The 57,671-nt window shown below is 43.6% G+C and carries 52 protein-coding genes (1 of these 52 cut by a window edge); 34 read left to right on the top strand and 18 right to left on the bottom strand.

The annotated features are described in order from the left end of the window. Positions 1-81: 81 nt before the first annotated feature. On the bottom strand, positions 82-843 hold the full coding sequence (locus tag Q4492_RS08155) for a TlyA family RNA methyltransferase (protein WP_303416809.1): 762 nt from the start codon (positions 841-843) through the stop codon (positions 82-84). A 135-nt stretch (positions 844-978) separates the two neighbouring features. Here Q4492_RS08155 and Q4492_RS08150 point away from each other — a divergent pair, with 135 nt between their 5' ends. Together Q4492_RS08150 and Q4492_RS08145 are read left to right on the top strand one after the other, a co-directional pair. Next, positions 979-1,404: a hypothetical protein gene (locus Q4492_RS08150; RefSeq protein ID WP_303416807.1), complete on the top strand. Its 426-nt coding sequence runs from the start codon at positions 979-981 to the stop codon at positions 1,402-1,404. Positions 1,405-1,500: 96 nt separating this feature from the next. Then, on the top strand, positions 1,501-1,887 hold the full coding sequence (locus Q4492_RS08145; RefSeq protein WP_303416805.1) for a RidA family protein: 387 nt from the start codon (positions 1,501-1,503) through the stop codon (positions 1,885-1,887). 167 nt (positions 1,888-2,054) lie between these two features. On the opposite strand, the gene Q4492_RS08140 is transcribed toward Q4492_RS08145, so the two are convergent. Together Q4492_RS08140 and Q4492_RS08135 are read right to left on the bottom strand one after the other, a co-directional pair. Then, positions 2,055-3,851 carry a DEAD/DEAH box helicase gene (locus Q4492_RS08140; RefSeq protein WP_303416803.1) on the bottom strand — a complete coding sequence of 599 codons (1,797 nt, stop codon included), beginning with the start codon at positions 3,849-3,851 and terminating at the stop codon, positions 2,055-2,057. 309 nt (positions 3,852-4,160) lie between these two features. Further along, positions 4,161-4,955: a response regulator gene (locus Q4492_RS08135; RefSeq protein ID WP_303416801.1), complete on the bottom strand. Its 795-nt coding sequence runs from the start codon at positions 4,953-4,955 to the stop codon at positions 4,161-4,163. 158 nt (positions 4,956-5,113) lie between these two features. On the opposite strand from Q4492_RS08135, the gene Q4492_RS08130 reads away from it, so the two are divergent. Both Q4492_RS08130 and Q4492_RS08125 read left to right on the top strand, forming a co-directional pair. Then, positions 5,114-5,968, top strand: coding sequence for a TraB/GumN family protein (locus tag Q4492_RS08130; RefSeq protein ID WP_303416799.1), 855 nt, complete (start codon positions 5,114-5,116; stop codon positions 5,966-5,968). 9 nt (positions 5,969-5,977) lie between these two features. Next, positions 5,978-6,508, top strand: a complete 531-nt coding sequence (locus Q4492_RS08125; RefSeq protein WP_303416797.1) for a hypothetical protein — start codon at positions 5,978-5,980, stop codon at positions 6,506-6,508. Between the two features lie 135 nt (positions 6,509-6,643). Here the strand turns inward: Q4492_RS08125 and Q4492_RS08120 are convergent, their stop codons facing one another. The 3 genes from Q4492_RS08120 to Q4492_RS08110 form a co-directional block, all read right to left on the bottom strand. Further along, positions 6,644-7,282 (bottom strand): helix-turn-helix domain-containing protein, encoded by a 639-nt coding sequence (locus Q4492_RS08120; protein WP_303416795.1) that lies wholly within the window; start codon positions 7,280-7,282, stop codon positions 6,644-6,646. A 401-nt stretch (positions 7,283-7,683) separates the two neighbouring features. Next, positions 7,684-8,322 carry a GTP cyclohydrolase I FolE gene (gene folE, locus Q4492_RS08115; RefSeq protein ID WP_067864337.1) on the bottom strand — a complete coding sequence of 213 codons (639 nt, stop codon included), beginning with the start codon at positions 8,320-8,322 and terminating at the stop codon, positions 7,684-7,686. Between the two features lie 111 nt (positions 8,323-8,433). Continuing rightward, on the bottom strand, positions 8,434-8,922 hold the full coding sequence (locus tag Q4492_RS08110) for a hypothetical protein (protein ID WP_303416792.1): 489 nt from the start codon (positions 8,920-8,922) through the stop codon (positions 8,434-8,436). Positions 8,923-9,165: 243 nt separating this feature from the next. On the opposite strand from Q4492_RS08110, the gene Q4492_RS08105 reads away from it, so the two are divergent. The 13 genes from Q4492_RS08105 to Q4492_RS08045 all read left to right on the top strand — a co-directional run bounded on the left by Q4492_RS08105 (position 9,166) and on the right by Q4492_RS08045 (position 21,002). Next, positions 9,166-10,260, top strand: coding sequence for a methyl-accepting chemotaxis protein (locus tag Q4492_RS08105; RefSeq protein WP_303416791.1), 1,095 nt, complete (start codon positions 9,166-9,168; stop codon positions 10,258-10,260). A gap of 120 nt (positions 10,261-10,380) precedes the next feature. Then, entirely contained in the window at positions 10,381-10,962 is a 582-nt protein-coding gene (locus Q4492_RS08100; protein ID WP_303416789.1) for a TIGR00730 family Rossman fold protein, read from the top strand. Between the two features lie 138 nt (positions 10,963-11,100). Then, positions 11,101-12,465 carry a sigma-54-dependent Fis family transcriptional regulator gene (locus Q4492_RS08095; RefSeq protein ID WP_303416788.1) on the top strand — a complete coding sequence of 455 codons (1,365 nt, stop codon included), beginning with the start codon at positions 11,101-11,103 and terminating at the stop codon, positions 12,463-12,465. A 183-nt stretch (positions 12,466-12,648) separates the two neighbouring features. Further along, entirely contained in the window at positions 12,649-13,983 is a 1,335-nt protein-coding gene (gene soxC / locus Q4492_RS08090; protein ID WP_303416787.1) for a sulfite dehydrogenase, read from the top strand. Beyond that, a complete protein-coding gene (locus Q4492_RS08085; RefSeq protein ID WP_303416786.1) occupies positions 13,967-15,004 on the top strand; it encodes a c-type cytochrome in 1,038 nt (345 codons plus the stop codon). Before soxC ends, Q4492_RS08085 begins: the two co-directional genes overlap by 17 nt. Positions 15,005-15,111: 107 nt before the next feature. Further along, complete coding sequence (soxX, locus tag Q4492_RS08080; protein ID WP_303416785.1) at positions 15,112-15,474, top strand: sulfur oxidation c-type cytochrome SoxX; 363 nt, start codon at positions 15,112-15,114, stop codon at positions 15,472-15,474. A 35-nt stretch (positions 15,475-15,509) separates the two neighbouring features. Continuing rightward, on the top strand, positions 15,510-15,968 hold the full coding sequence (gene soxY, locus Q4492_RS08075; protein ID WP_303416783.1) for a thiosulfate oxidation carrier protein SoxY: 459 nt from the start codon (positions 15,510-15,512) through the stop codon (positions 15,966-15,968). 30 nt (positions 15,969-15,998) lie between these two features. Further along, entirely contained in the window at positions 15,999-16,316 is a 318-nt protein-coding gene (soxZ, locus tag Q4492_RS08070) for a thiosulfate oxidation carrier complex protein SoxZ (RefSeq protein WP_303416782.1), read from the top strand. Between the two features lie 41 nt (positions 16,317-16,357). Continuing rightward, entirely contained in the window at positions 16,358-17,224 is an 867-nt protein-coding gene (soxA, locus tag Q4492_RS08065; RefSeq protein ID WP_303416780.1) for a sulfur oxidation c-type cytochrome SoxA, read from the top strand. Between the two features lie 15 nt (positions 17,225-17,239). Then, positions 17,240-17,662, top strand: a complete 423-nt coding sequence (locus tag Q4492_RS08060) for a hypothetical protein (protein WP_303416778.1) — start codon at positions 17,240-17,242, stop codon at positions 17,660-17,662. 122 nt (positions 17,663-17,784) lie between these two features. Continuing rightward, positions 17,785-19,563 carry a thiosulfohydrolase SoxB gene (gene soxB, locus Q4492_RS08055; protein WP_303416776.1) on the top strand — a complete coding sequence of 593 codons (1,779 nt, stop codon included), beginning with the start codon at positions 17,785-17,787 and terminating at the stop codon, positions 19,561-19,563. Positions 19,564-19,718: 155 nt separating this feature from the next. Beyond that, on the top strand, positions 19,719-20,447 hold the full coding sequence (locus Q4492_RS08050; protein WP_303416774.1) for a hypothetical protein: 729 nt from the start codon (positions 19,719-19,721) through the stop codon (positions 20,445-20,447). Positions 20,448-20,459: 12 nt separating this feature from the next. Then, positions 20,460-21,002, top strand: coding sequence for an elongation factor P hydroxylase (locus tag Q4492_RS08045; RefSeq protein ID WP_303416772.1), 543 nt, complete (start codon positions 20,460-20,462; stop codon positions 21,000-21,002). Between the two features lie 22 nt (positions 21,003-21,024). Here Q4492_RS08045 and Q4492_RS08040 read toward each other — a convergent pair whose 3' ends face one another. After that, entirely contained in the window at positions 21,025-21,960 is a 936-nt protein-coding gene (locus Q4492_RS08040) for a LysR family transcriptional regulator (RefSeq protein ID WP_303416770.1), read from the bottom strand. 168 nt (positions 21,961-22,128) lie between these two features. On the opposite strand from Q4492_RS08040, the gene Q4492_RS08035 reads away from it, so the two are divergent. Beyond that, entirely contained in the window at positions 22,129-23,157 is a 1,029-nt protein-coding gene (locus tag Q4492_RS08035; protein ID WP_303416769.1) for a zinc-binding alcohol dehydrogenase family protein, read from the top strand. 84 nt (positions 23,158-23,241) lie between these two features. Beyond that, a complete protein-coding gene (locus Q4492_RS08030) occupies positions 23,242-24,063 on the top strand; it encodes an SDR family NAD(P)-dependent oxidoreductase (protein WP_303416767.1) in 822 nt (273 codons plus the stop codon). A 115-nt stretch (positions 24,064-24,178) separates the two neighbouring features. Here Q4492_RS08030 and Q4492_RS08025 read toward each other — a convergent pair whose 3' ends face one another. The 6 genes from Q4492_RS08025 to Q4492_RS08000 all read right to left on the bottom strand — a co-directional run bounded on the left by Q4492_RS08025 (position 24,179) and on the right by Q4492_RS08000 (position 30,308). After that, positions 24,179-24,643 (bottom strand): copper chaperone PCu(A)C, encoded by a 465-nt coding sequence (locus Q4492_RS08025; RefSeq protein ID WP_303416765.1) that lies wholly within the window; start codon positions 24,641-24,643, stop codon positions 24,179-24,181. Between the two features lie 12 nt (positions 24,644-24,655). Then, positions 24,656-25,246: an SCO family protein gene (locus Q4492_RS08020; protein WP_303416764.1), complete on the bottom strand. Its 591-nt coding sequence runs from the start codon at positions 25,244-25,246 to the stop codon at positions 24,656-24,658. Between the two features lie 37 nt (positions 25,247-25,283). Continuing rightward, a complete protein-coding gene (locus tag Q4492_RS08015; RefSeq protein ID WP_303416762.1) occupies positions 25,284-25,769 on the bottom strand; it encodes a hypothetical protein in 486 nt (161 codons plus the stop codon). Positions 25,770-25,861: 92 nt separating this feature from the next. Beyond that, positions 25,862-26,908: a GTP-binding protein gene (locus Q4492_RS08010; RefSeq protein WP_303416761.1), complete on the bottom strand. Its 1,047-nt coding sequence runs from the start codon at positions 26,906-26,908 to the stop codon at positions 25,862-25,864. Beyond that, on the bottom strand, positions 26,901-27,791 hold the full coding sequence (locus Q4492_RS08005) for a DMT family transporter (protein ID WP_303416760.1): 891 nt from the start codon (positions 27,789-27,791) through the stop codon (positions 26,901-26,903). The genes Q4492_RS08010 and Q4492_RS08005 overlap by 8 nt, the downstream gene beginning before the upstream one ends. 885 nt (positions 27,792-28,676) lie before the next feature. After that, entirely contained in the window at positions 28,677-30,308 is a 1,632-nt protein-coding gene (locus Q4492_RS08000; RefSeq protein WP_303416759.1) for a methyl-accepting chemotaxis protein, read from the bottom strand. A gap of 499 nt (positions 30,309-30,807) precedes the next feature. On the opposite strand from Q4492_RS08000, the gene Q4492_RS07995 reads away from it, so the two are divergent. The 10 genes from Q4492_RS07995 (at position 30,808) to Q4492_RS07945 (ending at position 41,763) form a co-directional block, all read left to right on the top strand. Beyond that, a complete protein-coding gene (locus Q4492_RS07995) occupies positions 30,808-31,617 on the top strand; it encodes an ABC transporter ATP-binding protein (RefSeq protein ID WP_303416757.1) in 810 nt (269 codons plus the stop codon). 29 nt (positions 31,618-31,646) lie between these two features. Further along, positions 31,647-32,909: an ABC transporter substrate-binding protein gene (locus Q4492_RS07990; RefSeq protein ID WP_303416755.1), complete on the top strand. Its 1,263-nt coding sequence runs from the start codon at positions 31,647-31,649 to the stop codon at positions 32,907-32,909. Continuing rightward, positions 32,906-33,733 (top strand): ABC transporter permease, encoded by an 828-nt coding sequence (locus Q4492_RS07985; protein WP_303416754.1) that lies wholly within the window; start codon positions 32,906-32,908, stop codon positions 33,731-33,733. Before Q4492_RS07990 ends, Q4492_RS07985 begins: the two co-directional genes overlap by 4 nt. A gap of 138 nt (positions 33,734-33,871) precedes the next feature. Next, positions 33,872-35,569 carry a sigma 54-interacting transcriptional regulator gene (locus tag Q4492_RS07980; protein WP_303416752.1) on the top strand — a complete coding sequence of 566 codons (1,698 nt, stop codon included), beginning with the start codon at positions 33,872-33,874 and terminating at the stop codon, positions 35,567-35,569. A 438-nt stretch (positions 35,570-36,007) separates the two neighbouring features. Then, a complete protein-coding gene (locus Q4492_RS07975; RefSeq protein ID WP_303416750.1) occupies positions 36,008-36,862 on the top strand; it encodes a sulfurtransferase in 855 nt (284 codons plus the stop codon). Between the two features lie 312 nt (positions 36,863-37,174). Then, positions 37,175-37,723, top strand: a complete 549-nt coding sequence (locus Q4492_RS07970; protein ID WP_126158097.1) for an OsmC family protein — start codon at positions 37,175-37,177, stop codon at positions 37,721-37,723. A gap of 32 nt (positions 37,724-37,755) precedes the next feature. Then, the gene (locus Q4492_RS07965; RefSeq protein WP_303416745.1) at positions 37,756-38,907 is read left to right on the top strand and encodes an acyl-CoA dehydrogenase family protein; all 1,152 of its coding nucleotides are present in this window, start codon (positions 37,756-37,758) and stop codon (positions 38,905-38,907) included. Further along, a complete protein-coding gene (locus Q4492_RS07955) occupies positions 38,904-40,247 on the top strand; it encodes an FAD-dependent oxidoreductase (RefSeq protein WP_368389435.1) in 1,344 nt (447 codons plus the stop codon). The genes Q4492_RS07965 and Q4492_RS07955 overlap by 4 nt, the downstream gene beginning before the upstream one ends. 72 nt (positions 40,248-40,319) lie before the next feature. Beyond that, complete coding sequence (gene cynS / locus Q4492_RS07950; RefSeq protein WP_303416743.1) at positions 40,320-40,769, top strand: cyanase; 450 nt, start codon at positions 40,320-40,322, stop codon at positions 40,767-40,769. Between the two features lie 130 nt (positions 40,770-40,899). Then, positions 40,900-41,763: an MBL fold metallo-hydrolase gene (locus Q4492_RS07945; protein ID WP_303416742.1), complete on the top strand. Its 864-nt coding sequence runs from the start codon at positions 40,900-40,902 to the stop codon at positions 41,761-41,763. Positions 41,764-41,862: 99 nt separating this feature from the next. Here Q4492_RS07945 and Q4492_RS07940 read toward each other — a convergent pair whose 3' ends face one another. Beyond that, on the bottom strand, positions 41,863-42,543 hold the full coding sequence (locus Q4492_RS07940; RefSeq protein WP_303416740.1) for a DUF1826 domain-containing protein: 681 nt from the start codon (positions 42,541-42,543) through the stop codon (positions 41,863-41,865). Positions 42,544-43,090: 547 nt separating this feature from the next. On the opposite strand from Q4492_RS07940, the gene Q4492_RS07935 reads away from it, so the two are divergent. The 5 genes from Q4492_RS07935 (at position 43,091) to Q4492_RS07915 (ending at position 52,474) form a co-directional block, all read left to right on the top strand. Then, positions 43,091-44,104 (top strand): HlyD family secretion protein, encoded by a 1,014-nt coding sequence (locus Q4492_RS07935; RefSeq protein WP_303416738.1) that lies wholly within the window; start codon positions 43,091-43,093, stop codon positions 44,102-44,104. A 12-nt stretch (positions 44,105-44,116) separates the two neighbouring features. Then, complete coding sequence (gene rbbA, locus Q4492_RS07930) at positions 44,117-46,894, top strand: ribosome-associated ATPase/putative transporter RbbA (protein ID WP_303416737.1); 2,778 nt, start codon at positions 44,117-44,119, stop codon at positions 46,892-46,894. A gap of 2 nt (positions 46,895-46,896) precedes the next feature. Beyond that, complete coding sequence (locus Q4492_RS07925) at positions 46,897-48,021, top strand: ABC transporter permease (protein ID WP_303416735.1); 1,125 nt, start codon at positions 46,897-46,899, stop codon at positions 48,019-48,021. A 161-nt stretch (positions 48,022-48,182) separates the two neighbouring features. After that, entirely contained in the window at positions 48,183-50,072 is a 1,890-nt protein-coding gene (locus Q4492_RS07920) for an alpha/beta hydrolase (protein ID WP_303416734.1), read from the top strand. An 11-nt stretch (positions 50,073-50,083) separates the two neighbouring features. Continuing rightward, entirely contained in the window at positions 50,084-52,474 is a 2,391-nt protein-coding gene (locus Q4492_RS07915) for a plasma-membrane proton-efflux P-type ATPase (RefSeq protein ID WP_303416732.1), read from the top strand. Between the two features lie 95 nt (positions 52,475-52,569). Here Q4492_RS07915 and ahpF read toward each other — a convergent pair whose 3' ends face one another. The 4 genes from ahpF to Q4492_RS07895 form a co-directional block, all read right to left on the bottom strand. Beyond that, positions 52,570-54,132, bottom strand: coding sequence for an alkyl hydroperoxide reductase subunit F (gene ahpF, locus Q4492_RS07910; protein WP_303416730.1), 1,563 nt, complete (start codon positions 54,130-54,132; stop codon positions 52,570-52,572). A gap of 141 nt (positions 54,133-54,273) precedes the next feature. Further along, positions 54,274-54,831, bottom strand: coding sequence for an alkyl hydroperoxide reductase subunit C (gene ahpC, locus Q4492_RS07905; RefSeq protein ID WP_067864428.1), 558 nt, complete (start codon positions 54,829-54,831; stop codon positions 54,274-54,276). A 281-nt stretch (positions 54,832-55,112) separates the two neighbouring features. After that, on the bottom strand, positions 55,113-56,315 hold the full coding sequence (trpB, locus tag Q4492_RS07900; protein ID WP_303416719.1) for a tryptophan synthase subunit beta: 1,203 nt from the start codon (positions 56,313-56,315) through the stop codon (positions 55,113-55,115). Positions 56,316-56,469: 154 nt separating this feature from the next. Beyond that, positions 56,470-57,671, bottom strand: the 3' portion of a protein-coding gene (locus Q4492_RS07895) for a methyl-accepting chemotaxis protein (RefSeq protein ID WP_303416718.1). It continues 448 nt past the right edge of the window; only the last 1,202 of its 1,650 coding nucleotides appear in the window; its start codon lies beyond the right edge, outside the window; it ends in the stop codon at positions 56,470-56,472.

Below are 57,671 nucleotides of genomic sequence, written 5' to 3'. Positions count from 1 at the left end.
TAGCTTTTCAGCGTTAAGTTAAGGGTAATCACTCTATTCAATATATAAGGGTAGGAGCGGTTTGGGTACGTTGTTCGCTTCTTATGCTTTTCTTGCTATAAGTAAAAACTCTCTATTTCCATCGCCACCTTTTATTGGGCTTTCAAAGTACTCGCAGATTTGAAGACCTAAAGACTCGCAGCAATCGATTACTTTGGTTTTTACTAGAGGGTATAAGTTAGCATCTCGAACAATTCCTCCTCGCCCTATACCCTCTTTACCCACTTCGAATTGAGGTTTGACTAGACTGATAAGGTAGCCCTCGTCTTTAATGAGAGGAATAAGAGAGGGGAGTATTTTAAGTTGAGATATAAATGAGACATCCATGACTGCAAGATCAAATCCGCTGCCTTGTTTAGTGTGTTCTAGCAGGGTTTCGCTAGGGAGTTCTCTGGCGTTAACGCGTTCATAGCATAGTACGCGAGGATCGCTTGCTAGCTTCTCAGCTAGTTGGCTATGGCCAACCTCAACGCCGATAACAGAGCTCACGCCTGCTTGAAGAAGACAGTCGCTGAAGCCGCCTGTTGATTGTCCAATATCAATGGCGATCCAACCTTCAACAGCTAATTGTTGTTTTTCTAATGCGGCTAAAAGTTTAAAAGCGCCGCGTGAAACAAAGCGATCAGCATCGTCGGTTTCGACTTTAAATTCTGTATGCTCATCAAGTTTAAGACCCGGTTTTGTAACAGGTTGCCAAATGCCTTTGTAAAAGGCTGTGACTTTGTTATTTTTGATCAAACGCTGTGCGTGGGTGCGCGTATTTGCTAAGGCGTTATTTACAAGGAGCAGGTCTACACGTTGCATGCTTTTTCCGGGTCACATTAAAGCCGTTATTATACGTGTTCTTCTGTTGGCGAGTGAAAATTTTTCTAAACTAGGAAGCATCCTTATGGCGGTGTAAACTGCTAAATTAAAAGGGGCCGGATTAAGGAAGGGATTATGGGTAAAATTTTAGGGCTTTTGGTTTTATTATTACCGTTATCTGCTTATGCAGTGAATGATGCAGAATTGGACCAATGTCGAGAATATTCTGATCCAGCAGTCAGGGGAAAGTGTGTTCAAATGTATAAAAGAACAGATACGCGGGCGGCCTCTGCGACATGTAAAAAAAGTCTTGAGTGTTGGGGGGAGCGTTACAGAGAGCAAGCAGAAAAGTATTGTGGCATAGCTTTTGAACGACGCGCAGCAAGCTCTAGTTTGTGGGCTCAACATTGGGATGGCCAGGATTTCGATCAAGTGCGTTGGTTGGATCGGGGTAAAGGTGTCATGGTCTATTTTGAAGAAGAATCCAATGTGGTATTGCAGTGTATTTTCTTTCCTAATGCGCCGGCTAAAGTACGAGTTAGTTTAGCACCACCTAAGTAGATACATAGGTTAAGTTTATAGTTAGTTGATTAAATTCCTAACTATTGATTGACGCTATAAAAGTAATTCGACTCAATTATTTTGACAGGAACGATTATGAATAAAAGTATTATCAGTACTGAAAATGCACCTTCTGCTATAGGTACATATTCACAGGCTGTGCGTGTAGGTAGTACCGTCTATATGTCAGGTCAGATCCCACTGGTGCCTGAAACAATGGAGCTGATTACCGAATCTTTTTCGGCACAGGCAGAGCAGGTATTTAAAAACTTGCAAGCGGTTGCTGATGCAGCGGGTGGTTCTTTATCTGATATTGTTAAAGTTACTATTTTACTTTCTGATATGAAATATTTTGCTGAAGTGAATGAAGTAATGGCCAAGTATTTCTCTGAACCTTATCCGGCGCGTGCGGCTTTCGCCGTAAAACAGATCCCGAAAGACGCTGATATTGAGGTGGAAGCCATTATGGTGGTAGGGGAGTAAGTAAAGCGCCTAGATATACTTTTTGAGAGCAATAATAAAAACACCGGATATCTTGCGAAGGGGATGCAAAATATCCGGTGTGTTAAGGGCATTCCTTTATGGTAACGTCCTTTATCGATGAAAGCTTTGAGCGAACTAAGCCTCAGCTTAGTAAGGGGAGTTATCCCTTAGCTGTCTTTGCTTTTTCTTGTATCTTTCTTAGCGCGACGAGGTGGGCGGTTACGGTTAGTGCTATTACCGCTTGGGCCTCTTTTTCCACGACCACCGCTTGGTGCTGCATCACTAGATAGATCTTTGATATTCAGGCGCTGACCGCAAACAATGGCTTTGCGGAGCTGCTGTACAACAGCTTTAGGCATACCCGCTGGTAGATCTACAGTTGAGCAATCGTCATAGATTTCAATGGAACCAATAAGGTTTGCATCTAGATCTGCTTCATTAGCAATAGCGCCCACAATGTTCTTTGGTGCTACACCATGTTCATGGCCAACAGCAAGCATATAGCGTTGCATTTCAACATTTGGATTGTCTTTCAGCGGTTTAGCCTGAGCTGACATTCCTTGTGGTTGACGACGAGATTTTCTATCACCACGATCATTTCTTTCTCCACGCTCTTCTCTTTCACGACGAGGTGGACGAGCCTGATCTTTCATTAATAGTGGGGTTTTACCCTGTAATAAGTGAGCAAGTGCTGAAGCAACAACCAATGGGTCTGCATCATGTTCTTGCTGGTATTCTGTTAGCAGGTTTTTATAGAACTCAATATCTTGGTTTTCAATTGTTTCTGAAATGCGATCAACAAAGCGTTTTACACGTTTTTCATTGATATCATTTGTTGACGGCAGCTGCATCTGTTCAATCTGTTGACGTGTGGCACGTTCAATAGATTTAAGCATTCGCTGTTCGCGTGGAGAAACGAATAAAATCGCTTCACCTGAACGTCCTGCGCGACCTGTACGGCCAATACGGTGAATATAAGATTCCGTATCGTATGGAATATCATAGTTCAGTACGTGGCTGATACGTTCAACGTCAAGGCCTCGGGCTACAACATCTGTTGCCACCAATATATCGATGTGGCCACGTTTTAGTTTTTCAACTGTACGTTCACGCAAGTTTTGAGAGATATCACCATTAAGTGCTTCGCATGCATAACCGCGTGCGGCTAATTTCTCTGCCAATTCTACCGTCGCTGACTTTGTGCGAACAAAAATAAGCATCGCATCAAACGTTTGCATCTCAAGAATACGTGTTAAAGCATCTAGTTTTTGGTTGCCGGAAACACGTAAGTATTTCTGGGCAATTGTAGTTGCTGTAGCAGTTTTAGATTGGATACGTATTTCAGCAGGGTTGTTTAGATGAGTCTGAGCAACCTTTTTGATCTGAGCTGGCATTGTTGCTGAGAACAATGCTATTTGGCGTTCGTTTGGCGTATGTTCAAGAACCCACTCAACATCATCAATAAAGCCCATACGAAGCATTTCATCGGCTTCGTCAAGTACGAGTGCTTGAAGGTTGTTTAATTTAAGAGAACCGCGGCGCATATGATCCATAACGCGACCGGGTGTACCAACAACCACTTGCGCACCGCGTTTAAGCTGGCGAAGTTGGCTGTCATATGCCTGACCACCGTATATAGGTAGTACGTGGAAATCGGGTAGGCTGCGGGCATAGGTTTGGCAGGCTTCTGCTACCTGAATAGCTAATTCTCGAGTCGGCGCCAGAATCAGAAGCTGCGTATTACGGCTTTTTAAGTCTAGGCGAGATAGCAATGGCAATGCAAATGCGGCTGTTTTACCGGTACCTGTCTGAGCGACACCTAAAAGGTCGCGACCTTCTAGTAAGTGAGGGATAGTGGCTGCCTGGATTGGAGACGGCGTTTCATAGCCAATTTCGTCTAGCGTTTTAAGCACGGAAGCCGCAAGGCCAAGCTCAGCAAAAGATAGCTGATCTTCTGAATTCATCTGTTTGTGTTACCTGTTTGGAATTAGGGCAGGACTGCATCAACAGTAGTCGATAACAGTATAAGCTGCTCTGGTGGGAAAGCGCGCATTATACACTGTATGCAGTTTAGAGCAAGTTTGGAAGGTTTTTTTATCCGTTTTATACCGTTATCTTATGGGTTGAGGTTATAAAACATGACTGTTTATTAATTAAACAGCTGTGTCGCTAAAGTTGGATATCTTGAAGATATATAAGTTCTCTACCACGATCTGCTATGAGTATTTGTCATTTCTTGATGGTCAGTTATTAGAGTTACGGATTATAAAGCTCTACTCTTCTAATATGCGGGCTAATAGTTTTTTAATCATGGCGGGTTCGAAGGGTTTGTCGGCCATCGCATTTACACCCGATTTTGCGACGTTACTTAAATGGGTGTGGGTGGATTCACTCGTTACCATAAGTATAGGGAGATGGGAGTATTCGGAGCTATTTCGTACATGCTCGGTCAGTTCAAGTCCATTGATAATCGGCATGTTGTAATCAGTCACAATAAGATCGAAACCTTGAGGTAAGAGGGTAATGGCTTCTGACCCGTCTATTGCTTGGGTTATTTGTGAAATACCTAAGTTATTTAATACATTAATAATTATTTTTCGTGCCATTTTACTATCATCTACAACCAGTACGCGTAGTGAGGCAGGATCATAATATTCTAGTTCTAACTCATCATTTGATAGTAGATCTAATGTTGAATTAATTGCTGTTGTGAGGTGATTATGGGTAAAGGGCTTAGGTAAAATTGCAATAACACCTGATTGTTTAAACTGATCTAGTTCGCGATGACGTGTTTCGCTTGAAACTAACATAAATGGCAGTTCACTTGTGTCAGCGTGTTGGCGAATATGGCTTAAGAGGTCCATCGCTGAACCATCAGGAAGGTGCAGAGTGCTGATGACTAAATCCGGTTTGACAACGCCAATGCGCGCGATGGCATCTTTGATTGTTTGAACTTCATCTATAGACTCAATTAATGCCTTGTTTAGTTCCTTCCTAATAATTTTTCTTTGGGTTGTTGAAGGCTCGACAAGCAGTATGTTTAGGTCTGAAGATGTAAGCTCTGTCATGGATATACCATTTTTATTTATTTTAATTGTAAATATATTTCTATGTTTTGAAAGTGTAAATCTTTAATCTTTAGTTCTTGTGTTAGATGATAGTCTATTAATTTCATTAAGTCTTTTACTCTCTTTAATACGTATTTCGCTCTTGAATAGGTTCCGTTATGAAAATCTCTATCTATATGATTATGCTTCTATTTAGTTGTTATTCATTTGCTGAAACATCGTTGTGGCGTGTAGCTAAAAATGGTCATCAATTATTTTTAGGGGGAACGGTACATCTGTTGGCTGAGGAAGATCTGCCTTTTCCTGTTGAATTTGATCAGGCCTACAGTGAAGCAGATAAAGTTATTTTTGAAACAGATATAGCAGCGTTGTCTGACCCTCAAATCCAGATGCAGCTTATGTCTCAGCTTTCATACCAAGATGGGCGATTATTAAATCAAATAATTTCACCAGAGCTTTACGAAGCGCTTAATACTTATTTAAAACAGCGTGAATTGATGCCTAATCTATTTATCTCTATGAAGCCTGCGGGTGTTATGTTGACCATGCTCGCTGTTGAGTTTAAACGTTTAGGAATTTCACAGGCGGGGGCAGATTCATTCTACTTTCAGCAGGCGATCGCTGATGGTAAGACGGTTGGCGAGCTGGAAGCTATAGATGCGCATATTGGCTCCATTGTAAATATGGGGCAAGGGAATGAAGAGTCGTTTTTGCGTCAGACTTTGGCTGATATGAAAGAGACAGAAGTGATGATGAAAGGAATTGTTCAGCATTGGAAAAGTGGTGATGTGCAAGGGCTTGAAGCTGATGTTATCGACGATATGAGATTAAACTACCCCCGTATGTATCAGTCCTTATTAGTTGAAAGAAACGAACAGTGGTTACCTCAGATTAAACAAATGTTAGAGAATGATGAGGTTGAGTTTGTTTTAGTCGGAGTCGGTCACCTGATTGGTGTTGATGGTCTATTGAAATCTCTTGCTGATCAGGGCTACAGCATAGAACAGCAGTAGGAACTCGCTATGTTAGGAACACGTATTATTTTAATGGGGATGGATAAGCATCCCAATATGTCTACACAATCCACCAATGCAGAGATGTTGTGTGCAGCAAATTATACAATTCCACTTTTTTGGTTATTATTGTTTTCCGAAGCAGAGTTAGAGAACTTTTCGGTAACGGATGATAGTGTTGCAGTCGGTGAGGAAAGTGCGAACTATCCTATATTGATTGCGGATAGTTCAGTTGTTATTGGACGTCTAAACCAGCGGTATAAGCATTTGATCCCTTTCCTTGATGCGAGCGATGCGGACCTTTTACAGCGTTGGTTAAACTTTATAACTGAACAGAATCACCCTGTTTTTGCGATTGATACCTATGAACTATGGTCCAGTAAGGATAACCCTAGTTCACTTTATGATGAAATTTCAGCTTTAATGAAAGAGTTGGATGCGCTTACTGCCACTGATACCAAACAGCAGTTACAAACGCTAGTAAACAAGGGACAGTGGCCGTTGGGTAATGGGATTGCTTTGGCCGGATTTGGTTGGTAACTTTTTTCTTAAAAAGTATGGCCGTTAATGATGGTGGTTAAGAGAGACGGATCATTTTTTAAAGATATATCAGCCGTTGGGACTAAACCTTAAAATAATTAATTTAGTCGCTATTGTTCAAAAAAAAACCGGTGCTTACGCGGTTACCCAGATAACTTCCGCATCTTCATCACTGGTTGAAATTAAAGCATGTCCCATCTCACAGTCGTAATAGGCGGAATCGCCAGTGAATAGCTCTAGTGGTTCATAGAGTTCGGTATAAAGTAATAGTGAACCACTCAAGACAAATAGAAATTCTTCGCCGTCATGTCTGACCCAATCATTAAATTCGTCAAATGTTCTTGCTCGTACTGTTGTGCGGTACGGAATCATTTTTTTTGTGCTTAATTGTGTTGCCAGTAGTTCGTGTTCATAGGTTGGAGTAGGGTGGGGCTGGCCTTCGCCGCCTCGTGTTATATCTCTGCGTCCGCCTGTTCCCGCTCCCCGCTTGGGTTGTGAAAACAGTTGAGGAATATCTATACCGAGCCCTTTTACGAGTTTATTAACTGCGGTAAACGTAGGTGATATTTGTTCATTCTCAATCTTTGATAAAGTAGATCTTGCTAAGCCGGTTAGCTTACTTGCCTCTTCTAGTGTTAGGTTCTGGCTTAAGCGAATCTCTTTTACACGCTTTCCTAACATAAGAGGTTCAAGTGTTGCCTCTGTTTGAGCATTAGCACGTTGCAGGCCTAGTTTTTCTTTCTCTTCTTTTAGGAAAAATGGCTCATCAGACATTCATGCAACTCCAATTTACTTTCTATTTTCTTGCTAAGTGTATCAGATAGTTTAGCGCTAGTAGTTTATTGATAGAAGCTAAGTGCCATTACCATGGTGTAGCTTTTACTTGTTTGGATCCAGTAACTGTTTTCGGATTAACGCTACTCTCTAGCCCTATTTTACGGTGAGAAATTTCCGTGCATCGAAGATGCTTTATGGACTAGCTATGATTTATCGTTCTTCAAAATGGAGCAAACTCTTCAATTTCAAAATAAGCTTGTTGTATACGCAGTAGCGTAGGGTTCTGATAAGTCATATCTCTGCATATAGTGTCCCACGCTGATAACTTATTTCGATCAATAATTCTGAATACTTATAGCAACGACTATCATCATGGCTATAAGCTCAGTATTAAATATTTAAGTTAAGAATTCCGCACGTGTACGAGGATTTGATTTGAATATACCTCCCAGTGCGGTTGTTTCTGTTTCAGAATTCACATCCATTACGCCGCGCGATTTTACACAGTAATGAGTTGCATTTATTGATACGGCCACATTGTCAGTATCGAGTAATGTTTGTAGCGCGATTAATATCTGTTTAGTTAAGCGTTCTTGTACTTGAGGTCGCTGACTAAAAAAGCGCACAAGGCGATTAATTTTAGATAAACCTATAATTTTATCTTTTGGTATGTACGCGACTTTTGCCGTGCCATCAATGGTCACGAAATGGTGTTCGCATGAGCTTAATACGCTGATATTGCGAACCTTGACCATCTCTTCGAGGTCCATCTTATTTTCAATCATCGTGATCTTTGGGAAATTTTCGTAATCTAAACCAGAAAAGATCTCATACACATACATTTTGGCAATGCGGTGCGGTGTTTCGAGTAAGCTATCGTCTTCTAAGTTCATACCCAGTGTGCTGACGACGTCTGACATTAACCCCTTGATTTTCTCATAGCGCTGTTCTTGGTTCATACCATTATCAATGGTGGGTGTTTCCAAACCTTTTGCTATGAGCTGGTCTCGAACTGCAGAAGCTTCTGCTGAAATCATAGTGCTACCTTTAGTTGGTTAATACAGTAAATGCCCTACGCTATAACCAGATAATCAGATCACCGGATTTGAATATAACGTCTTTATTACTACTAGTGACATTGGGTTTAATTAAAATAGATCAGGGAAAGGAAAATCATCACACATCATAAGAGGATGTTTAGTGACGTTGATCGCATGATCTAAGTCTGAGCCTTCTCGCATTGCGTTGATGATAAGCGTTAGTACAAAAGTGATTGAGTAATATTCCACATGAGATGTTAAAAATGGCAGGCTAATATCGTCATGGGCTTGCTTACTTAAGCGAGCGGCTAATTGAGCTGCTTCACTGTCGTCGAAACCTTCGTCAATGTTATGAATAAGTTCATAGATCTCATTAGGAAGGCTTTCATATAGATAGTTATCAATTTTTAGAATTATTTTTAGTAAAACGGCCTGTTCTTTTGGCTCGCTCAAAAACGGCAGGCTTACTTTTTCATTTAAGCGTTCGGCAATTTTAATTGATTCTGTTTTGTTTAACAGTTGGCGTTGAGAACGCTTGGCGAAATAGGCCTTTACTAACGCGCTATATTGATCATCTTTAAGCGATATTTTAGCCATTATAAATCCTTTAAATTACCTTGAGTCATAAAACATAACAATTTTAAGTCAGTTTTATGTCTGGGGATAGGGTAGATAAAGATTGCATGGAAAATAGGTAGGCCTATTTGGTGAGATAAGAGTCAGATCAAGAAATGCTTACAATTGTAAACAAATCGATGAAACAAGCATTTAATCAATATATGATGCTAGATAAATAAATATACGATGCAAGATAACTTGTTGTAGTCAGAGGGATTGTTGATGTTTTTCTCAGGAAAATTGAACCTTCAATTAAAAGATTTGCAGAACGAAGTTGAGCAGCTTCGTAAAGAAAATCAAAATTTGATGGCTGAAAACCAGACTTTAACGCGCCGTTGCTATGAGCAAGAGAATACTCAGAGTAACGAAGATGATGGTAAACAAGCTATTTGCGCGGCTTGGGTTGAAGGGAATGGATTGATTACCCATGTTCGGGGCACGATCTCTGAATCAGGTGATCGCCTAGAAAATGAAAAGGCTAATCTAAATGGCTCTTTTCATATTTTTGATGAAACACGCACCGCTGTTGAAACAATTTTAGAACGTGTTCACGTTATCCAACAACGAGCCCAGGATGGAAACTCCAATGTTCAAGGACTCCGAGTTGTTTCACAAGAGATTGAAACATTTGTTGGTGTGATTCGTGATATTTCGGATCAAACTAACCTGCTTGCCTTAAATGCAGCAATTGAAGCTGCCCGTGCAGGTGAGTCAGGCCGAGGATTTGCGGTTGTTGCTGATGAGGTTCGAAACCTAGCGCGTAAGGCAAGTGAAGCCAGTAACGAAATCGCTAATTTAGTTGCGCAGATTAGTTCGCAAACTACAACCGCCTCTGAAGATATTGGGCAAGTGGATATGCTCAGTAGCGAAGTTGTTGCTTCGGCTGAGCAAATAAAAGGTGGCGTTCGTGATGTAGTTCAGCTGTCTGAGCGTATGAGCGATGTTATTGACCATAGCGCTGCGGATTCTTTTATTGAAAGCGTCAAATTAGATCATGTTATTTGGAAGAATGATGTTTACCGAGGCATTGTTACAGGCAAATTAGATGATTTGTCGGCCTTAGCTGATCATACCTCTTGTCGCTTAGGTAATTGGTATTTTAATGGTATTGGCCGAGATAAATATAGCCAATTACCTAGCTTTAATAGTCTTGATGCACCACATGAGCGTGTACATTCGTCGGGCCTTGCTGCTGTAGAAGCTGCGCGTTCCGGTGATATGAAATCGGCAGCATCACATTTGGCTTTGATGGAAAAAGCGAGTGTAGAAGTTGCTACAATACTTGATCGTTTGAATACGGAATTTAAAAACAGCTAATGCCCGTATTACCCGTTGAATAACGAGGGCTATGTGAAATTAAAGGGTAGGCGACTCGTAAGGATCGCCTTATTATCTGTAGCAATGATTGCTATTTTTTGTATAGGTCTAATTGACTGAATGCTCTCTTCGCTTAATAGCTTAGCCGTATTTTGTGGATCAAAGTCAGGTTCTGATCCCATTTATATTGATCAAGCAAAAAAGCTTGGTGTCTATTTGGCTGAAAATGATATTCATTTAGTATACGGCGGTGCTCGTTCAGGATTAATGGGGGCCATCGCTTCAAGTTGCTTATCCCAAGGCGGTAAAGTGACGGGGGTAATGCCGGTCTCTTTAGAAAAGAAAGAGTCTATACAGCCAGGTTTAACTCAGCTTATTGAGGTGGATTCGCTTCAAACACGTAAATGTAAAATGCTTTCTCTGAGTGATGGCTTTATTGCCTTACCGGGGGGAAGTGGAACTTTAGATGAAATATTTGAAGTGATAACGCTATCCCAAATGGGGGAGCATACAAAGCCTTCAGCCTTTTTAAATATTAATGACTTTTATACGCCTTTAATTAGCTTTCTTGTTAAAGCAAAAGATCAAGGTTTTATCCACGCCGATTATTTAGATATGCTGATTGTATCTTCTGATATTCAGAATCTGATCCAACAGATGCAAACCTTTATTCACCCTCATACTCGGTTTAACCCATCTTAATCGGATGAGTGTCGCTAAAGCATTTAGTAAAGAAAAATTGATTGGTTAATTGTATTTAGTTATATCTCCTTCCACACTAATAACTGACGTTTTTGTCAGGCCGTTAAACCTGATCATTCAACTTGGCTACTTATCCATATGAATAACTCCACACTGTCAGATACAGAATTAGCTGCATTATTGGATGCATTTTCAGAACCCGCTGCTGTTTTGTCGGGTGATTATATGATCATTGCTGCGAATCAAGCCTACCGAGACCACTATGCGCAATTTGGTCAAGTTGCAGGCCTACATTGTTACCAAGTTTCACATGGTTATCAGCGGCCTTGTGATCAGGAAGGCGAGTCTTGTCCTTTACAGCGCTGTAAGCAAACGGGGTTACGTCAAAGAGATTTACATTTACATAATACAAACCATGGTCAGGAACATGTAGATGTAGAACTATTACCAATCCCTGTAGGGGAAGAGGACCCCCATTATTTTCTTGAGGTTATGCATTTGGTCAAAGTAGCCAATGCAAAACCAGAAGGTGAAGGGTTGGTGGGTAGCTCTAGAGCTTTTAACCAGATGATCTCTCTTATTCAGCGGGCCGCACCGAGTATGATCTCTGTTTTATTATTAGGGGAATCAGGTACCGGAAAAGAGCTAGTCGCTAAAGCGCTTCATGTTGCTAGTAAACGTTCACAAAAGCCCTTTGTGACGGTTGAGTGCTCTGGATTAAGTGAGAATCTTTTTGAAAGTGAAATGTTTGGTCATGAAAAAGGAGCATTTACGGGGGCGGTTAATACAAAAGAGGGTCTTGTAAGTGCGGCCCGAGGAGGTACTTTATTTCTTGATGAAGTCGGTGATATCCCTCTATCTTTACAAGTTAAATTACTGCGTTTGATCGAAACGGGTACTTATCGTGCCGTTGGTGGTGTTGAGTTAAAACATGCGGATTTTAGATTAGTCTGTGCAACCCACCAGAATTTAGCTGATAAGGTGGAGGCGGGGCTTTTCCGACAGGATCTATACTATCGTATCAGTTCATTTCCCATTGATCTTCCCTCATTAAGGGAGCGCGTTGAAGACATTCCTCTGCTGGTTGAAATTTTACTAAAACGACTTGTTGATAGTGAAGATATTGGCACTGAGGCCAAAGCGCTAACTATTAGTAATGAAGCGATGGATCTTTTACAGGCTTATAGCTACCCAGGTAATATACGAGAGCTAAGAAATATTCTCGAACGGGCTATGCTTTTATCCGATTATCAAGTGATCACCCCTGAACACCTACCGGAACATATAAAACCTCACCTCCAAAATAATGCCTTCTTAGATCAGACAATAATAAAAACGCTCCCAGAGAATAGTGGGAATGGCCACAAACTGATCCCTTTAGCTGACCTTGAAGCTCTTTATTTAACTCAGATTAAGAAAAGCACATCTTTAAAAAATAATGAGTTAGCGAGCCAGTTAGGTATTAGCGAGAGAACGCTCTATCGAAAGCTGCAGGGGCTTTAAGCCATATTATATGGCTGTGTGTTAAGGAGCATAGTTGTATTTTTATACAGTTTTTATATAAGCAATTCATATATTAGTTTTATACGATGGTCGCATTCTTGTATATTCGGCAATGGCATATAGTTATATCCAAAGATAATATAAAAATAATAAGTGCTTTGAGTACGCCACTTGGAGGCATCAATGTCGAAGATTATCAAAGGGCCAAGTACGCGTGAACTAATGGAGCAGATGGTTCAAGAATCTGAACATCTATCTCTTAGTGATCGTCGAGACTTTCTGCGAAAAGGGGTAGCCGCAGCGGCAGGAATAGCTGCAACAACATTTGCAGGTCGTTCCATTGCTGCAGAAATTAATAAAGCAAACCTTCCCCCTAATGAACCCGCTTGGGGCAAACAGTTAGGCCACGGTGTCGTAGAGCAGCCTTATGGATCACCGTCCCAGTTTGAAAAACATGTCGTACGTCGTACCGTTCCATGGTTAACGGCAGATTCTATCGCATCTATCTCAATGACCCCTCTACAAGACTTAAAAGGCATCATCACGCCTAATGGACTTGTTTTTGAGCGTTATCATGGGGGCGTACCTCAGATTAATCCTGATGAACATCGTTTAATTATTCATGGTTTAGTTGAGCGACCACTTATTTTTACCATGGAAGACCTTATGCGCTTTCCATCGGTTTCTGAAATTAAGTTTATCGAATGTCCGGCTAATGGTGGAATGGAGTGGAAAGGGGCTCAAATGGAAGCCTTGCAGTTCACTCATGGTATGTTGAGTTGTTGTGAATGGACGGGCGTACCTTTACGTGTATTGCTAGAGGAGGCCGGTGTTAAACCAGAAGGGAAGTGGATCTTAGCGGAAGGTGCCGATGGTGCGCATATGAGCCGCTCAATACCATTAGAAAAAGCCTTGGATGATACGCTTGTTGTCTATGCGCAAAATGGTGAAATGTTACGCCCTGAGCAAGGTTACCCTTTACGATTATTGAACCCCGGTTGGGAAGGAAATACCTCAATCAAATGGCTTCGTCGCTTAGAGGTAGGTGACCAACCCTGGTACCACCGCGAAGAAACATCTAAATATACAGATCTAATGCCGGATGGCCGCGCACGTAAGTTTACCTTTGTTCAAGAGGCAAATTCCGTTATTACAACACCATGTCCAGAAAACCCATTAGTTAAACCAGGGTTTGTCGAGATAGAAGGGTTAGCTTGGTCGGGGAGGGGAAAGGTAAAGCACGTAGATATCTCTTTTGATGGCGGTGTCACTTGGGTGCCAGCAAATTTGAAAGGGCTTGTGTTGGATAAATCATTAACTCGCTTTAGTTTGGTGACTAAGTGGAACGGCCAGCCTTGGCTTCTTCAGTCTCGCTCTGTTGATGAAACAGGCTATGTTCAACCGACCTTAGGTCAGTTACGTGAAGTTCGTGGTGGTAATTCGATCTACCACAAAAACTCTATTCACACATGGAAGGTTGCACCAACAGGGGAGATTACAAATGTTCAAATCACTTGATATTAAAACGCCCCTAATTGTACTTACTTTAGGTGTAACGTTGAGCCTAAGTGGCGGATTTATATATGCTGGCCAATTTGACATTGGTGAGACAGCAACGGCTGAGCAGATAGAGGGTTGGGATATTGATATCCGCCCTGACGGGAAAGGTTTACCGGAAGGACGTGGCACGGTCGAAGCGGGTGAGGTCTTATACGAGGAGCGTTGTGCTACTTGTCATGGTTTGTTTGGTGAAGGTGAGGGGCGCTGGCCGGTTCTTGCTGGCGGGCAGGGGACGCTTAAAGATGAACGTCCTACGAAAACGGTTGGTTCTTATTGGCCATATGCGTCTACACTATACGACTATATTCGACGTGCAATGCCATTTACTGCGCCCCGCTCGTTGTCAGATCAGCAAGTTTATGATGTTACGGCTTATGTGCTTTATTTAAATGAGATCGTTGAGGACGATTTTGTATTAACAAAAGACTCTTTAGCGAGCATTGAGATGCCTAACCAAGACAACTTCTTTGTAGATCCGCGCCCTGATGTGCAAAATAAGCGTTGTATGGAGAACTGTGCAGATCCTAAAAAGCTTATGATTACAGGAACTCTTAAGGGGATAACGCCTGTTGGTCACTTTGTTCAAGGTGCTGACGCACCCGCTGCATCTCATGATGCACAGATGGAGAAAGAGCAAGAGGAAGAGAAACAGCGTAAAGCTAGTATTACAGGCGAAGCGATTGCGGAGCAACACACTGTTGAAGCGGCCTCACTATCCGAATTAGCGTTGGCAGGGAAAACAACTTACGAAGGGGCTTGTAAGGTTTGTCATGGATCAGGTTTAACAGGTTCCCCCAAATTTGGTGATTCAGACGCTTGGTCTGCTCGTATTAAAAAAGGGATGCCAGTGCTGCTTGATCATGCCATTAATGGCTTTTCGGGTGATACCGGTGTGATGCCACCTAAAGGTGGGAGAGTCGATCTTAGTGATAAGCAGGTTGAACAAGCAGTGGCTTACATGGTTGAATCTAGCCAGTAAGCCTCATTAATATATAAAATCTAGTAATTAACTAGATTTTATCGCCCACATGGGCATTTTATAACAATAAAAATACTGTCGTTAGACAGAACTCCGGAGGAGAAATAATGCGTAAGCTGAGCACCTCTCTCTGTGCGGCTGGTTTATTGACTATGGTTACAGCGGGTTCCGCTGCAGCTGATAATCATGATGATCAGATTGCATTGGGGAAAGCCGTTTATATGGATAAGTCTCGGGGTAACTGTATCTCTTGTCATACCATCGCTGATCCAGATGCGAATTTGGCAGGGCATCAAGGGCCACCGACACTTTCGATGAAAACCCGTTTTCCAGATAAACGTAAATTACGTGCCCAAATTTGGGATGCAAGTAAAAACAATCCTCTGACAATTATGCCTCCAGTAGGGAAGCATTGGATTTTGTCAGAAGAAGAAATTGATGCTGTCGTAGAGTATATCTACCAGTTCTGATCTCCCAAAATGGGTGAAGAAAGAGGAAATTTAGAATGAGCATAAATCGTCGTTCAGTCATAAAAGCGATTGCTGCAAGTGGAGCTTTGGTGGGTGCTAGTGTATTGGTACCACGTATTGCAATGGCAGCATGGACACAGAGTGCGTTTAAAGCAGAAGATCAAGAGACTGCTATGCAAGAGTTGCTTGGTGGTACAGCAGAAGAAAGTGCAGAGGTGACATTAAAAGCACCTGATATCGCAGAAAATGGTGCCGTTGTCCCTGTCACTGTTCGCTCTAGTTTAGCGAATGTTGAGTCAATGAGTATTTTTGTCGAGCACAACCCAAACCCACTTGTTGTTGAATTCATTATTCCAGCAGGCACAGATGCTGATGTATCTACACGTTTACGTATGGGCAAAACCTCTAAGGTAACCGCCGTTGTTAAAGCTGATGGAAAGCTTTATAGCGCTTCAAAAGAAGTAAAAGTTACTATCGGCGGTTGTGGCGGTTAATCCAGTTAAGCTAATACAGAGGTATGAATCATGGCTAAGGGCATTTTAAAAGTTAAAGCGAAGGTTTCTGGTGATAAAACCAAAGTTAAATTGATGGCTAAGCACATCATGGAAAGCGGCCAGCGCAAAGATAAGAAAACCGGTGAATTGATCCCTGCTAAGTTCTTGCAGGAGCTGAAAATCATGCATGCAGGTAAAGAGGTTTTTGTCGCTAACCTTGGAACCGCAGTATCTAAAAACCCTTATTTTGCGTTTAACTTTGCAGGTGGTGCGGCAGGTGATGACCTGACCATGACTTGGATTGAAAACACAGGTGAGACGGCTACAGAAACTGCCAAAGTAAAATAATTAGCAAATATCCAGTACTGGGTAATGCTTTGGGGTGAATGATGAAAATAATAAGAAAATTAGCGCTGGGTTTGACGGTTGCTGCTGCAACACAAATGACTTACGCAGCGGATACTGGATTCGACATGCAAACGGTCGATCCAGAGGCGGATAGGATTGCGCTACAAAAATATTACAAATCTCGCTTCCCTAATACGGAATTAGCAGATTATGTAAATGGTATCTATTCAGTTGATGCGGATTCAAGGGAACAGTGGGTAGAACTTGAAGAGTTCCCTCCTTATGAATTTGATGTAGAGCAAGGAGAAGAGCTTTTCAACACAGCCTTTGCAAACGGGAAAGGTTATGCGGATTGCTTTGAAAACGGAGGCATAGGCATTCGCCATAAATATCCGTACTGGAATAAGGAAGAAGGTACGGTTAAAACACTTGAGCAAGAGATCAATGAGTGCCGAGTGAAGAATGGTGAGGAAGCGCTTAAATGGTCTAAAGGCCCGATAGCTCAAATATCAGCTTATATGGCATGGACTTCACGGGATAAGGTTTTTGATATACAGATTCCTGAGGACGATCCTAGAGCCAAAGCTGCCTATTTAGAGGGTAAGAAGTTCTTTTATTCTAAGCGTGGTCAGTTGAACCTATCTTGTGCAAATTGTCACCTTCAAGGCTCGAATATTCGTATTCGTGCAGACCTACCGGGTCCTCAATTAGGACATGTGACTCATTTTCCTGTTTTCCGCTCTAAATGGGGAGAGTTAGGTACTTTGCACCGTCGTTACAGTGGTTGTCATAGAGATTCTCGTTCACACCCATTGAAACCTCAAGCTGAGGAGTTCCGTAACTTGGAGTATTTCCAGAGTTATATGTCTAACGGTCTTGTGGCTAATGGCCCTGGTGCACGTAAGTAATAGGAGGGTAGCAACATGAATAAAGGTTTAATTATTGCTGCTGTTCTGGCGCTTGCGCCAACATTTGCCGCAGCTGAAAGCTTTCAAGATGCGTTTGAGATGAACCGTGCTATGTATGGTAAAGATCATGTTTTTACCTGGCAGGGAAAGCAGTATACAACTCAGCATGAAGAGGAGGCTGAGGCCGCTGTTAAAGCGACTAAGGCGAATGCTGAGGCATTATTGGACAAAGCTAAGGCGAAAAATGCTGAAGTGGCTGAGCTAGGTTACGAATGGAAACTGACTCGAGGTCTTCTAAAAGAAGCTCAAACGGCGATTGATGAGGGTGATTATCAAAAAGCTCTTAATTTAGCGGCACAAGCTAAATATCACGCACGAATGGGTATTCAGCAGTATCATTATGCGCAGGCAAATTGGCATCTTGCCGTTCCTCAATAGGGAAGCGCTAATATCGTCCAGAGAGCAAACATAATCGGTTTACTCTCTCATAATGTACTTTTAAAAATACCTGCTGAGGTTCTACGCAGCAGGTTTTTTTTCCTCAAAAGAGGTGATTATTTATGTCGATGACACGCCGTGAATTTGCTCGTTTGTTAGGTATGGCGGGCGCTGCGGGGGTTCTTCCTGCAACAGGTTTTGCCGCAAAGAAACAGCCTTCAGATCTATATGAAATCCCTAAAAGTGGTAATGTTCGTCTTCTACACATGACAGATTGTCATGCCCAGTTACTCCCTGTGTATTTTCGTGAGCCAAATGTTAATTTGGGAATTGGTAAAGCCTATGGCCAAGCACCTCACCTTGTGGGTGATAAGCTGCTTAATCATTTTGGAATTAGTTCCGGGTCACTTGAAGCGCATGCATTTACCTATTTGAATTTTGGTGATGCTGCTAGTCGTTACGGAAAAGTAGGCGGCTTTTCCCATCTTAAAACCTTAGTGGATCGCTTACGCCAAGATTATGGATCGGAAAGTACACTTCTATTAGATGGTGGGGATACTTGGCAAGGTTCAGGCACCGCATTTAAAACGCGCGGTATGGATATGGTTAAAGCTACTAATGAGCTCGGTGTTGATGTTATGACCGGTCATTGGGAGTTTACTTACCACCAAGAGGAGATCCTTAATAATATAAAAGCCTTCAGCGGTGAGTTCCTCGCCAACAATGTTTTTGTAACAGAAGATGCGCTTTTTGATGGGGCTGATGAGTATATTTTTGATGAAGATAGTGGTCATGTCTTTAAGCCTTATTCGATTAAAGAGATAGGTGGAGCACGTATTGCCATTATTGGGCAAGCTTTCCCTCGCACTAAGATAGCCAACCCAGCGCGTTTTATCCCTGATTGGACCTTCGATATTTATGATAACGAGATGCAGGCTTTAGTTGATAAAGTGCGTACTGAAGAAGGCGTTGATGCTGTTATTGTTCTGTCACACAACGGTATGGATGTAGATTTGGCGATGGCCAGCCGAGTGTCGGGTATCGATGTTATTCTAGGTGGGCATACACATGATGGCATGCCGCAACCCACTACAGTTAAAAATGCTACCGGCCAAACACTTGTATGTAATGTAGGTTCAAATGGTAAATTCCTAGGTGTTATGGACCTCGATCTACGCAAGGGGAAAGTGCATAGTTACAACTACCGATTGATGCCGGTGTTTTCTGAAATGCTACCACCTGAGCCAAACATGGCTAAGCTTATCAATGATATTCGAGCGCCTCATTTGGGATGGTTAACTGAAGAGCTGGCACTTGCTGATGAAGTGATGTTTCGTCGAGGCAACTTTAATGGGACATTTGACCAGCTAATCTGTAATGCGTTAATGGATGTTAATAGTGCTCAGATATCATTGTCCCCAGGTTTCCGTTGGGGAACCTCAGTCCTTGAAGGACAGATGATTACTATGGAGCATGTTTTAGATCAAACCTGTCTGACCTATCCTGAAACTTATGTGAGACCGATGAAAGGTTCAGAGCTTAAGTTAATTCTGGAAGATGTGGCAGATAATATCTTTAATCCAGAGCCATATCTGCAGTCTGGTGGCGATATGGTTCGTGTTGGTGGTTTTGATTATATCTGCGACCCTATGCAACCTATAGGTAAACGTATTAGTGAAATGACGCTCGATAATGGTGAGCGTATTGATGCGAATAAAACCTATACAGTATCAGGCTGGGCGACGGTAGGTTCCCAATCTGAGGGGCCGATTATTTGGGATGTAGTGGCTGATCACTTACGTGATAAAGAGGTCGCACGTATTGATAAATTGAATACACCTATTTTGAAAAATGTGGGTAATAATCCAGGAATAGCCGATTACGCTAAAATGGTGTCATAACGTTTAGGTGGTCAAACAGAGTGGAAGCCCCTTTTTAGCGATTAAGAAGGGGCTTTTTTATTGGGAGTAGCATATGGAAAAATAGCAGAATCCCTCCTTTTTTGTTTAAATAGCCGCCAAGCGAAATAATCCAGATCTGCTTCAGGGGAGAAATTGTGAAACCATTAAAAAGCATGCTTAGAACATCTGTATTATCTCTAGTCCTAATCGGGTTAACTGCTTGTAATGCGGCAGGCGTAAAAACCGACCCATCGACTGAGGCCGCTGCCGAAAATAGCCAATCAACAGAGGCTAATGCGTCGTCTAAAAGTAAAAGCGAATCCGCCTCAGATTTACCCGGAGCTAATGCTAGTGAAAAACTAGATGTTGTCGGTAATCGTTTGACAGCCGTGCAGGATCATTTGCTACAAATCAAATCTCAGGCTGCCCAATTACAGCAACAGAACCAAGCACTTTCTTTACAGATTCAAAGCTTGAAAACAGATCTGCAAGGCTCATTGGCTCAATCCGATTCCCCTGATTCTACGCAGGCAGCACCCACACCTGATGCTTTTAATGGCGTATTAGACCAGATAACGATGATGGCTAACGAATTAAGTAGTCAAGTGCAAGATGGTTCCTATCGTATAGTCTCTGCTTATACCGCAAAGGATCAGTGGATTTTAATACGCTATCATCGTTTTACGGGAGAGGCTTGGTTAGCCGACCAAGGGGCGTGGAACCTTCTTGAGGAAAGTGGTGCGACAGGCACGGCGGAATATGAAGTGGTTTTACTGCGTGCAGATGGTGATGGCAAAGGTTATGTTGCTGCTAGGATTGATCGTATTACCGGTGAAACCTGGTGGTTAAGAGAGAATATGTGGCAATCTTATGTTAATTACTAAGGTTAGTGGTTAGTGCAAAAAACGTTTACAAACAAACCTAATGTAGATGAGTTGATTAGTCTGTTTAATCAACTTTTTTTCGATCGCTATAATACGGTGTTAATTAAAGGGGAGGATGAGCCTATCTACCTTCCTGCGGATAATAGTTCACCGCATAACCGAATCGTTTTTGCTCATGGCTTTTTCGCCAGTGCACTACACGAGATTTCCCATTGGTGTGTGGCCGGAGCTAAACGTCGAGAGCTGGTGGATTTTGGTTATTGGTATAAGCCAGATGGTCGTACCGCTGAAGAACAAAGAGAATTTGAAAAGGTTGAGGTTCGCCCTCAGGCTTATGAATGGATTCTTTCAGTTGCTGCAGGTCATCGCTTTCACTTTAGCGCCGATAACTTATCATCGGAGATAGGCGCAAGTGATCACTTCCAAGAAAATGTACTCAAAATGGTTCATGGGTTACTGGATCATGGCTTGCCTGAGCGAGTGGGTATGCTGGTTGAGGCTTTGCGAATCCACAATAATCGCGAACCTTTATCAAAAAACGAATTTAAGCTTTAAGTCACACTGTTTTATTAATTGATCAGTTTAATACACTTTTATCTAGCACACCTTTATCAATGAGCAGCTGTAAGACTTTTGTGCATTCTAGTTTTACATGGTCGCGCAGTAATCTTACTGCTGGTGTAATTGATTGCCGAGTGGGGCAGACTAACCAGAGTTCGCTGGAGCGAGGTTTGAAGTTGGGCATGACATTGACGACCCGATCATTAAGTAAGTCGTTTGACATATCAAGACAAGATTTAACAGCAAGTCCTTTCCCCGCGACACACCAGCGTCGTACCAGATCACCGTCATTTGATGCACGATTGCCACTCATTTTTATTTTGTAATTATTCTGATCGTCCCTGAAGGTCCAAACATTATGAATCACATCATGTAGTTGGTAAAACAACCCATTGTGAGACACAAGATCATGGGGATGTTGAGGTGTGCCATTGTTTTCTAAATACTCCTCTGTCGCACAGAGTAAGCCGGGAACATTACAGATCTTAAATCCATAAAGGTTACTATCTTCTGGTGAACCATAACGAAATGCCATATCTACTGAGTCGCGATAAAAATCTATATTACTATCACTGATGTTAATGCGAATACTTAAGTCAGAATGAGTTTCCATAAACTGATCTAACAAGGGATTGAGTAGATTTCGCCCTAGATCTGATGGAATAGCGATTCTCAACTCACCGTCAATAATATCTAAATCGCCTTTTACGTTTTGTCGTGCTTGATCAAGCATGAGCATCGCTTGTTCGCATAAAGGGAGATATTTTTCGCCCGCACTGGAAATACGAAGGTGACGAGTGGTACGTACAAACAGCTCAACGCCGAGTGATGTTTCTACCCGTTTTAAGGCAGCGCTAGCGGTAGCTGTACGCATATCTAGATTAGTTGCAGCAGCCGTAATACTTTTAAACTCAGCAACTTTAAGCACAACCTGAAGATCTTCTAATAACATATTCTCAAATTATATTTGATAATGATTCCATTATTATCCTGTTTAATAGGTTCTAATCAAGCTTTAAACTTCTTTTCAGTCAGTTCTTAGTTGTACCGCGTTTGTTAATCGGTCGGCTGAACAGAATAAAATCCCATGGTTGGGGCAGATGAATTGGAGATACATATTATGAAAGCTGTTGGATATATTAAAAACCTACCTATTGCTGATGACAGATCTTTACTTGATATTGAGTTAGATCAGCCCGTTGCAACAGGCCAAGACCTTCTAGTTAAAGTTAAAGCGATCGCGGTTAATCCGGTGGATTATAAAATTCGTCAAAATGTTCCTTCCGAAGATGAGAAGTATAAAGTGATTGGTTGGGATGCGGTTGGTGAAGTTGTTGCAACAGGCGAGGCGGTAACCCAGTTCAAAGCGGGTGATGTAGTATATTACGCAGGTGATCTGAATCGACAGGGTAGTAATGCTGAATATCAGTTAGTGGATGAGCGTTTGGTTGGATATAAACCTAAGAGCCTGTCCGATGCCGAGGCTGCAGCACTTCCCTTGACGACAATTACTGCCTGGGAAATGCTGTTTGAACATCTTGAGTTGAAGAAACAATCTATTGGCGCTAATACAAAATCTAAAGAAGTGATTTTGGTTATCGGAGCGGCCGGTGGGGTTGGTTCCATTTTAGTTCAATTAGCTAAGACTCTAACCGGTGCAACAGTGATTGGTACGGCCTCACGGGAGAGTTCACAAGCATGGGTGAAAGAACTCGGAGCTGATTATGTTGTGGATCATACCCAACCATTACCACCGCAGATTGAAGCCTTAGGTATAGGCCAAGTTTCCCATATTGCGAGTTTAAATAGTACTGACACCTATTTTGAAACTTATGTTGAGCTGCTGAAACCTTTTGGCCGGATCGCAATGATTGATGATCCTGTAACGCCTCTGGATGTGATGAAAATGAAGCCTAAGAGTTTATCCTTACATATAGAGTTTATGTACGCCCGTTCTATGTTCCAAGCCGATGATATGATTGAGCAGAGCCGTTTACTTAGTGCCGTAGCTGATTTGGTGGATCAAGGCTATATTAAAACAACCTTAGGTAAAAATTTAGGCAGGATTAATGCTGCAAACTTAAAAGCGGCACATGCTTCTTTAGAAGATGGTCGTTCCATCGGCAAGATTGTTCTTGAAGGTTTCTAAATAGAGATGAAATGTTAAGCGGAATGCTAAAGTGTTGCCACGGCATTCCGTTTTAATATCCAGCTAAGGCATAAAGGAACAATAATGCAGAAAACTATCCTAATCACGGGGGCGACTGATGGTATCGGCCTAAAAACCGCTCAGATGTTAGTAGCTCAAGGGCACCATGTTTTACTGCATGGTCGAAATGCAGAGAAGCTTGCTAAAACTAAACAGGCGCTTATTGCTAATCCATCAACCCTAAAAGGTGAGGGTGAAGTCGCAGATAGTATAGACACTTATATTGCTGACCTTTCTCAGATGTCACAAGTGATCGCTTTAGCTGAAGCTGTGAAGGCGGCTCATGGGAAGATCGATGTGTTGATTAACAATGCAGGGGTTTTCCGAGCAGAAAATAATACAACCCTTGAGGGGCTAGATATTCGTTTTGCTGTTAATACAATAGCGCCCTATTTGTTGACGCATAGCTTACTGCCGTTACTTGGTGAAAAGGGGCGTGTTATTAACCTCTCATCAGCAGCTCAAGCCACCGTTAATATTAATGCTTTAATTGGGAATGTTGTTGTCGAAGATGATTTTTCTGCGTACGCACAAAGTAAATTGGCGCTTACAATGTGGTCTAAGGCATTAGCTCAGAAGGCAGGTAGCCCAATAGTTATTGCTGTTAATCCAGGTTCAATGCTGGGTAGTAAAATGGTAAAAGATAACTTTGGCGTTGAGGGTGGAGATGTTGCTAAAGGCGCACATATTTTGATGCGTTTAGCTCTTGATGATGAGTTTGAAAGCAAATCGGGTGGGTATTTCGATAATGATCTAGGGCATTTTTCTACTCCTCATCTGGATGCGTTAGAGGTCAATAAGTGTGAAGAGATTGTTAATGGGATCAAAAAAGTTTTAAGGCTTTAACGTCAAGTAGGGCCCAATTTATATAGAGTACCAATAAAAAAGTCCTGAAGATTCAGGACTTTTTTTATTAACTGCCGGTTATCACTAATGGCGGTTTTTTATTGGTACTATCGATTTAATGGTGGTGTTTATGTTCTGTCATACCGGCCATGATTTTTTGCACAGGAAGCATTAGCTGTTGGTTACTACCGTCAGAAAACGTTAGCGTCATATCAATCTCTGTTCCTTCAACTAAATCCTGCTTAAGACCAATTAGCATGACATGATAGCCACCCGGTTGTAGGCTGACTTTACCTTCAGCAGGTAACTTTATTTGATCAACTTGGCGCATTTTCATTATGCCGTCCTCGTTGATATGGTTATGTAGTTCAACTGTTTCAGCAACACTGGAGCTTGCAGAAAGCAAAGAAACAGCTTTCGAGTCGGTATTGTGTATTACCATAAACGACGCGCTATTCATTTGCCCTGGAGGGACGGCACGGGCATAAGGGTTTTCAATAGTTACGTCGGCAGATGCATGGATTGCCGTTAACCCTAAAGTGCCGATGATGCATGCACGACTTATCAATGTCTTAATCATTTCCGATTCCTTTTACAATAAATTACGAATTTCGGTAGCAAGTTCTTTAGGTGGTAGTGCATGTGGAAGTGCTTTAGCAAGCTCTCCTTCACGATTAATTAGGTAGAGTTTGGATGAATGGTCTACAGCGTATCCCATCGCAGACTCTTCCAGATCTACCATGCGATAGAATGCACCATATTGTTTAACCACTTGATCAATGGTGGCTCTATCTGCAGTCGCACCGATAAAATTAGGATGAAAAAAAGCAGTGTATTTCGCTAGTTTTTCAACGCTGTCCCGTTCAGGGTCCACACTCATAAATATGCCTACGACCTCTTTTTGTTCCTCGTCAGATAGATTATGTAATCCCTGGGATGCAACTGCGAGAGCGGTTGGACAGATGTCAGGACAAGAGGCGTAGCCTATAAAAAACAGTACGACTTTGCCGCGATAGTCTTCAAGTTTAAGTGGACCTTGCACGCTTTCAAGGGTGAAGTCTCCCCCTAGTTGTTCACCCAGCGCGATTCTATTTTCGATCGGCTGGGGACGAAAATAGAAAGCAATGGCAACACCCGCTAACATAACGGCGGTTAAAAGAAGAAGATTACGCAGTGTTTTCACAATAAATTACCTGTACTGAATATCATTTGAGCTTGTGTTATTTAGCATCGAAGAAAAAATCGGCCTGGGTTAGCTCTCCCTTATGCTCTGTAACAACAGAGGTCACCCATGTCATTGTGCCTGTAGTACAAACCCCAAGAGTGACTTCTCCGCGCCAAAGGTCTTGTTCTCCAGTGACTTTGTTGAGCATAACTTGGTTGAGACCCATAAACATATCTCGACCTTTTAAATCTAGCATCACTTGATCGGCGGCAATATCTTGAAGCTTTACTTCAAACTCCAGAGGTTTAGCTGAGCTAATGGTCGGGGTGTTAATTTTTAGGCTAATTGCCCCAGTACTATCACTGGCTTTACAGAATGATTGGGTTAGTTCGCACCCGGGAGTTGATTGCAAAATACGCGTTTGTGGGGGGGTATTATGCATCAGCTGTGGTAGATATATAACAGAACCTAAACCAAAGATGGCTGCAACGATGATCATCACTTGAAGGAGATGGGGGCTTTTACCTTTGGTTTGCTTCATTCTATAGCTATCCCGAGTGCTGTTGTATTTTACTGGTTAAATAGTGGGTAAGAGAAGTGACAAATTGTCGCATAAAGGGTTCAAACATACTGCTAAGAAGTATAGAGACAATCTAACAGATTTTTTTGGATAGCCTCCTTTGCTAATGCTTGGGTAGTGATTATCTCAAGTCGGGAGTCTCGACGGTAAGCAATAGGTGAAAATGTTGCCTCATCGATCACCTGATTATAAAGCACCCAGCCTTCGTCAGTATGGAAAACACCCTTTATACGCTGTATTTTCAGTAAACTCTTGAAGACGCTTTTAAGGGAATCTAGCTTAAAAATATCCTCGCTATTAAAAACCCATCCACAACTATAGAGCCCATTACTTTGTCCCTCTTTAACGAAGGGCATAGCGGGTTTAGGTATCAGCTGCAGCTGAACTGCAGGTAAAGAGACTTTACTGGACGTATTCGGTGTAGCTAAATTGGAAGTTGATCTTTCAGCGTCCGAATGAGCATCAGGGAAGAGAGCCTGACGTCCTCCTTTACCGATAAGATCAAGCAGATTAAGAGACACCTCACCATTAACGCTTTTTATCACTGCTTGTTTTGGTGGGAAGAGCATGCTGGATTGCTGCTCAGCAAAGGAGGTTTGTGCCTCAGTGGCTAAATCAGTTTTGTTTAAGACAATAACATCAGCTAAATTAATTTGATCTTGGAACGTAGGATTACTCACCGTCTCTGGATTATCTAAGCTACGTGGATCTAATAAACAAATGACTGAACGAAGATCCAAAATATCGCGAAAATTTTCATTTTGTAGGGTATCTATAATTCCCGCAGGATGACCTATACCTGTAGGTTCGATGATCAAGCGGTCCGGCTTAGAGCGACGAAGCAGTATAGCGAGTGTTGAGGTTAATGCAGGCCCTAATGCACAGCAGATACACCCACCGGCAAGTTCTTTAATTGCGACACCATCAGATGGTTTTTCCATTACCGCTTGATCAATACCGATCTGCCCAAACTCATTAACTAATATTGCCCACGTTTCATTCTCAGGCTTTTGCGATAAAAGTGCATTGATGGCGGTGGTTTTTCCTACCCCAAGGAAGCCCGTAATTATGTTCGTAGGTATATTTTCTAACTTAGGCATAAGATTTGTCTCTTTTATATATTAAGGGCAGTTGTGAAAACAGCATACCGATGAGCATTAAGCTGCAGCCAAGGATACCGAGGAGAGAGAAGCTTTCGTCGAGGAGAAACCATCCACCCAATGCAGCAACGACAGCTTCTAAACTCATAATGACAGCGGCATGGGCAGGCGGTGCGTTTTTCTGCGCCACGATCTGTAAGGTATAGGCGATGCCAACGGATATAAAGCCTGCATAAGCGATAGGCAGCCAAGAGTTAATTGCATTGTTAAGGGTAAATTGCTCACTTTCTAATATCAGTGCGGTGAATCCGCTTAGGGCTGCACAGACTAAAAACTGTAGAATGGCGAGGCGTAAATTGTCCACTTTAGGTGCCAGCTTGGCAATTAATAGGACATGGATTGCCCAGCAAACTGCGCCACATATTTCTAAAATATCACCCCTATTTATCGCTGTTAATTGGTGAAAGCTTAAGAGGTAAAGTCCAATTACGGCAATGCCGCCGCCTAGCCATGTGTTAATGGTTGTGCTTTGTCCAATCCACAATCCCAATAAAGGCACAAAAATAATATATAAGCCGGTTATAAAGCCAGCATTGCCTGCGGTGGTATAGGCTAGGCCCGCTTGTTGAAACGACGCACCGAGAAAAAGTACGCCGCCCGCTGCTAGACCGCTTATTAATAATCGTCTATTACTGTGATCGGATGGTGCTTTGAAAAACATCAATAAAGGAAGGAGGGAGAGGGCTCCTAGTAGAAAGCGTAGCGCATTGAAGCTAAAGGGGCCGAGTAGTTCAAGGCCTAAGCGTTGTGCAACAAAAGCTAATCCCCAAATTATGGCGACAAGTAGTAAAAGCAAATCGGCTTGTATTTTTTTTGTTTGCATTAATCTAGTGGCGCTCTATTAAAGCCCAAGGCTATATGAGTCTTTAAATACTTAAAATAGTTTGCTTAGTGTTGTGCATAGTAGGTATGCAGATTATGCAGGATTATTCCTAATTACACAGTTAAAGACGAGAACTTTATTTTGTAAATAGTGTTGCAAATCATTCTCAATTACAATAATATCGTACTCGCTCATAAGTGATAGGCAGTGGACGACCTCACCTCACAACACTGCCGAAACTTGCTGAATTAACATATGCTCACATGTTGATTCAGCGAACATTGATACTCCCCCTCGATTATCAATGTCTTAAGCTGAATGCTCACCTATTCAGTTTAAACCAGATAAGCCGGACCTTTTGGTCCGGCTTTTTTTATATTTATGCCTGCTTACAAAAAAGATTAAATTATTATCAGAATTTATGTAAATAGTGTTGCAAATCATTCTCATTCGTATATTATCTATATCAACACGTCAGACGGCAGGCTCCCCTCACAAGTTGTGCTGTCATGCTTTAGAAATATCGCATTTCGTGTGTGTAGTCCTATAGGTGCTGAGTTCAGGCCTCAGCGCCTATAGGGATCGGAGAAATCGATTTGGATACTCCAAGCACAGGCTCTTGTCATTAAAGCAAATTGCTTAACCGGATCCCTAAGGGCTCCGGTTTTTTTTATTCAAAAAGTTTAAGCTTCAAATTTAAAAAACTAGTCTCCTTCTGCAAAGGGATAAATGAATTCCCTTTCTATGGAGAGTGTATTTACTTGCCGAGTGCTGTGGAGGGATGACTTCAGCGTTAGGGGGAGGGTGACTACTAGATTGGAGGGAAAAGCTAATAGGGATAAGGTCGGGGGAGTTTGGCTCCCCCAGCGTTTTACATCATTGTCTTTAACTTATGTTAAACCGTTTCATTTTGTTAAATAGGTCTTCAGCCATATTTTTAAAGCTGGTGGCTATTCCTAAAGAGCTTTGTGAGAGCTCTTTCGCTGTCATATTTTGATCATTTAAGTGCGTTAAGTTTTGGTTTATCTCATCCGTTACTTGGCTTTGCTGCTCCGTTGCTGTGGCAATCTGGATCGCCATATCATTGACCTGATTAGCGGATGTGCCAATGGCATTTAAGATTTCTTGTGTGCTCTCTACCAATTCAACGGATGCCGATACTTGCGATGAGCCGTCTCTGATCGATGAAACCGCTTTGCTTACTCCCGATTGAAGCTTCTCAATCATTGATTGAATCTCTTCAGTTGATGCTTGGGTTTTGCTGGCTAGAGATCTGACTTCATCTGATACAACGGCAAATCCACGTCCGTGATCGCCTGCGCGGGCTGCTTCAATTGCGGCGTTTAATGCAAGAAGATTAGTTTGATCAGCGATACCCCTGATAACATCAAGTACTGAGGCAATGCTTTCTGATTCCAAGGCAAGTTTAGAGATCACTTGTTCTGCGTTTGATACAGAGTGTGAAAGGTTTTGAATTTGAACTACAGAGTCATTAATAATGTTGAGCCCATTACTACTGATATCTACTGTTTTAGCTGATTCGGATGAGGTTTGTTGTGCATGTTCAGCCACTTCACGTATAGCTGTATTAAACTCAAATACGGCTGAGGCAATCATCTCCACACCTTGGCTTTGTTTATTAACAATCGCCATGCTGTTATTAGCGGAATCGTGCAGTGTTTGAGCATCGGCATTCATTAATGATGCCCGTTGGCGAATATCCGTTATTAATGTTTCTAAATTGGCGACAAAATCATCAAATACGCTAGCTAATTCGCCTAACTCATCTTTTCTCTGTGAGTTTATTCTAAGCGTTAAGTCTCCATTGCCTTGGCTGATTTCTTTAATGCTGTGGGTTAATTGTGTAATGCTGTTTACTAATAGCTTAGGAGTGAAATAGGTGAGTGCCCCAGCAATAGTGAGTACAATAAGTATAAAAATACCTAAGCTGAGACTGACCTCTTCGATTCTTTGGGCGAGGTGCTCACGTTTATTACGCGATTTTGTGTCAAGAGCTTCACCTGCTAAATCATACAGTCCTCTTAGACTAGCAAAAGCCGGACCCGCCTGCTGGTCGCTCCAAGTTTCAGCTTCATCTATACGTCCATTATCAACTAAGGTAAAAGTTCGTTCTGCTTTTGTCTTCCAGTTATTGAAGGCTGAGTCAAAGGTATCCAGTTGCTGCATAATGTCAGGATATTCCTTCATCAGCGCTCTGTATTGATTCATGCGTTCAAAGGCTTGGTCAGCGTTTTCATTGAAGTCTTTTTTTACTGAGCTGTCTCTTTTACCTAGTAGGTAATTTAATTCAGCTTCTTTGGCCTGATACAGATCCCTGTCTGCATTAAGTACAGCTGAAATGGCGGGTAAGTAATTTGTGCCAAATCGATTAACTCCATCTTTGAGCTCATCGGTTAGTAATTTGGCAGAAAATGAGATTAATAATATAGCTAAAGTCAGCATCACCATCGCTGCTGATAACTTGAACCTGATACTATGGAATATGTTTTTTTTCATTATTATTTTGTTCCTAAATAAACGGTTACCCTCCAATATAGGCTATAAAATCTAAAAGTGGAATTTGTTGATTAGGGTTTTTCTTATAGGGCTTTCAATAGCTCGATAAAATTATCTGATCAGCGGTAAGCTGATGTGATGATGAGAAAATGGGTCTTTTTAAATCTTAAATTTTACTGATAAATAAGTTGATTCGAGAAGGCTGAGTTCTCTCTTACTCGCCCTGTATGCATAACCCCGTTCTTGGTTAAAAAACTTCATTACCCCTCACTCTATTTCTTCGTTATTTGTGTCAATTATTGCTTTTGATTGGCATAAGAAAGCGCACCAAAAAGTTGTCTCATACCAACAAAGGCAGTCATTGCGCAACATTGTCTATCTTTGTCATATATAGCTATTAGGTTGTGAAAATAACTAACCCCTTGTTTTTATTGGTTTAATTTTTTTGGCCCGAAAAATGCTTTGATCTAAATCAATATGAATTTACCGGAGCCGTAGTATGGGTGCATCTATCTCACTTGATTTCATCACACATAGGTTCAGTTCTTCAGCGGAACCTACGCTGAAAGATATTGAAAATCGAATTGAACCAAGCGAACTGGTTGCCCTGATTGGGCGAAGTGGTTGTGGTAAATCCACGCTGTTACACATGATGGCGGGTTTATTAATACCGTCTGAAGGCTGTGTACGTATCAACAGTCATCAGGTGGCTAAGCCTAGTGCAAAGTGGAACATGATGTTTCAGAAAGCATCTCTCTATCCTTGGATGAGTGTGAAAGAGAATGCTGCATTGGGATTGCTTTTTGATGGTGTCCCAAAAGCTGAGGCGGAGGAACGGGTCGACACTTTACTGGATATGGTTGGCCTGAGTGATAAGAAAAATGCCAATGTGCAAAGCCTATCAGGTGGCCAGCAGCAGAGGGTTGCATTAGCGCGTTCACTAGCGACCGAGCCGGAAGTCCTGCTTTTGGATGAGCCTTTTTCTGCGCTTGATGCGTTTACCCGGACTCAGCTTCAGGAAGAGGTGCCCAATATCTGCCGTGAACGGGGGATAACTATGGTGATTGTGACCCATGATATTGATGAAGCGGTTGCGATGGCTGATCGCGTATTAATTATGTCTCAAAATCCTGGTCGTATTGTCGGTGAGCAGAAGGTTGATCTGCCTTGGCCGCGACGTCACATGGATACAGGCTTTCAAACTATGCGTGATGAATTAATGCAGCAGTTTAAAGGCACAGATACCGGGTTGGCAGGGCGTAAAGCTGTCGATTCAGATGAATCTGATGTTGCCGAATCTGCCGCGTGATAGCGACCCAATTTTAAGAGGATTTCACAATGAAAAAGCATAAATCTATACAGAATGAAATTTCCGACATAGATCAGGATTATCTACAGAAATATGAGATGAGCCGTCGTGACTTTATGATGGATAGTCTTGCTATGGGTGGACTAGCCACAATGTTTGGGCTTTCAGCGAGTATGCCTGCTTGGGCTGATATTCAACCGCCTGCTGACGAAGTGGTGCGTATTGGTTATCTACCGATTACCGATGCAACGGTGCTATTAGTAGCCCATGAGAAAGGTTTTTTTGCTGAAGAGGGGCTTAAATCAGAGAAGCCTACCCTTATTCGCGGTTGGTCTCCTCTAGTTGAAGGCTTTGCCGCGGGTAAATTTAACCTTGTGCACTTCCTTAAACCTATTCCTATTTGGATGCGATACAACAATGGGTTTCCCGTCAAAATCATGTCTTGGGCACATTTGAATGGGTCCGGTGTGGTAGTTGGGAAACATGTTAAAGCGGATGGTTTTGCTGATCTAGGTGGAAAGCAGGTTGCCGTACCTTATTGGTATTCAATGCATAATATTGTGTTGCAAATGGCGTTACGTCATGTAGGCCTTAAGCCTGTTATTAAGGGGCAGGGGGAGACCGTTGCCGCAGATGAAGTCAATCTTCAGATAATGCCACCACCTGATATGCCGCCAGCATTGGCCGCTAAAAAAATCGATGCTTTCATCGTTGCTGAACCTTTTAATGCTGCGGGTGAGTTGTTAGCGGGCGGTAAAATGTTGCGCTTTACGGGTGATATGTGGCGTAACCATCCTTGCTGTGTTGTGTGTATGAATGAAGTTCAGGTGAACGCTAATCCTGAATGGACGCAAAAAGTGATGAACGCCATTGTTAAAGCTCAGATCTATGCTCAGCAAAACAAGAAAGAAGTCGCCCATATGATGTCTAGGGATGGCAAGCGTTATCTCCCCATGAAAGCGAATGTGGTTGAGCGTGCGATGACACTGTATGGCGAAGAGGATTATGCCACTCCTGATGCGATTCAGAATCCTGAATGGGGCAGCGGTCGTATCGACTTCCAGCCATGGCCATTCCCATCGGCGACGAAGCTTATAGTCAATGAGCTTAAACATACCTTAGTGAGTGGCGACACCACCTTCCTGAAAGAGTTGGATGCAGATTTTGTAGCTAAAGACTTGGTTGATTACCGCTTTGTTAAAGCCGCAATGGAAAAACACCCAGGTTGGGAAAATGCGCCTGGCTTTGATGCAGAAAATCCATTTGAGCGTGAAGAGGTGGTTAAGATATGAGCACTAGCAACACTCAATCATTTGCTATGACGAATGTGGTACCTAATATGCCTCAGTTATTTGGCTGGCTTAAATCATTGCAATATCCTGCGCTGGGTATTGCCTGCTTGCTCGCGCTTTGGTGGGTTGGTGGTTACATGATCGAAAATGATCCGGATCTAAGTGCATTTTCAGCGTTTGCTCCGGCGCCGACCTTTAGTGCCTTGGCAGATTTAGTGCGCAGTGGCGAGGTTTGGGAGCCTATAGGTTCGAGCTTGTATCGCATTTTGGCTGGATTGGTTTGGGGGATTGTTATTGGTGTGCCTGTGGGGGTTGTTGTGGGGTATTTTGCCACTGCTCTAAAAGTCACCAATGTTCCTTTTCAGTTTTTGCGCATGATCAGTCCTTTGGCATGGATGCCCATTGCGGTGCTGGGGTTCGATAGCTGGGACTCGGCTATTATCTTCCTGATCGTGATGGCAACCGTATGGCCGATTATTTTCTCAACGGCGCATGGTGTGCGCCGCATTGATCCTAACTGGTTCAAGGTAGCGCGTAACCTCGGCGCTTCAGGCTTTCAAATGCTACACCGGATCATACTTCCTGCAATTATGACGGATGTCATGGCAGGTATTCGTTTAGCTGTTGGAGTTGCTTGGGTTGTCCTTGTACCTGCTGAATACCTAGGGGTTACTAGTGGTTTAGGCTACGCAATTAACGATGCTAGGGACACATTAGCTTATGACTATCTAGCGGCAGTCGTGCTTGTAATTGGGGTGATCGGCTATTGTTTAGATACGATCTGTAGCGTTTTAATAAAACGTTTTAACTGGCATGTGGAGTAATGGCAGCGTACAGGTTATCCAGTGTTGGTTGCTGGATAACCCAAACGACAGAGCCGTTTTTATAACGGCTTTTCGCATAGTCATCGCAATATACCGATTAACTGTAGTCGGTTTTTCGGGTTGCAGAGGTTAGGGCTTATGGATTACTCAACAGATGTGAATAAAAATGCAGAGAGTGATGCTGGGGCATCAGATCTGACTGTATTGCATGAATCGGCGAAACTTATTGGTCAGTCTGCCACGCCTGAAATCGCTATTTCAGGCACGTTACGATTAATGTCGCAGATGCTGGGGTTGAACCGAGGACGCGTATTACTCCCTTCAGCGACCAATGAAAATCTACAGATTCGTTACAGCTATGGTTTACGTGATGAGGAGCGTCGCTTAGGTGTTTACAAGATTGGTGAAGGGATTACTGGTAGTGTAATGAAAAGTGGCCAGCCTGCGGTCATTCAGAATATAGATGAAGAACAAAACTATCTATTCCGAGCGGTTGATCGAGAGACCTTGCCTGATGGTGTTGTTGCCTATATGGCGGTGCCGATTATGGATGGAAATTCCACTATTGGGGTGCTTGCTGCTCATCGTTTAAGAATGCGACCCCGTGCGATCGATAGTGATCTTATGATTTTACGTATTCTATCCACTTTTATTGCACAGATTATTAGTATCAACAATTTGATTAAGGAGCGCACTAGCTATCTACAGGAGGAGAATAGGGAGCTAAAAGATGCGCTACAAAATCAGAGTGGCGAAAATAACCACGGTATTTTAGGGGAAAGCCAAGCGGTTCGTGATGCTTTGAAGCAGATCAGCCGAGTAGCAGATACAGTGGTTACTGTGCTGCTAACAGGGGAGTCGGGTACAGGTAAAGAGCGCTTTTCTCAGGTATTGCATCTGAATAGCTCGCGTAGGGATCAGCCCTTTGTAGCGATCAATTGTGCAGCTATACCCGAGCAGTTATTAGAATCGGAGCTGTTCGGTCATGAGCGGGGTGCGTTTACCGGCGCGTCTGCGAGTAAAAAAGGTAAGATTGAACTCGCCAGCGGGGGCACTCTCTTTCTTGATGAGATTGGTGATCTGAATATGGAGCTACAATCCAAGCTGCTGCGTATTCTGGAAAATCAGGTTATTCAGCGAGTGGGTGGGGTTAAGGATATCCCTGTTGATGTACGGATCATTACGGCAACCCATAAGAACTTACAAGAGGCGGTTAATAAAGGAACGTTCCGCCTTGACCTTTTTTACCGTCTCAATGTTTTCCCTATTCATCTGCCGCCGTTAAGAGAGCGGGCTGGGGATGTGAGAATATTGGCAAGTCACTTTCTACTTAGCGCAAACACCGAATATAGCCGCCATACCGTGTTTGATAAAGGGGTGATGGATCGTTTAGAAACCTATAATTGGCCCGGTAATATTCGTCAGCTTGAAAATGTCATTAAGCGCTCGGTATTAATCAGTCTTGAGGGAACGATTACGGTCAATGATATAGAGATGATTCTACGGCAGGAGTCCGCCATTAATGAACATCTGGAGGCAGGTCAGCCGTCGGATAGGGTTCCAGCAGGGGCTTCTTTCTCCACTGACCGGACCGAAGCTGCTTTGCCGGCGCAACCTCAATCTTTGCCTTCATCGCCGCAGTCATCGGTTTACGCTTCTACCCAAAATAGGCCCTATAGTTGGGTGCGTAAAGATGAAGCCGGCGCAATAGAAGAGGCACTTAAGCATACGGGAGGGAATAAAACCCGTGCGGCTGCTATGTTGGGGATGTCGCCGCGACAGTTTAGGTATCGTATAGAAAAGCTTGGATTGCCGCTTAATCTTAGCCGCGAATAAAGTATAAATTTATCATACGTGAGGGAGAGGGAATATAGGGATGTTATTCCCCCTTTATAGTACTTGTCAGCTTTTATCTAGAGTGCCAGCGCCGCGCTGCAACCCCTTCATTACAGCTATAGCTGTCTAGCTTATCTAACAGGGCCTTTCTTCTTTCTTTTCAAATGTATATTCCAGTCTCTTTTTATAAGGATTGCTTTCAGTAAGGAGGCCTTAGTGCTCGCAGCTTTCTTGTTGAGGATGATAATTCGCAAATGGCATTGACTGACAATGGTGGACGTTAGTGCGGTTGATAGATTTGTAAAACATTTGAATGATTTCTATCTATTTGTTTTATATATGAATTATTGTTTCTGGAACAGTTGTTGATAGGTATTTACAGGAAGATAAACAATTTTGGACTTATACCTATAAATTATACTTTTCTGGAGTTTTAAAATGACAACAGTTCTATTGGAGCCTCAAGAATTACAGGACAAGATTGATAGCGAGAAAGTGGTACTTATTGATACCCGTAATCCAGAGCAGTTTGCCGCAGGCCATATCCCAGGTGCTGTGAATATTCATGATATTTTTACCTTTTTAGCTGCATCTACACCAGAAGGTATTGCGGAGTTGAAAGGTAAGTTTGCCCGTGTGTTTGGTGATGCGGGGTTGTCGGGAGAAGAGACCGCGGTTGTTTATGAGGACTCAATGAACTCAGGCTTTGGTCAATCTTGTCGTGGATACTTTTTGTTATCTTATCTCGGCTATCCAAAAGTATCGATTTTGCATGGTGGTTTTCAGGCTTGGCAAGCTGCAGGCTTAGAAGAGACAACGGAAGTTATAACACCTACTGCCGCAGAGTTTCCGTTGGATCATGGCGCAGACGATTTGATGGTAGATAAGCATGATGTGTTAAAAGCGATCGACAATGACGATATTGTTTTGCTTGATGTGCGTGATGTTGATGAATGGGTCGGCACTAGCTCCTCCCCTTATGGAAAAGATTTCTCCTCACGAAAGGGACGCCTGCCTGGTGCGCGTTGGCTTGAATGGTATCGCTTAATGAAGCCGGGTGCTGTGCCGGTGTTTAAATCCTCAGAAGAGGTGTTGGCGGATTGCGCAAGTGTCGGTATTAATAAAGACAGTAACGTCTATATCTATTGTTTTAAGGGAGCTAGAGCATCAAATACGTTGGTGGCATTGAAAGCGGCAGGTATTGATAATGTAAAACTCTACTTCGGATCATGGAATGAGTGGGCAGAGGATGAGGCCCTGCCTATAGAAACGGGTCTACCTTACGCTTGTTAAAGAATATGTGTTGCTGATTAAAAACCCTGAACGTCTGTTTGGGGTTTTTTTATGTCCGGTCTGTAGATCTAAGGTTGTTGATGTCGTTTAGGTAAAAGGAGATGTCTGCTAGATAAGTGACAATGCTTAACAATGTCCATATTACAATTTATGACAATGCTAAATAAAACAGACAGGGAAATGCAAAAAATAATTTAAGTTATTGATTTTAAATAATTAATTAATGTTGGCATTGTTAGTGCAATTATCCAAGAAACATCTGAAATGTTTATAACAAAATATACAGTTCTGCTAAATCTTTTGGAGAAAAACATGAATACAGCAATGACACCAAAAACTGTTTCTAGCCACCTACGTTCGATTGATCGTGATGGTTTGATGGCATTTGCAGAAAAGGGACTTAACAACCCAGGTAATCGTGGCACAAACAAAGTTCATACCATCACTGATGGTCAGTACCGTACGGTGAGTCATATCAATCAGCATGAAGTGGTCGTTGATGAGCCATTGCACCTGTTTGGTGAAGACACAGCGCCAGCGCCGGGTGAAATCGTATTGTCAGGCCTAGGTGGTTGTTTGTGTGTAGGTATTACTGCTGTAGCGACTTGGAAACAAGTAAAACTGAGCAAACTAGAAGTTTTTCTAGAGGGTGATATAGGTAATCCTGCTGCATGGGGTGCCGGTGGTGCTGAGATGGAGCCTGAACAGATGGGTTTTCAGGAGATTCGTGTGAAGGTTCTAATTGAAGGCGATGCGTCACGTGAAGAGTTGGATGAAATTGTAACCCGCGCTAACTATTTCTCTCCAGTTGCGAACACTATGCGTAACCCAATTCCTTTCAGCATTAGCTTGATGGATTAATTGGATCACTAACTGACTTTGAGAGGTATGCCATGAATAGCGTTGCAGTTTCTTCAATTACAGCTCCTACAGCTACTACAGCTCGTTGGGCCGATGATGCCAAGGTGCTTGCCGATGTCGGTTTGGCTGCGCAGCAACAACTTGCGCCAGCAGCTAAGCGTATTGATGAGGGGTACTACCCGCTCGATATCATGGCAAGCCTCGGTCAGGCAGGTGCTTATGCTGGTCATTTAGATCAGCATGGTTGCCGGTTTGATTTATCGATTTCAGCGATGAGTGAAATTAGTCGTCATTGTGGTGCTACAGGTTTCTTGACCTGGGCCCATGATGTATGTGGCTTATATATGGAGCAATCAGGTAACCCCGCTTTGCTCGCACGGCTTGGTGATCATACTGCGGGGCTAACGTTTGGTGGTACAGGGTTATCTAATCCGATGAAAGCCCTCGCCGGTATTGAAAATATGGCCTTTAAAGCTAAAAAAGTACCCGGTGGTTACAGTGTCAGTGGCACCTTGCCTTGGGTGAGTCATATAGCTAAAGGCCAATATTGTGGCGCGGTTGCTGCGGTCGACCGTAGTGACGGCAGTCGTTCCCACGAGATTATGTTCCTACTGGATTTAGATGAGCGGGTAAGTTTACGTGCCTGTCCGGAGTTTTCCGGCATGGAAGGTACAAGTACATGGGCTATTACGCTCGTCGATTATTTTGTCAGTGAAGATCAGATGATTGCTGATCCTGCACGACCTTTTATACAACGTATTCGCGGTGCTTTTGTTCTACTACAGGTAGGCATCGCAGCCGGTATTATTCAGGGATCTATTGACTCTATGAGGGCAGTCGAACCTACCTTAGGTCATGTAAATCAATACCTCCACAACCGTCCAGATGAACTGCAAGCTGAGTTTGATGACCTGGTTGCCCGCACGATGGTATTAGCGAAAACCCCTTATGAAGGTAGTAAAGAATTTTTCCTTGATGTGTTAGATGTGCGTTCTCAAGGGGCCGAGTTATGCCTTAAAGCCTCCCAGTCGTCACTGCTACATCAAGGTGCCAAAGGTTATTTAATGAGCGCGGCTCCCCAACGCCGTATTCGTGAAGCGCATTTCGTCGCTATAGTCACACCAGCCATTAAACACCTTCGCTGGGAAATGGCTAAGCAAATGCGAGAGGAGGTACCAGCATGAGTAACCAATTTCCAGAATGGAGGCAGTATCTCTGTCGTGCCTGCGGCCTTATTTATGATGAAGAGAAGGGCGATCCAGATAGTGGTTTAGCACCGGGTACCCGTTTCGAAGATATACCCGATGATTGGGAGTGCCCTCTTTGCGGTGTTACCAAAACAGATTTTGAATTATTTGAAAAACCAGTAGCCGCAGTTATCGAGCAAGCTGAAAATTTCAGCAGTGAACCAGGCATTGTCGTTGTGGGTGCAGGGCTGGCAGGTTGGGCCGCTGTTGACGCGATTCGTCAACTTGATCAACAGGTGCCGATCACGCTCGTTAGTGCTTGTCAGGGTGATATTTATCACAAGCCTGAGTTATCGGTTGCTATTAGTCGGGGTTTAGATAAAGCAGCACTGATCAAAGAAACCGGTATTGATGCCGCACGTCGTTTAGGTGTGCAGCTCATATCATCCACCTTTGTTGTAGGTATTACGCCTGAATTAAATCAGTTACGTACTACTCGGGGCTCATTAACCTATACAAAATTAATATTAGCTCAGGGCGCTAAACCGGCTCTGCCTAAGCAGCTACCCCCTAGTCTGTGTTGGCGAGTGAATGATTTGAATAGTTGGTCTGGTATGCAACAAGCATTGGCAAAAGGTCCCCAGAAGATCGCTATTGTCGGTGCAGGAATGATTGGTTGTGAAATCGCGGAAGATTTTATTCGCGCTGGACATCAGGTTGCATTATTGGATCGCAATGACCTCCCGTTAGCCGGTTTACTGCCCACCTTAGCCTCTAAGCGTTTGGCAGAAAGCCTTTCCCGTTTAGGCGTGGATTATAGGGGGAATGATGAAATTACAGAGATTACTGAGTTACCTAATGGACAGAAGCAGATCCACTTTAAGCGAGGCAACACACTTGATGTTGATCAAGTCTTAGCGGCAACGGGTCTTATGACCGATAACCGTATTGCCCGTCATGCTGGGTTGGATTTTGAGCGAGGTATTAAGGTGGATATGAACACGTTGCAAACGAGTGAACCCGATATCTATGCGTTGGGTGACTGCATCAGTATCCAAGGTACGCCCTGTCGCTTTATTGAACCGATCAAGCACCAAGCTAAATCAATTGCCCATGCCATTCTTGAGCACGATAGCCGTGGCTATGAGCACAGTACACCGGTAGTGCGGTTGAAAACCCGCTCATTGCCAGTGGTGATAAATGGACTACCAGTAGCTGATGTAGCTTGGACGCTGATTTATGAAGATGCAGAAACCTTGATTATGGAACAAACAATTGAGAATCAGCTAGTGGCTCATTTAAAAGTGGGGTCAGGCTCACAGACTCAAGCGGCATAACTTTTATAGCAGGGTTGTAACGAAATACAGCTGTGCAAACAATGACATCGATCTTTATTGAAGGAAGACAACATGATTAGTAATCGCGAAGAAGTAACACAACTGATTTTGTCCGCTAAAGTACGCAAAGGTATTAAGTGGGGTTCTGTGGCTGAAACTATTGGTCTTTCAAAAGAGTGGACTACTGCTGCATGTTTAGGCCAGATGACCTTCGACAAAGAGCAGGCTGAAAAAGTAGGTGAACTATTTGAGTTATCAGATGAAGCGATCGCTTGGTTGCAAGTTACACCCTACAAAGGCTCTTTACCTACCGCTGTACCAACGGACCCATTGTTATACCGCTGGTATGAGATTGTGAGCGTGTACGGCAGTACGATTAAAGAGTTGATCCATGAAGAGTTTGGTGACGGTATTATGAGCGCGATCGACTTCTCTATGGATATTGAGCGCGAAGAAGACCCTAAAGGCGATCGTGTAAATGTCGTTCTTTCAGGTAAATTCCTTCCGTACAAAACCTACTAGCGTTTTATAGTCGGTACCCACTTGTTGGGTATCGGCTTTTTTCCTTGCCGGCCAGTTAATAACACAACGCTTTATTCTACTTGCAAAATTTCCTCATACATATCTCTTACCAAGCCTCTGGAGCTAATTAATGGCACCTGTAGTAGAACCCTTTTTTGATAGCACTACATCAACCTTCAGTTATGTGATTCATTCAGGTATAGGTAGTCAGTGTGCGGTTATTGATTCAGTACTTGGGTACAAAGCTAACTCAGGTAAAACGAATACTGACGTTGTGGATAAGATTCTCGTATTTATTGAGCAGATGAAGCTTAACGTTGACTGGATTCTTGAAACCCATATCCATGCGGATCACCTCTCTGCTGCAACTTATATAAGAAGTAAAGTCGGTGGACGGATAGCGGTTAGTCAGCAGGTCACTCAAGTGATCCATAGCTTCTCAAAACTGTTTAATGTGTCTGAATCTGATGATGAATTAGTCGCTAATTTCGATTACCTGTTTGATCAGGATGAGGAATTTACTATTGGACCTATTCAGTGCAAGGCGCTTTATTCCCCCGGCCATACACCGGCTGATATTGCGTATGTCGTAGCTGAAAAGATGATTTTTGTGGGTGATACCTTATTTATGCCAGATGTTGGTACCGCACGATGTGATTTCCCTGGGGGTTCCGCTGAAACCTTATATGCTTCAATTCGTAGAATTCTTGCTTATCCTGAGGATACTCAACTGATGATGTGCCATGACTACCCGCCTGCTACACGTACACATCAATCGGTAACAACCGTTGCAGAGCAGCGTAAGCATAATATTCATATAAACGATAAGGTGGATGAAACCGCATTTATCAGTGCGCGTAACAGCCGTGATAAAACTTTAGACTCGCCCCAGCTTTTGTTCCCCTCTGTACAAGTAAATATCCGAGCAGGGGAGTTTCCAAAAGCGGAAAGTAATGGTTTACAGTATTTGAAAATCCCACTGAATTTTTTGTAAGGGTTTGATGTTAAATATTTTTAAAGCGAATGGGCGGTTATCTTTTCCGCCCAGAATCATGCCACTGCTGTTCATCTAGAAACAGATAGACCGTTTTACTCAGGCAAAATCCAGTGTCAGCACAACACGCTTCTCACCTTGTTTCACCGCTGGAGATCGATGTACTGCACCTAAACCCTCATTGCCATACCAGCCTTCGCCTTTTAGTAGAACAATATCACCTTTGTTTACTTGCTGAATGTCGGCCATCTGAGAGTATAAACCTGAGACATCATCGCTTAAGCCCATATTACCCGGCCCAAGTTTATTACGATCTACATCGTCATTGCTGAGCCATTCGGTTCCTGACCCTTGATAAGTGCTCACCAGTCGACAACCTAACTTATCTATATGGAAGCGGGGGCACATAGCACGATCTAACACTTGTAATCGTAGGCCTATCTCATCAAGCTCGAACAAGCAGCTATACATCTCTACTAACAAAACGAGATCGTCTAAAAATACGGATTGTCCTGCCAAATCAGGTAGTGAGGATTTTAGCGACGCTAGCGCCGTTTTATGGTTGATCACAGAGCGGAGATTAAAATGTGGTTTGTTATGAACTAGTTCTTGGCAATAGAGCGCGATCTCATCAGGTAGTGAGCGTTGTACAATAACTAGATTGACCTGTTCTTCGTAGATTGATGTCATCGCTGCAGGAGAGTCTCCTGTTACATAGTTATTTTCATGCTGGTAATGCTCTAAATAAGTATTACTGTCTACTGACTCTGTGGCACCCACTGCGATCACCTGTCCTAATGAAATAAATCATTATAATATAACATAATGATTTATTTTGAGTCCCCCGCAATAGAAAATTATCTGCATATCACTGTTACCAATGCTGTGTTTATACCTTATGAAGGTTTGAGTCTTATATTTCAGTATGCTAATTTAATGTTAACTATCCGCTTTGGATCGGTGGGGTAATTACATAGGTTTATGTGACTAGATTTATGCGACCTCGTTGCGTTACTTGCCCGAATAGCCCCCTCTGAATTTTAGTGATGCCGTTCCTGTTCTATACCTAGGTGATTGACATCAAGGAAATTTCAGCCAGTTTGTTCGATACTACTTTAGGATTAAGTTAACTTTTTGTTTAAACGACATGTGAAGTCACCGTACATATAGGTCTGATTGTTGGCAGATCTACGTGCCTCTCCCTGATGATCAAATATGCCGAGATGGAACATAGTGTTGTTAATAACAGGACTAGTGCTGTTTGTAATAACTAGGTACAACGATTTAATAATGATTTGTTGACGAATTTTGGATAATGGAGAAAGACGTGAAGCGAGTAATAATTGTTGTGGTTTTAATACTTGCCACTGTAGGCGGCTGGCTCCTATGGCAGAACCTTCAAGCACCTGAACTGCCGGAAGGTCTCGCTTCGGGGAATGGACGTATTGAAGCGGTACAGATTGATATATCAACAAAAATCGCTGGGCGTGTAGAAACGATCTCTGCGAAAGAGGGCGACCTTGTTGAGAAAGGGCAAGTCGTTGCAACGATTGATACTGCTCAACTGCATGCTCAATTGTTACGTGCAGAGGCGGTCATTGCGAGTGCCGAAAGCCAAGTAGCAGCGGCAGAGGCATCTATTGCACAAGCTAAGGCTAAGCTTATTCTTGCCGAACAGGAACTGAGTCGCGCGCGGGAACTGGTGAAAAAGGGTCATACCAGTAAAGAGTCTTATGACACCCGTGTAAGTGAGGTCGCTGTTGCTAAGGCCAATCTGAATGCAGCTAATGCCACATTGGTATCGCAGGAACGTAATGTTGATGCGGCACGGGCAGATGCACAGGGAATCCAGACACAGATTGATGATGCCGTCTTAGTCGCGCCAAGTTTAGGACGAGTATTGTATCGCCTTGCGGAACCCGGTGAAGTATTAGGCAGTGGTGGTAAAGTGTTAACACTAGTGAATCTTGCTGATGTTTATATGGAGACCTTTCTGCCCTCATCTCAGGCCCATCGTGTTTCTATAGGTGCTGAGGCGCGGGTGAAGCTAGATATTCTTGATGTAGCGATTCCAGCAAGGGTTAGCTTTGTTTCCCCCGAATCCCAATTTACACCAAAAGAGGTGGAGACAGCGAGTGAGCGAGAAAAGCTCATGTTTCGTGTCAAAGTGCGCGTGCCAGAAACTCTAGTACAGGCGTATATAGACCGTGTAAAAACAGGGGTGCGAGGTGTAGCTTATATTCAGCTTGCTCCACTACCGGGCGAAGCGCTACCTGAGTGGCCAGCATTCCTCCAGAAGCTTCCAGCAAAAATTAATCCAGATAACATTAGTAACCACTAGCGGGTGCCAACTATGGCTGAACAGGATCGTCCGATCGCTCGTATTCAGGGTGTTACACATAGCTACAAAAAGGTCCATGCCGTTGATGATATAACGCTGGATATTCCTTCTGGTTTAATGGTTGGTTTATTGGGTCCCGACGGTGTTGGTAAGTCGACTTTGATGGGGCTGATCTCTGGCGCGCGTAAATTGCAAAAGGGGCATCTTGAGGTGCTGGGCGGTGATATGACTTCGGTCGATCATCGAAAAATTGTTGGCCCTGGGATTGCCTATATGCCCCAAGGGCTAGGTAAAAACCTGTATGCAGAATTAAGTGTTGAAGAGAATCTCGACTTCTTCGGTAAGCTTTTTGGCCAAAGCACAAGTGAGCGTAAAACACGCATTGAGCGATTAACTAAAGCAACGGGGCTACATCCCTTCCTCTCCCGACCTGCAGGTAAGCTGTCAGGGGGGATGAAACAGAAATTGGGTCTTTGCTGCTCGCTGATTCATGATCCTGATCTGCTAATATTAGATGAGCCTACCACGGGCGTAGACCCCCTATCTCGGCGTCAGTTTTGGGCACTGATCGCAACCATTCGTAAAGAACGTCCTAATATGAGTGTACTGGTTTCCACCGCCTATATGGATGAGGCAGAGGGTTTTGATTGGCTGGTGGCTATGGATGCCGGTCGAGTACTTGATACAGGTACGCCAGAGAGTTTAAAAGAGAAAACCGGCGCTGAGGATTTGGAAGCGGCGTTTGTGCGGTTGTTGCCTGAAAGTAAACGTGGTGACATGAGTGAATTGGTTATTCCACCTTTAGAAGAAAAGGGTGGAGAGCCAGCGATTGTCGCTAAAAATTTGACCCGCCGTTTTGGAAATTTTACCGCGGTTGATAATGTTAGCTTTGAGATACAAGCGGGTGAGATTTTTGGCTTTCTTGGCTCAAACGGTTGCGGTAAAACAACGACGATGAAAATGTTAACAGGATTGTTGCCAGTTTCAGAAGGCGAGGCCTATCTGTTTGGTCATTCTGTTAATGCGGATGATCTGGAAACCCGCAAACGTGTTGGTTTTATGACTCAGGCATTCTCCCTTTACGGTGAATTGAGTGTCGAGCAAAACCTAAAATTACATGCCCGCTTATTCCATTTAACGCCGGAGAAAACCGCTGAGCGTATTAATACCCTTGTTGAACGTTTTAGTTTGCGTGAACATCTGGGTGTATTGGCATCATCCTTACCTTTAGGTATTCGTCAGCGCCTTTCTTTAGCGGTTGCAGTTATCCATGAGCCGGAGATGCTGATTCTCGATGAGCCTACATCGGGTGTAGATCCTATTGCGCGAGATGGGTTTTGGGAGTTGTTGGTTGAGCTCTCACGGAAAGACAAAGTAACAATCTTTATCTCCACCCATTTTATGAACGAAGCGCTGCGCTGTGATCGTATATCACTTATGCATGCAGGGCGGGTACTGGTTTATGATGAGCCCAAGCACTTGGTTGAGGCAAAAGGAGCTGCTTCGTTAGAGGAGGCCTTTATTGGTTACCTTGAAGACGCGATCGGTGATAAGAGTGATGAAGCGAATAATGATAGTGCTATTCCAGCCACCTCACTAGCTGAAACCGCTGTAGGGTTGAGCGATGTTCAGCTCCCTCAGTCGTCAGAGACAAAAAAACAAGGGTTTAGTCTAAACAGGCTGCTTGCATATAGCTATCGCGAAATTATGGAGGTGATGCGAGATCCTGTGCGTATGGCGTTTGCCTTTCTTGGTAGTTCTCTGTTGTTGATTGTTATCGCGTATGGCATCTCATTGGATGTTGAAGATTTAACTTATGCTGCACTCGATAATGATAAAACCCCCGAAAGTCGTGAATATCTGAGTAACTTTGAAGGCTCGCGTTATTTTAGTGAACAACCGGCGTTAACCAGTAAAGATGAGCTTGAACGGCGGTTGAAGTCCAATGATATTACCTTAGCTATAGAGATCCCACCGGGCTTCGGTCGCGACCTTAAAAAAGGAGAAACACCGAGTGTTTCAGCGTGGATCGATGGCGCTAATACCACTCGAGCAGGCACTATTGCCGGTTATGTCAGCGGTGCACATATTCATTATCTGACGCAATTAGCGACGAATGCAGGTGTTGATGCAAGTGCGGTCTCAAAAGTCACGCTTGAGCCACGCTATCGTTATAACCCTTCTTTCGAGACCATCTACTCTATGGGGCCGAAGACTCCAGCTATGTTGTTATTACTGTTCCCAGCGATTTTGATGGCGGTAAGTATGGCAAGGGAGAAGGAGATCGGTACTATCACCAACTTTTATGTCACACCAACAAGCCGATTTGAATTCTTGCTCGGTAAGCAATTGCCCTATATTGCTATTGGTATGGTCAACTTTATTATTTTGACCTTGCTGGTGGTGTTTCTGCTGGATGTGCCTCTGAAGGGGAGCCTATTAGGTTTATCATTAGGAGCATTGTTCTATATTTTTGCTGCGACTAGCTTTGGTTTATTGATCTCAACTGTTACAAAATCTCAAGTGGCGGCGGTTTTTGCTACGGCTATTCTCTCCATTATGCCGACAATTAATTTTTCTGGTTTAGTTCAACCGACCTCTACTATGGAGGGGGGCGGACATCTAATCGGTCTATTGTGGCCCGCAACCTATTACATGCACCTGAGTGTAGCCGCGTTTACTAAAGGGTTAAGTTTCTCTGAATTGATGGGGGATATTCTTCTACTTGCTGTGTTTGGGCCGATTTTAGTCATTATTGCGGCTACATTTTTGAAAAAGCAGGAGGCCTGAAGATGAAAACTTGGATCAATATCTTCTGGCTTGGTATTAAAGAGCTGCGTAGCGTTTTTAGTGATCTAGTGATGGTCATACTGATCATCTATTCGTTTAGTTTAGCAATCTATTCGCAAGCTACAGCGACCAGTGAATCAGTTAATAATGCCTCTATTGCGATCGTTGATGAAGATCATTCGACACTTTCGCGTGCTATTGCAAACGCTCTTTATCCGCCTTATTTTAAAACGCCCGAACTTATCTCGCCTGCTGAGATTGATGCGTCTATGGATCTGGATCGGTTTATGTTTGTTGTCCAAATCCCGCCACAATTTGAGGAAGATGTACGCCGAGGCCGCCAGCCTAGTGTTCAGATCGATATTGATGCCACGGCGGTGACTCAAGCCAGTTTAGGTAACAGTTATATTCAAAACATTGTTGTTGATGAGGTTAATCACTTTATCAACCGTTCTGATGAAACAACAGCTTATCCCGTGACGTTAGTCCAGCGCCGCGCTTTTAATCCCAATGGTACAGGTATGTGGTTTGGCGCGATTAATGCATTGATTAATCAGATATCTATGATTACCATTATACTCACCGGGGCCGCACTGTTGCGTGAGCGTGAACATGGCACTATCGAGCACCTATTGGTAATGCCGCTAAGCTCGTTTCAGATCGTGATGTCTAAGGTTTTAGCTAATGGACTCATTATTCTTGTTGCCTTTTCTCTGTCTATGCTCATCGTTGTAGAAACCATTCTGGATGTACCGATTAGTGGATCCCGTTTTCTGCTGGTGGGAGGGACAACTATTTATCTATTTGCTGCTGCTGCTATAGGCATTTTCTTAGGCACTATAGCGCGTACTATGGCGCAGTTTGCGTTGTTGATGATTATGGTGATCATACCTATAACTATGCTTTCCGGTGGTCTAACGCCAATTGAGAGTCAGCCTGAAATTATCCAGCCGGTGACTTGGTTCTTACCTTCCCGTCACTATATGTCATTTGCTCAGGCAGTGATCTTCCGTGGCGCTGATATCACAATTATTTGGCCCCAACTGCTGATTATGATAGGTCTAGGTAGTATCTTTTTTAGTGCTAGCCTTGGGTTATTTAGACGTTCCATCGCTGTTAGTCGTTAATCTGCAATAGATTAAATGATGCGATGCACAATAAACTTCTCTAAAATTGGATAAGAAACAACTATAAAATTAATCTCGCTCAATGTCGCGCTGCAGCATTTTGACTATACTCTTAGCATATAGAGAGCAGAATGTTCCATAAGATATAAGAGGGATTTAAGATGGAATCGCACGGGTTAGAGCAGTCTGGTAGTAATCAGACCGATCAGGCAGATGAAGTTAAGGCAAAAGAGCAAGGGGAGGCAAGTACAGCTTGTCATGCTAGCTTTGCTCATAAAGACCCTACAGATTATTTTACTCAACTGTTGGGTAAAGATTCATACTATCCACTTTCTTTTCAAGAGACGCTAGATAAGAGTGTTAACGCATCTATAGCGCGTTTTACGGGGGGGCTTTCTCCGAGCGGCTTATCCGCGGCTTATACTGACTGGGCGGCTCATCTTGTTACAGCACCGGGCAAGCAGATTCAACTGTTTGAAAAAGCGCTTAAAAAAGCCATACGTCTGGCAAATTATGCAGGTTTTTGTGCGCCGGGCGTTAATCCTGAAGCGGCATCTCCTTGTCCCTGTATCGATCCATTACCTCAAGACAAAAGGTTTAGTGGAGAGGCGTGGCAGAAATGGCCCTACAATCTCTTTTACCAATCTTTTTTGTTAAACCAGCAATGGTGGTACAACGCAACAACGGGTGTACGAGGGGTTACTCCGCAGCATGAAAATGTGGTTGAGTTCGCAACGCGACAAATCTTAGATCTTTTCTCTCCCTCCAACTATCTGTTGACCAATCCTGAATTGCTGGAACAAACACAAAAAGAGGGCGGGCAGAACTTACAGCGGGGAATGCAAAACTTCCTAGATGACCTGCAGCGCATGCTTAATGATCAAAAACCAGCGGGCACAGAAGGGTTTCAAGTCGGCAAAAATCTCGGGATCACGCCGGGCAAGGTGGTTTATCGTAATCGCTTAATAGAATTGATTCAGTATGATGCAGTGACTGAAAAAGTTCATCCTGAGCCTATTTTTATCGTCCCGGCATGGATCATGAAATATTACATTCTTGATCTTTCACCAGGGAATTCCCTCGTTAAGTATCTGACAGAACAGGGCTTCACTGTATTTATGGTGTCTTGGAAAAATCCAAACCATGATGATCGTGATCTCGGTATGGATGATTATCGTACCCTCGGTATTATGAATGCATTAGCGCATATAGATAAGATTACAGGAGGCCAACCTGTTCATGGGGTAGGTTACTGTCTCGGGGGAACATTACTTTCTATTGCCGCTGCAGCGATGGCACGTGATGGTGATGAACGGTTTAAAAGTCTTTCTTTATTTGCTGCCCAAACGGATTTTACCGAAGCGGGTGAATTGATGCTGTTTATCAATGAGAGCCAAGTTACCTTTTTAGAAGATATGATGTGGGAGCAAGGCTACTTAGATACTAAGCAGATGGCTGGAGCTTTCCAACTACTGCGTTCCAACGATCTGATCTGGTCACGTATGGTGCATGATTACCTGATGGGTAAACGGGCTAAGATGAATGACCTAATGGCGTGGAACAGTGATGCTACTCGTATGCCTTACCAGATGCATTCCCAGTATCTTCGTCAACTTTTCTTAAATAATGCACTGGCTGAAGGCCGATATATTGTCGATAGCCGGCCAATTGCAGTCTCTGATATTAGAGTCCCTATTTTTGCAGTCGGCACTGAACGAGATCATGTGGCTCCTTGGCGTTCGGTTTATAAACTTCACCTTCTTGCTGATACCGATGTGACTTTCCTATTGACCAGTGGAGGGCACAATGCCGGTATTGTTTCTGAGCCGGGTCACCCCCGTCGTCGTTATCGCATAGCGACACGTAAACATGCCGATCGTTATCAAGATCCTGATACATGGTTTGCTGAGCATGAAACACAAGATGGATCTTGGTGGCCTGAATTAGCCGATTGGTTGAAGGAACGCTCTGGTGATTTAATTGAGCCCTCCTTTAATATGGAAATAAAGCCGATTTGTGATGCACCGGGTACTTATGTTTTGCAAGATTAAGGGGATGAATCATGCTTAATGATCTGCATACTGCTTCTGAATCCGATCAAGTTAATAGTGGGCTCACATCTAAGGAAGCCGAGCTGCGGTTAACTGAGCAGGGCGCTAACGAAATCATCGAACAGAAAGAGAGCGCGTTACGGAAAATCCTCTCCTATTTCTGGGGGCCTATCCCTTGGATGATTGAAGCGGCGGCTGTACTCTCTGCACTGGCTCAGGACTGGCCTGACTTTTTGATTATTCTAACTATGCTTGCTGTGAACGCTGGGGTCGCCTTTTGGCAGGAACGTAAAGCGGATAATGCAGTTGAACTCTTAAAGAAAAAACTCGCTACTTCAGCGCGGGTACTGCGTGATGGCAGTTGGCATGATCTTCCTGCGCGTGAGCTTGTTCCGGGTGATCTTATCCACCTAAAGCTGGGTGATGTGGTGCCCGCTGATGTTGAGTTGTTGAAAGGCGCAGGCCTTTCCATTGATCAGTCAGCTTTGACGGGTGAATCACTACCCGTCGAAAAAAATGCTAAGGATGTGGCTTATTCTGGTTCCATTGTACGCCTTGGTGAGATGACCGCTGTCGTAACAGCGACAGGAATGCGAACCTATTTTGGTAAAACGGCTGCATTGGTCGAGCAGGCAGGCGCACCGTCACACTTTCAGCAGGCGGTGTTAAAAATTGGTAACGCCTTAATCGTGGCGACGTTAGTGCTGGTGGCCGTGATTCTTACCTACGGTTGGTTCCGGGGTGATCCTCTGCTTGAAACCCTACAATTTTCGCTTATCTTAACGATCGCTGCGATTCCCGTGGCACTGCCCGCTGTGTTGTCGGTTACTTTAGCCGTTGGTGCAATGACATTAAGCCGCTTAGGCTCCATTGTCTCCCATTTAGCTGCGATTGAAGAGTTGGCGGGGATTGATGTGCTCTGCTCAGATAAAACGGGAACTTTGACCCAAAACCGATTGGTGGTGGGAACGCCCGCATTGGTTGAGGCTGAACAGGCCGAGCGGGTGTTATTCGCCGCCGCACTAGCCTGTGAGCCAGAGAGTAATGATCCGATCGATAGCTCTATTCTTAGTGCTCTAGACCATGCCGAAAATTTAGATCAGGCTCGGATTGATCTCTTCACGCCGTTCAATCCCGTGAGCAAAATTGCTGAGGTAGAGGTAACGCTGGAGGGTGAAAAACGTTATATAGCTAAAGGGGCTCCACAATCTATCTTAGCTTGGGCGCAGGCCTCGGCCGAGGCGCAAGCCGCGGTAGAAAAGCAGATTGACACATTTGCAGCGGATGGTTATCGCGCTCTGGCGGTAGCTGAACGTATAGGCGATCAGCCAGCGCAAGTGCTAGGTTTGTTACCCCTTTATGATCCACCCCGTGAGGATAGTGCGACTACAATTTCTGCACTTAGGAGGTTAGGTGTAGCGGTTAAAATGGTCACAGGTGATCATATTGCTATCGCTCGACAGATTGCTGGAAAGTTAGGTATAGGTAGTAATTTCATCACCGCTGACAAGGCATTTTCTAAAGAGCATAAAATGACGGCAAGCGAGATCCTTGAGCGTGATGGTTATGCTCAGGTTTTTCCTGAACATAAATTCGAGATAGTGCAAACCTTACAGTCCAGCGATCACTTAGTGGGCATGACCGGCGACGGTGTAAATGACGCCCCAGCACTACGTCAAGCGGATGTAGGGATTGCGGTCAGCGGTGCAACGGATGCAGCACGGGCCGCAGCTGACTTAGTATTAACTGAGCCGGGTTTAGGCGTGATTCGCAGTGCAGTGGAGGAGGCGAGACGCATTTTTGAGCGCATGACTGCCTACGCTATTTTCCGTATCAGTGAAACGGTTCGCGTTTTACTGTTTATGACGCTCTCCATTCTTGTTTTCGATTTTTATCCAGTGACGGCAGCGATGATTGTATTGCTGGCGCTACTCAATGATTTCCCGATCATGATGATCGCCTATGATAACGCTAAGCCTGCGCCGCATCCTGTGCGCTGGGATATGCATAGAGTTCTGGTTCTTTCGAGTGTTCTCGGTATATTGGGGGTTATCTCTAGTTTTGGTCTGTTCTGGATTGCTGAATCAATTTGGGAGTTACCACGTCCGACCATTCAAACATTGATCTTTCTTAAATTACTGGTTGCAGGGCATCTGACCATTTACTTGACCCGTAATAATGGTCATTTTTGGGATCGTCCATTTCCGAGCCTTAAACTCTTTATCACAACAGAGCTGACTCAAGTGGTTGGAACATTCGCCGCTGTTTACGGATGGTTTGTTGAGCCTATTGGTTGGTCGATGGCGCTAACGGTTTGGGGCTATGCGCTGGCTTGGTTCCTCATTAATAATATGGTTAAACGCTTAGTGCTACGTAATATTATAAATACTAATCAAGCTTAAATTAGGCGATAAATATTTACGTTAAGTCGCGTTACACAGATAAAAACCACCGTAGCGATACGGTGGTTTTTTATGGATTTAGCTAAGGACGTTAATTAGTTGCGGATCAGGTAATCAAACGCGCCGAGAGCTGCGGTTGCACCCGCGCCCATGGAGATAATGATCTGCTTAAACGGCACTGTTGTAACATCGCCTGCAGCAAAAACACCGGGTAAGCTTGTTTGACCGCGGCTATCAATCACGATCTCACCTCGATCACTTAATTCAAGGGTGTTCTTCAAAAAGTCGCTGTTAGGTACTAAACCAATTTGGACGAAGATACCGGCAACATCAACTACATGACTTTGATCTGTTTTACGGTCTTTATAGCTCAGTCCTATTACTTTGTTACCATCACCAAGCACCTCAGTGGTCATCGCATCTTTAATGATAGTAATGTTTGGCAGCGATTGCGCTTTTTGAACTAATACCGCATCGGCACGTAAGGTATCGGCGAACTCCAGAACGGTTACATGCTCAACAATACCAGCAAGATCTATAGCTGCTTCGATGCCGGAGTTACCCCCACCAATCACAGCGACAGGTTTGCCTTTGAAGAGCGGACCATCACAGTGAGGGCAGAAAGCGACCCCTTTAGTTTTGTACTGCTCTTCACCCGGTACATTCATTTCGCGCCAGCGTGCGCCGGTCGCTAAAATGACCGATTTAGCGGTGAGAACAGCACCGTTTTCTAGCGTCACTTGTTTGATCTGTTTGCCATCTTCACCGGCAATATCGAGAACCTCCACCGCCCGTTGGTTGGTCATTACGTCTATATCGTATTCTTTAACGTGCTCTTCTAATCCGGCTACGAGTCGAGGGCCGTCGGTGGCTTTAACCGAAATGAAGTTTTCGATAGCCATGGTATCCATCACCTGACCACCAAAACGGTCAGCAACAATACCGGTGCGAATACCTTTACGCGCAGTATAAATAGCGGCTGATGCCCCCGCAGGGCCACCCCCGACGACTAATACATCAAAAGGTGCTTTGGCGTTTAGTTCTGCGGCTTGTTTTTCCTCAGCACTATCATCAACCTTATTAAGAATTTCTTCTAAGGTCATGCGGCCATTACCGAAAGGTTCGCCGTTTAGTAGAAGAGTCGGTACTGCCATAATGCCTTGTTCTTCCACTTCTTTAGGGAAGACACCGCCATCAATCATGGTGGCGGTGATATTCGGATTGAGAACCGCCATCAGGTTAATCGCCTGAACCACATCTGGACAGTTATGGCAGGATAACGAGATATATACCTCAAACTTTAACGTCTTAGATAGACTTTTCGCCTGTGCCTGTAGTCCAGCCTCTTCCTTACTTGGGTAACCACCCGCTTGTAGTAAAGCTAAGACCAATGAGGTGAACTCATGACCCATAGGTACACCAGCAAAGGTTACGCGTGCTGTTTCATCTTGCGGACCCACCGCCATACGCGGTACACGGCCTGTATCATCGGTTTTAATGGTCAAGGTTATCTTGTCTGAAATCTCAGCAATTTCTCGTGCGAGTGTTTCCAGCTCTTTAGATTTTGGTGTTTCGTTGGTAGACACCGTCAACTCAATCGGATTATCGATCTTCTGAAGGTAGGTGCCCAGTTGTTGTTTCATGTTGCTATCTAACATAAATCACCGTCCGGATTGAATTGAGTTAAAAATATGTGAGTGTGGAGTTCCCACCATCAACAGGCTTGTTCACGTCGATGGTGGGTGTCTCTCTTTGGTTATGGCAGGCCTTAGGTAAAGGCGCCCATTACCGGTGTCGGATTAGATTTTGCCGACTAGATCAAGAGAAGGAGCCAATGTTGCTTCACCTTCTTTCCATTTAGCTGGGCATACTTCACCAGGGTGAGCTGCAACATACTGAGCCGCTTTAATTTTGCGCATCAGATCATCTGCATCACGACCAATACCTTCCGCAGTAATCTCCATCGCCTGAATTACACCTTCTGGATCGATCAAGAAAGTTGCACGATCTGCAAGACCTTGGCCTTCACGCAGTACACCGAAGTTGCTAGTAATCGTGGCTGTTTGATCGCCTACCATGTAGTAGTTGATAGTGCCGATAGCATCAGACGTGTCGTGCCATGCTTTGTGGCAGAAGTGTGTATCAGTAGAGACAGAAAACACTTCAACACCCATTTTCTGAAGCTCTTCATATTTGCTAGCAAGATCTTCTAGCTCAGTTGGACATACAAATGTGAAGTCCGCTGGGTAGAAAAAGAAAACAGCCCATTTACCAATAACATCCGCTTCAGTGATCTCGACGAATTCACCTTGTTTAAAGGCAGTTGCTGAGAAAGGCTTGATAGTTGTATTAATCATTGTGGTAACTCCAGTCGTTAAATATGTGGGCAAGCTATCTGCTTGGGAACGAGATCTATGATGCATGACTGGATAGAATAGATTAAATTGATTGTTTTTAATGGTGTGATAGCAATAACCTATCAATTGATTTAAAGGCGTAATTAGGTGAAGTGTTAATACTTATAGGCAACGCGCGAATGTGTAGAAAGGTTTGGCAGGAAGGTAGAAAGAACTAGATCTATCGTCAATCAGTAACTGATTGATACATAAGATCTAATCCTTTCTTTTTATTTCTAAGCTTACAGCCCTAATTTCTCGGCTACGTAATCAGCATCTTTATCGCCCCGGCCTGATAGGTTGACTAAAATTGTTTGACCCTTTGAAAGGGTCGGTGCTTTACGCATGGCCCAAGCGACGGCATGGGAGCTTTCGAGAGCGGGGATAATGCCTTCTACACGAGAGAGTTCCATAAAGGCATCTAAGCATTCTTGGTCCGAAGCGGTTTCATACTGTACGCGGCCTAAGTCTTTTAAGTAGCTGTGCTGTGGGCCTACGCCAGGATAGTCGAGTCCAGATGCGATGGAATGGACTGGCATAGGTTCGCCATCTTCGGTTTCTAGTACGTAGCATTTCATGCCGTGTAGGGTGCTAGGTTTACCGAGTGTAAGTGTGGCTGAGTGTTCTTGGGTATCAAGCCCTTTACCGGCAGGCTCGATCCCCACAAGATTGACGCTTTCATCGTTAAGAAAGGCGCTAAACATACCGATGGCATTAGAGCCACCACCGACACAGGCGGTGACATAGTCCGGTAGGTGATTGGTTTTTGCTTGGAACTGTTCGCGGGCTTCTGTACCAATAATACTCTGAAAATCTCTGACCATTTTAGGGAAAGGATGAGGGCCAACCACTGAGCCTATGGCATAGATGAAGTTCACTGGGTCTTTTAGATACTCATCAAATGCACTGTCGACGGCATCTTTAAGGGTGGCGGTGCCACGGGTAACGGGGATTAATGTACAGCCTAAAATCTTCATTTTGGTGACGTTAGGGTGTTCTTTTTCGATATCCACTTGACCCATATGTATTTCACAGGGAATACCGACAAGGGCACAGGCGGTTGCGAGTGCGACGCCATGCTGTCCTGCGCCGGTTTCAGCGATTACTTTGGTTTTACCCATAAACTTTGCAAGTAGGGCTTCACCAAGGCAGTGATTGATCTTATGGGCGCCAGTATGATTTAGGTCTTCACGTTTTAAATAGATTTGTGCGCCACCTAGCTTTTCGCTTAAGCGTTTTGCATGGTAGATAGGGCTTGGACGACCTACATAGTCAGCGAATAGCAGATCAAGTTCTGCTTGAAATTCAGGCATCTGCCGAATCTCTTCATAAGCATCGTTAATCTCATCCATAATCTGCTTAAGTTCAGGTGGTATCTCTTGGCCACCAAACTCACCAAAAAAGCCTTCTTTATTGGGCATCTCTGCGTAGGTAAATTTACTCATCTTCCATCCTGTTCCGCTGCGTAGCGTATTTTTTATTAGTGTTTAATATATTAACTTTATTATAAGGAGCTGAATGCTCAATTAAACCACTAGAGAATTTAAAAAACCGCTGTGACCTAAGGCCAACAGCGGTTTCGTTGATCTATGCCTTGATTTAATGTTGATCCGGTTTATAGCCTATACGTACTCCGCCCCAATGCTTGCCGTTAACAAAGATTGGCACGGATAGATCATGCATAATTTCACCAGTGTCGCGTTTGTAAGTTTGTAGCAGCATCGTATCGGTATGGGCCCCACAGCGGGCGCCGGTTCTATCATTAAAGATGCGTTTGCTACGGCTTTTTACCAGATCGGTTTCATAATCGCCCGATAAAGGGTGAGCAAACTGATTATTATGGGTGGGAATGTAGCCATTAATATCCGTAGCAATTGCGTAGATCAGTTTCTCATGGCTGTTCAGCGCAGGCTCTTGGATGTTAGGTAGGATCTTGTCGGTTAATTGATCAAATGGAGTAGTGTGTTTTTGAGGGTTTGAACCTTCCACAGGGGTGTAGGTGTGATCAAATAGTGCTGACTCAGATATTTGGCCTTGAGATATAGCTTGCTCAAAGGCCGCTGAAACTCGGTTTGCAGTGTCTCGTGCAATATGGAAAAAGGGTTGGTGATAATTTTGTTCTGAGGCGGTGGCTAAAATGGAATTAGATTTTTCAGCCGCTTCCATTAAAGAGGCTGCCTGTGTTGCTAGTTGAGAGACTTCAGTATCGCTTCCTTCTAACTCATGGCGAACATTTTGCAGTGAGTTAAAGATGACCTCAAGATTCTGCCGGTTGTTTCTTGCGCCTTCGGCGATGGTGGAAATTTGCTGCTCAACATTTGATGATTGTTCTGAAATTCCGCCTAACTGATCGCTAATTTTTTCCATGGCGATGGTGCCGCTTTCGACATTACTCGAAAGGGTTTGAATACGATTAACCACCTGCTGGGTTTCTGAACGTATTTCATCAACGATCAGTTCTACCTCGCCGGTTGCACTGCCTGTACGTGAGGCTAACTGCCTTACTTCATCAGCGACTACGGCAAAGCCGCGGCCATGATCACCTGCTCGAGCGGCTTCAATTGCTGCGTTAAGGGCAAGCAGGTTGGTTTGTTCGGCAATCTCTTCGATCACTCGGGTCACATCTTGTATTTTTTGTGATTTTTCGTTGAGTTGCTCAATTAATATTAAGGTTTCTGTGGCTTGGGCGTTTAATTCTCGAATATCTACCATCGCTGCGGTTAATGCTTGTTGTCCTTCTGCTCCTGTCTCTTTCGCTTGGATAGCCATCTGAGCTGCCAGTTCAGCTTGTTGTTCCGATT

The sequence above is a fragment of the Neptuniibacter sp. 1_MG-2023 genome (assembly GCF_030547185.1).
GTDB lineage: Bacteria > Pseudomonadota > Gammaproteobacteria > Pseudomonadales > Balneatricaceae > Neptuniibacter.
Note: the sequence above shows the minus strand (reverse complement) of the source record. Positions and strands in the feature narration are given on the sequence as shown.

What these genes read in the sequence shown, in the direction of transcription:
- Q4492_RS08155 (WP_303416809.1), bottom strand. Translation starts at nt 843, where the DNA reads ATGCAACGTGTAGACCTGCTCCTTGTAAATAACGCCTTAGCAAATACG.
- Q4492_RS08150 (WP_303416807.1), top strand. Translation starts at nt 979, where the DNA reads ATGGGTAAAATTTTAGGGCTTTTGGTTTTATTATTACCGTTATCTGCT.
- Q4492_RS08145 (WP_303416805.1), top strand. Translation starts at nt 1,501, where the DNA reads ATGAATAAAAGTATTATCAGTACTGAAAATGCACCTTCTGCTATAGGT.
- Q4492_RS08140 (WP_303416803.1), bottom strand. Translation starts at nt 3,851, where the DNA reads ATGAATTCAGAAGATCAGCTATCTTTTGCTGAGCTTGGCCTTGCGGCT.
- Q4492_RS08135 (WP_303416801.1), bottom strand. Translation starts at nt 4,955, where the DNA reads ATGACAGAGCTTACATCTTCAGACCTAAACATACTGCTTGTCGAGCCT.
- Q4492_RS08130 (WP_303416799.1), top strand. Translation starts at nt 5,114, where the DNA reads ATGAAAATCTCTATCTATATGATTATGCTTCTATTTAGTTGTTATTCA.
- Q4492_RS08125 (WP_303416797.1), top strand. Translation starts at nt 5,978, where the DNA reads ATGTTAGGAACACGTATTATTTTAATGGGGATGGATAAGCATCCCAAT.
- Q4492_RS08120 (WP_303416795.1), bottom strand. Translation starts at nt 7,282, where the DNA reads ATGTCTGATGAGCCATTTTTCCTAAAAGAAGAGAAAGAAAAACTAGGC.
- folE (WP_067864337.1), bottom strand. Translation starts at nt 8,322, where the DNA reads ATGATTTCAGCAGAAGCTTCTGCAGTTCGAGACCAGCTCATAGCAAAA.
- Q4492_RS08110 (WP_303416792.1), bottom strand. Translation starts at nt 8,922, where the DNA reads ATGGCTAAAATATCGCTTAAAGATGATCAATATAGCGCGTTAGTAAAG.
- Q4492_RS08105 (WP_303416791.1), top strand. Translation starts at nt 9,166, where the DNA reads ATGTTTTTCTCAGGAAAATTGAACCTTCAATTAAAAGATTTGCAGAAC.
- Q4492_RS08100 (WP_303416789.1), top strand. Translation starts at nt 10,381, where the DNA reads ATGCTCTCTTCGCTTAATAGCTTAGCCGTATTTTGTGGATCAAAGTCA.
- Q4492_RS08095 (WP_303416788.1), top strand. Translation starts at nt 11,101, where the DNA reads ATGAATAACTCCACACTGTCAGATACAGAATTAGCTGCATTATTGGAT.
- soxC (WP_303416787.1), top strand. Translation starts at nt 12,649, where the DNA reads ATGTCGAAGATTATCAAAGGGCCAAGTACGCGTGAACTAATGGAGCAG.
- Q4492_RS08085 (WP_303416786.1), top strand. Translation starts at nt 13,967, where the DNA reads ATGTTCAAATCACTTGATATTAAAACGCCCCTAATTGTACTTACTTTA.
- soxX (WP_303416785.1), top strand. Translation starts at nt 15,112, where the DNA reads ATGCGTAAGCTGAGCACCTCTCTCTGTGCGGCTGGTTTATTGACTATG.
- soxY (WP_303416783.1), top strand. Translation starts at nt 15,510, where the DNA reads ATGAGCATAAATCGTCGTTCAGTCATAAAAGCGATTGCTGCAAGTGGA.
- soxZ (WP_303416782.1), top strand. Translation starts at nt 15,999, where the DNA reads ATGGCTAAGGGCATTTTAAAAGTTAAAGCGAAGGTTTCTGGTGATAAA.
- soxA (WP_303416780.1), top strand. Translation starts at nt 16,358, where the DNA reads ATGAAAATAATAAGAAAATTAGCGCTGGGTTTGACGGTTGCTGCTGCA.
- Q4492_RS08060 (WP_303416778.1), top strand. Translation starts at nt 17,240, where the DNA reads ATGAATAAAGGTTTAATTATTGCTGCTGTTCTGGCGCTTGCGCCAACA.
- soxB (WP_303416776.1), top strand. Translation starts at nt 17,785, where the DNA reads ATGTCGATGACACGCCGTGAATTTGCTCGTTTGTTAGGTATGGCGGGC.
- Q4492_RS08040 (WP_303416770.1), bottom strand. Translation starts at nt 21,960, where the DNA reads ATGTTATTAGAAGATCTTCAGGTTGTGCTTAAAGTTGCTGAGTTTAAA.
- Q4492_RS08035 (WP_303416769.1), top strand. Translation starts at nt 22,129, where the DNA reads ATGAAAGCTGTTGGATATATTAAAAACCTACCTATTGCTGATGACAGA.
- Q4492_RS08030 (WP_303416767.1), top strand. Translation starts at nt 23,242, where the DNA reads ATGCAGAAAACTATCCTAATCACGGGGGCGACTGATGGTATCGGCCTA.
- Q4492_RS08025 (WP_303416765.1), bottom strand. Translation starts at nt 24,643, where the DNA reads ATGATTAAGACATTGATAAGTCGTGCATGCATCATCGGCACTTTAGGG.
- Q4492_RS08015 (WP_303416762.1), bottom strand. Translation starts at nt 25,769, where the DNA reads ATGAAGCAAACCAAAGGTAAAAGCCCCCATCTCCTTCAAGTGATGATC.
- Q4492_RS08010 (WP_303416761.1), bottom strand. Translation starts at nt 26,908, where the DNA reads ATGCCTAAGTTAGAAAATATACCTACGAACATAATTACGGGCTTCCTT.
- Q4492_RS08005 (WP_303416760.1), bottom strand. Translation starts at nt 27,791, where the DNA reads ATGCAAACAAAAAAAATACAAGCCGATTTGCTTTTACTACTTGTCGCC.
- Q4492_RS08000 (WP_303416759.1), bottom strand. Translation starts at nt 30,308, where the DNA reads ATGAAAAAAAACATATTCCATAGTATCAGGTTCAAGTTATCAGCAGCG.
- Q4492_RS07995 (WP_303416757.1), top strand. Translation starts at nt 30,808, where the DNA reads ATGGGTGCATCTATCTCACTTGATTTCATCACACATAGGTTCAGTTCT.
- Q4492_RS07990 (WP_303416755.1), top strand. Translation starts at nt 31,647, where the DNA reads ATGAAAAAGCATAAATCTATACAGAATGAAATTTCCGACATAGATCAG.
- Q4492_RS07985 (WP_303416754.1), top strand. Translation starts at nt 32,906, where the DNA reads ATGAGCACTAGCAACACTCAATCATTTGCTATGACGAATGTGGTACCT.
- Q4492_RS07980 (WP_303416752.1), top strand. Translation starts at nt 33,872, where the DNA reads ATGGATTACTCAACAGATGTGAATAAAAATGCAGAGAGTGATGCTGGG.
- Q4492_RS07975 (WP_303416750.1), top strand. Translation starts at nt 36,008, where the DNA reads ATGACAACAGTTCTATTGGAGCCTCAAGAATTACAGGACAAGATTGAT.
- Q4492_RS07970 (WP_126158097.1), top strand. Translation starts at nt 37,175, where the DNA reads ATGAATACAGCAATGACACCAAAAACTGTTTCTAGCCACCTACGTTCG.
- Q4492_RS07965 (WP_303416745.1), top strand. Translation starts at nt 37,756, where the DNA reads ATGAATAGCGTTGCAGTTTCTTCAATTACAGCTCCTACAGCTACTACA.
- Q4492_RS07955 (WP_368389435.1), top strand. Translation starts at nt 38,904, where the DNA reads ATGAGTAACCAATTTCCAGAATGGAGGCAGTATCTCTGTCGTGCCTGC.
- cynS (WP_303416743.1), top strand. Translation starts at nt 40,320, where the DNA reads ATGATTAGTAATCGCGAAGAAGTAACACAACTGATTTTGTCCGCTAAA.
- Q4492_RS07945 (WP_303416742.1), top strand. Translation starts at nt 40,900, where the DNA reads ATGGCACCTGTAGTAGAACCCTTTTTTGATAGCACTACATCAACCTTC.
- rbbA (WP_303416737.1), top strand. Translation starts at nt 44,117, where the DNA reads ATGGCTGAACAGGATCGTCCGATCGCTCGTATTCAGGGTGTTACACAT.
- Q4492_RS07925 (WP_303416735.1), top strand. Translation starts at nt 46,897, where the DNA reads ATGAAAACTTGGATCAATATCTTCTGGCTTGGTATTAAAGAGCTGCGT.
- Q4492_RS07920 (WP_303416734.1), top strand. Translation starts at nt 48,183, where the DNA reads ATGGAATCGCACGGGTTAGAGCAGTCTGGTAGTAATCAGACCGATCAG.
- Q4492_RS07915 (WP_303416732.1), top strand. Translation starts at nt 50,084, where the DNA reads ATGCTTAATGATCTGCATACTGCTTCTGAATCCGATCAAGTTAATAGT.
- ahpF (WP_303416730.1), bottom strand. Translation starts at nt 54,132, where the DNA reads ATGTTAGATAGCAACATGAAACAACAACTGGGCACCTACCTTCAGAAG.
- ahpC (WP_067864428.1), bottom strand. Translation starts at nt 54,831, where the DNA reads ATGATTAATACAACTATCAAGCCTTTCTCAGCAACTGCCTTTAAACAA.
- trpB (WP_303416719.1), bottom strand. Translation starts at nt 56,315, where the DNA reads ATGAGTAAATTTACCTACGCAGAGATGCCCAATAAAGAAGGCTTTTTT.